Below are 57,671 nucleotides of genomic sequence, written 5' to 3'. Positions count from 1 at the left end.
CATCTTTTGTTTTTTCAGGGGATTCGGCGGAAACGACCGATAACCTGTCACAGATATCCGGTTCGGCAGATGCGGACCAGATGTCAATTCTTATTTCTTCTCAGAAAACAATCTCACAAATCAATGAAATGCAGGAAATATTCGGGAAAAACGCGAGTACATTGTGCTATTTGCAGGAAGACGAAGCGCTTCCAAAGGCAGGCAGCTATGTTCGGGTTTTCGGCGAAGTGTCGCCATTTTTGCATGCAACGAATCCTGGAGAATTCGACACAGCAGCCTATTATCGGAGAAAAGACTGCCTGTTTGCGCTGAGAAAAACAAAAATTACCGCTCAGACAAAAAACTATGGACGGCTGGAAGAATTTCTTTCACAGCTGCGCTATGAATCGGAGGTATTGTTCCGGAAGCTGCTGGGGGAAAAGAACGGTGCGACCGCATCCGCCATGGTGCTCGGACGGAAAAAAGGAATGGACAGCGAAGTAAAAGCGCTATACCAGGGCGCAGGAATCAGCCATCTGCTGGCAATTTCCGGACTGCACCTGTCCCTGATCGGCGCAGGACTGTTCGGACTTTTGAAAAAAGTACGGCTTCCGGTTACTTTGAGCGCCGGAATTTCCACATGGATTCTGATTGTATACGCGCAGCTGACCGGAATGGGCATTTCTACCCGGCGCGCCCTTGTCATGTTTTTGCTGTTTTTGGCGGCGGGACTGCTAAAGCGCACGCCCGATCTGCCAACCTCCCTTGCGGTTGCGGCGTTGCTTCTGCTTGTGCCCAAGCCGCAGCGGATTCTGGATGCAGGCTTTCAGCTTTCGTTTTCGGCAGTGATCGGGATTGCGGTAATGATTCCGGTTTTGCAGGATGGTTGGGAGGACACAGCACCTTCGCTGCGAGTCACCGATGGAGTTGCCGGGTGGAATATTGCCCGGACTGCCATCGTCCGGGCCTGCCGCTTCCTCCGCAAAAATATCCTTGCCGGTCTGGGCATTACCATGACGATGCTGCCGTTTCTGCTGATTCATTTTTATGAATGGAGTCCGTGGTCGGTACTGCTGAATCTGGCAGTCATTCCGCTAATGGGAATCTTGCTGCCGTGCCTGATCGGACTGCAGCTGGTCGCCCGTCTGACTGCGTTTACCCACTGCCTGGAGCTTCCCCAGCACCTTCTTTGCACCGCCATCGAAGCGATTTTTTCCTGCTATGAGCAGCTGTGCCGGTTTACAACGGCGCTTCCGGGCAGTATCCTGCACACCGGATATCCGACCTGGCAGGCACTGGCCGTGTATACAATCGGACTGATTGCTTTGGCTGTGTCAGGCAAAAAACTCCGTCCGCACCTCCGGCTTGCAGCAGCTGTGTGTCTGATGGGGATTTTCCTGATCCGCCTGCCGGGTGAACTGAACGTCACGATGCTGGACGTCGGGCAGGGAGAGTGCATTGGAATCGAAACCCGGGAGCATCATGTATATCTGGTGGATGCCGGAAGTACGTCGAAGAAAAAGACCGGACAGTACCAGATTATTCCATGGCTGAAATATATCGGGACGCGGAGCGTGGAAGGAATTTTCATCACGCATTGGGACGAAGACCACATCAGCGCGGTAGGGGAGCTGTTGGAGTGGTCGAAAAGCAGCCGGGTCAAAATCCGGCGCATTTTTCTGCCGGATGTGGCGTTGAAGGATGAAGTGCTGGAAACGCTGCTGCAGCAGATCGAAGAGGCGAACGTCTCCGTGGAATACCTTTCTGCGGGAGAGCACATGACCGATGGCGCGCTGCAGATCTCCTGCCTGCACCCCTATGCGAAAAAAGTGCCGGAGGATCGCAACGATGCGTCGCTGGTGCTGCGCCTGTCACAGGGCGATTTTCAGATGCTGTTGACCGGAGATCTGGAAAAGAGCGGCGAAGACTGGCTGGTGGAGCAGGCGCGACCCGCCATGGAGCAGCCCCAGCCCGCTGGGCAGGAGCAGGCACTCCTGTGTGCATCGTCAACCCAGCCCGCTGGGCAGGAGCAGGCACTCCCGTGTGCACCGTCAACCCAGCCCGCTGCGCAAAATCCCCTCCGCTGTACCATCCTCGACGCCGGGCACCACGGCGCGTCCAACGCGACGGGAGAAGCACTGCTGGATTTGGCACAGCCGGAGCTGGTCCTGATTTCCTGCGGCAAAAACAACCGGTACGGGCATCCGGCGCCGGAAACGCTGAAACGCCTGGAAGAGCGGGGAATCCGCTGGTATTCCACGGCGGAGGTCGGCGCAATACAGGTGCATGTTGGAAAGAAAAAAGTGAAAATAGAAACTAGTACATCGTTTTCGAAATAACTATACCACTCACCTGCCTGTGAATCCGATTGCACAGGTATAAAAGCCTCAGCGTAGCCCGCTACGCCTGCGTTTTTATACCTGCACACTCGAATCCACATCCTACGCGATTGGTATAGTTATTTACGAAACGCTGTACTAGTCGGATTGGACAAAAACAAGTCATGCAGGACTAAAAAATACGAAAAAGCGTCTGTACAATAAAATGAAAAAAACTGCAGAAAGAGCAAAACCAACTATAAAACAAACAAAAATACACATTTTAACGAACATTAAAAATAGAGAACAAGAATATACGATATAACAATGTAAAAATGATTAAATTTTGATCGGGGGGGGGGGGGGTAAAAGCCGGAAAATAGTGGGGAAAACAGAGTATATTCAGGCGAACAGGATTCCAGGAAAAACATGCCAATTGAAAAGGAAAGAATCCGAAATACGAGATACAAGAGGAGGTTTTCTATCAATTTTTAACACTTTTCATAGAAATTTAATCAAAATGACATAAATATTGGCTACGTTGTCTGCTTGCAAAGAAGACGTTAGATGGTATGATAAAGTGACTGGAAAGAAGTTTGTAATTTCGACAAAAAACATAATTGTTAGAGTAGAAATACGTTAGGATGAACAGAAAGAAACAAGTGGGGGACAAGATGAAGAGAAAGCAGGAGAAGCCGGCATATGACCGGATCGCTGCAGGAGAGCGGCTGCGCTGTCGGAGGCTTGAGCTCGGCTGGAGCAGAGAGCTGGTGGCAGAACGGCTCGGTGTCGTCAATAAATATTATGCGGATATCGAGCGGGGAACCTGCGGCATGAGTGTGGAAACACTGATTAACCTGTCCCGCTTGTATGGAGTGAGTCTGGATACGCTGATTTATGGCGAGAAAGAGAAAAAATCCGCAGTCAGTCAGGAAGAACAGCTGATGCGCGGACTCAACGGGATGCCTCAGAGTATACAGGATTACTGCCTGCGGATGCTGTGGCTGTTTGCCGACGGACTTCGGGCAGCACAGGCGGAAGCTGCATCAGAATGCGAGACAGTACCGGAGACCGTAAAAAGCAGTTCGGACAGCAAAAAAAACTCCGGAAGTGAGGCTTGAGATGCCGGAGAAGAAAAATCAGTACATAGATATTCACTGTCATATTTTGCCGGAGGTGGATGACGGCGCGAGAAATCTGGAAGAGAGCCTGACGATGCTGCGCCAGGAAGTAAAACAGGGCGTTGCAGCAGTTATCCTGACTCCGCATCAGAAACCGAACAGACGCAGCATTACCGCTGCTTCCGCATTGGAACGGACACAGAAGCTGCAGCAGGCTGCGAAGGAAAACGGAATCGACATCAGACTTTACAGCGGCGGTGAGATTTTTTGCTGCACGGATACCATCGAGCTGTTAAAACAGGGCAAGGCGGGAACTCTTGCCGGATCAGATTATATTCTGACAGAATTTTCACCGGACGAAGAATGGGCGTACATCCGGAACTGCCTGTATGACCTGCTCTGCGAGGGCTACCGCCCGATTGTTGCGCACATCGAGCGTTATCGGAACGTGGTAAAGGATTTCAACCGGGTCGAAGAATTAAAGGACATGGGCTGCCGGATCCAGATCAACGCAGGAGAGCTGCCGGGACTGCTGGGCGGACAGCTAAAACGCACAGCACGCAGTCTGATAAAAGAAGAGCTTGCAGATCTCATCGGAACGGACGCCCACAGAGCAGAGGGAGACCGGTCTGTATCGATGGCGGAAGGAGCCTCATGGCTGCAAAGACACTGCAGCCCGGAATATGCGGCACGTCTGCTCTACAAAAACGCAGCACACATTCTGGACAATACAGATATGGAAGACATCGAATAGAAAAAGGGGAACGAGACATGGAAAATCAAAACCAGAGAAGCAACGAGGAAACCGAAATCGATCTGGTAGAACTTTTTTGGGTACTCTGGAGAAAGCTTCCGCTGATGATTGCGGTGGGACTGTTTACAGCACTTCTGGCCTTTGGGGGAAGCAAATTCCTGATGACGCCGACGTATCAGTCCGTAACCAAGATCTATATCCTGAACAAACAGGACAGCAGCAATGCAAATGTAACCTACAATGACCTGCAGGCAGGCACGCAGCTGGTTAAGGACTATTCGGAGCTAATCAAAAGCCGTTTCGTACTGGAAGCGGTCATCGAACAACTGGATCTGCCGTTGAGTTATGAACAGTTAAGCGGTAAGGTTACCGTAAGCACACCGACAGACACCCGAGTGATTTCCATTGCAGTGACGGACAGCAATCCGGTTGCGGCGATGAAAATTGCCAATGCAATCCGTGAAACGGCCTCGACCCATATCCGCAACGTTATGGATATCGAAGCGGTTAATATCGTAGAAACAGCAAACGTACCGACCCATAAGGCAAGCCCCTCCGTCGGGAAAAACACGATGCTGGGCGGGATGCTTGGTATTCTGATTGTAGCGGCCATCGTAATCCTTTCCCACCTGATGAACGATACGATTCAGACGGAAGAGGATGTGGAAAAATATCTCGGAATTTCCACCCTTGCGATGATTCCGCTGAATGAAGCTGACGGCAAGAAGAAAAAGAAAAAATATAAAAAACAGGCGACAAGCGGAAAGTGAGGTGACAGGGAAACATGCAGAACGTAGTAATTCGCTCCATCGAGCGTCTGGATTTCAGAACAAAAGAAGCCTATAAAACATTGCGTACCAATCTGAGCTTTGCAGGAAAAAATGTCAAAGTGATTTCCCTGACCAGCTGTACGCCAAACGAAGGAAAGACAAGCGTTTCCTTCCAGTTATGTCTGTCCCTTGCAGAAAGCGGCAAGAAGACGATCCTGGTTGACGCAGACCTGCGCAAATCCGTACTGCGGGGCCGTTATAAAGCAAACCGTGAAAAATACGGACTGTCCCATTATCTGAGCGGACAGATGGAGCTGGACGATGTATGCTGCAGAACCAACGTTAACAATTTCGATATTATTTTTGCAGGACCGATACCGCCCAACCCCAGTGAGCTTCTGGGAGGCGATGCCTTCAAAAATATGCTGGAAGTGCTGCGGATGAAATATGATTATGTCATCGTAGATACACCGCCCCTCGGCAGTGTAATCGATGGTGCGGTTGTAGGTGCGATCTGCGACGGAACGGTAATCGTTGTAGAAAGCGGAGCCATCAGTTACAAATTTGCCCAGAATGTAAAAGAACAGCTGGATAAGGTAGGCTGCCGGATTCTTGGATGTGTCCTGAACAAGGTCAACACCAAAAAGAATCCATATTATGGGAAATATTATGGCTATTACTATGGCAGCTATTACGGCTACGGAAATGACGGTGCAGACGAAGCACAGGACGATCTGCCGCTGGATACAGACCCCAAAACCAATGTGACAGCTTCTGAGACAGGAACTGCCGCACTACAGCAGAGCACAGAAGAAAAGGGGGATGCGAAGTGAGTACAAAAGGTCTGACCATCGGATTTTTTATTGCAGATGCAGCTTTGATTGCGCTTTGCGCATTCTTCTACTTACAAATGGATCGGACAGCGCCGGTTATCACACTGCCGGATACTGAGCAGACCTATACAACCGGCACAGATACCGATCAGCTGCTGGAAGGCGTAACCGCTTACGATTCCCATGACGGGGATGTGACGGATTCCTTACTGATTGAAAAGGTTACAGAAACCGGAAAGGGTGAAGTGATCGTAACCTATGCGGCTGTGGATTCTTCCAATAACGTGGCAGAACTGTCACGGATTTTGAAAGTAGAGAAATAAACAGGGTTAAGCCGCAGGACGGATCTGGTACCCGTACCGGACAGAAGCAGGGCTGTCGGTGGTGACGGCAGTTGTTTGTATCTACTTCTGGGCATGGCACACAACGGTGTGTAGAATGCTTTCGGATAAGGCCGGAAGCATCCTACACCGGTAAAAAAAGTTTGAGGAACAAGGATAAGAACATGCACTAGGGGGAACGGTATCGAAAAAACTTGCAGAGAAAAGACTGAACTTGACCGCAACATCGAATGCAAAGGCGCATACTCTGTTGCGGAATTTGTTTTTGTGGAAAGAAATTGGATGGAGGAGTCAGTATTATGAAAAAGAACTATAAAATTGCGATTGCTGGAACTGGTTATGTTGGTTTGTCAATTGCCACTTTACTTTCCCAACACCATCAGGTAACTGCTGTGGATATCATTCCGGAGAAGGTGGACATGATCAATAACCGAAAGTCTCCGATTCAGGATGAGTACATTGAAAAGTATCTGGCAGAAAAAGAACTGAATTTAACCGCAACTCTGGATGCAAAGGAAGCATACAGCGATGCAGATTTTGTAGTGATAGCGGCTCCTACAAATTACGACAGTAAGAAGAATTTCTTCGACACAAGTGCCGTGGAAGCTGTGATCAAGCTGGTCATCGAATATAATCCGGAAGCAATCATGGTCATTAAGAGTACCATTCCGGTTGGCTTTACCGCCAGCGTTCGTGAGAAGTATCACTGCGATAACATTATCTTCAGCCCGGAGTTTTTACGTGAGAGCAAGGCTCTGTACGATAATTTGTATCCGAGCCGTATCATTGTGGGCACGGATGTGGAGAATGCCCGTCTGGTAAAGGCAGCACACACCTTTGCAGAGCTTCTGCAGGAGGGTGCGATCAAGGAAAACATAGATACGCTTATTATGGGATTTACAGAGGCTGAGGCTGTTAAGCTGTTTGCCAATACTTATCTGGCTCTGCGCGTGAGCTACTTTAATGAACTGGATACTTATGCTGAAATGAAAGGACTGAACACACAGCAGATCATCAACGGTGTCTGCCTGGATCCCCGTATTGGCACTCATTATAATAATCCAAGCTTTGGCTATGGCGGATACTGCCTGCCCAAGGACACGAAACAGCTGCTGGCTAACTATGCTGATGTGCCGGAGAACTTGATTGAAGCAATCGTTGAATCTAACCGCACTCGTAAGGAATTTATTGCAGATCGTGTTTTGGAAATTGCCGGTGCCTATGGAGCAAATGACAGTTGGGATGAGAATAAAGAAAAAGATGTTGTGGTGGGTGTGTATCGTCTGACCATGAAGAGCAACAGTGATAACTTCCGCCAGAGCTCTATCCAGGGCGTTATGAAGCGTATCAAGGCCAAGGGCGCAACGGCCATTATCTATGAACCGACTTTGAAGAATGGAGAAAAGTTCTTCGGTAGCGTCGTGGTCAATGATTTGGACGAGTTTAAGGAAATGAGCAATGCCATCATTGCAAACCGTTATGATAAGTGTTTGGATGATGTGAAAGATAAGGTTTATACGAGAGATATTTTCCAGCGTGATTAAACGGGAAAGATAAAGAAATGGATGAAAAGAAAAACGTAAAAATATGCTTTGCAGCATCATCAGGCGGACATTATGAGCAACTCATGATGTTAAAACCACTGATGGAAAAATATGATAGCTTTGTTATTACTGAGAAGACAGATTATAGCGCAGAAGCAAAAGGTGAAATAACATATTATATGAAGCAGGTTAATCGCCGAGAAAAAGATTTTATCTGGCGGATGATTCAAAATGCTTGGAAGTCTATTGGCATTTATAGAAAAGAGAAACCCGATGTAGTCATCTGCACAGGAGTTCTTGCTATGATACCGATTTGTCTGATTTCTAAACTTATGGGTAAAAAGCTGATTTACATCGAGTCCTTTGCAAAGGTTAAGTCTCCGACAAAAACCGGAAAATTGCTCTATAAATTTGCAGATCAGTTTTATGTTCAGTGGAAGCCAATGCTGAAAGTTTATCCTAAAGCTATATATTTAGGAGGAATCTATTAAATGGGAAATAAGATTTTTATAACACTTGGATCACAGAAATTTCAATTTAATAGATTACTGAAGGCTGTGGATGAACTGTGTGAAAAAGGAGCAGTTGATGCAGAGGATGTGTTTGCGCAAATAGGCTACAGCGATTACCTTCCGAAGAACTTCAGCTATAAAAAGTTTTTGGATAGAGATGAGTTTAGTAAAGAAATGGGAAAGGCTGACATTGTCATAACACATGGAGGCACGGGAGCAATTATTGGAGCTGTAAAAAAAGGTAAAAAGGTAATTGCTGTTCCTCGGCGTGCAAAATATGGTGAGCATGTTGATGATCATCAGCTTCAGCTGGTTGGCCAGTTTAAGGAACTTCAGTTAATTTGTGAGTGTGATGATGCCGAGAAAATCGGTGATGCACTAGAAACAGTAAAAAAGACTACATATAGGGCATATGTGAGTAATACACAAAGAATTATAGATAGTATAGATAAATTTATAGAGAACAAGTGAGGGTAGATATGAATAAAATAATCCTCAAAAGATAATCAATAGAACACAAGATATAAAAAGTTACATTGGGTGAGGGCGGATGAAAAAAAATAGTACAATATATATTTATCTAAAACAATTTGTTAAGGGTAGCAAAGTACTTCTATGTATTTATGAATCTGTATTGAAAGCAATTGGCATGGTATGTGGTAGATCTATTGCAAAGAAGCAATTATGTAAAGATGATAATGTTCATTATTTTATTAAAAATAAACATCTTGGAGATGCAGTCCGAACTATACCAGCCATTAGTATATTCAAACACTATCAAAATGCTGAGGGGACGAAGGCTAAAATTGTTGTATTAACACGGAAAAACTTGGTTGGTCTTCTTAGGTGTTGTAAAGAGATTGATGAGATTCGTATGTTCTCAGAAAAGGAACTTGAACGACTCCAATGGTATGCGAGAAATAAGAATAATGCATATCATATTCATCCTGATGCATCTACAGTGGAGGAGGAACTGGCACTTTATGCGATTCCGGAATCTTTTTGTAAGGATAACCAAAAGATGCTAGAAATTCCTAATAGTTTATCTACAGAATCGATGGAATATGCTCAGAAATACATCGAAGACAATTCACTAGATATAAATAAAACGATTATTCTGGCACCTTTTGCAGGGAGTTCCTCATCTGTGGATATAAATCACCTTTCACAATTGGCAGATTATTATATTAAAAGAAAATATGCTGTACTAACAAACGCAGCTCCAGAGCAGGCGGTGGTTCCGCTTACGAATAGGATATTTTTACTTCCAGATCAGTTACTTGGACTTGTGGCACATGGAGCTATTGTTGTAGGAGTTCAGTCTGGCTTTATGGATATATGTGAATGGATGAATCTGTCGCACAAATTGATTAAAATTTTTGTGCTGAAAAACTCCTTGGACTATTCCTACTACAGTAAAAGAGTTGATAGTGAAAATGGTAGGATTCAGAAATTTGGAAATGGAATAGTTATTTCTGTGTCAAATAATGCAGAAGAAGATAGACTGAGTACTGATTTGATAGCGTTGGTTGACCAACTGGTTGCAGAATAAGGCTTTTATAAGAGAGGAGAAAAAATGCTCAACTATATTATTGTCCAGGCAGGTGGAAAAGGAACCCGCATGGAGTCGTTGACTAGGAATAAACCTAAAGCACTTGTCCCAATTGATAATCTTCCAATGATTATGCATTTGTTTAGAAAGTATCCGGAAAAGAAATTTATTGTGATTGGTGATTACAAATACGATGTTCTAGAGAAATATCTAAATGCTTTTGTAGATGTGGATTTTCAGATGGTATGTGCTTCTGGCAAAGCAGGAACTTGTGCGGGAATGAAGGAAGCGATTTCTTATGTTCCGTATAATGAAAAATTCATGCTTATCTGGTGTGATCTTGTTCTCCCGGAAGATTATCAGTTGCCAAATTCAGATAATAATATTATTGGCATCTCTAAAGACTTTCCCTGCAGGTGGAAGTATGAAAACGGAAGATTTGCGGAAGAAAGAAGCACAGAACATGGTGTGGCAGGACACTTTATTTTCAATGATAAATCGCTTATTTCTGACGTTCCAGATGAAGGTGAGTTTGTGAGATGGCTTCAGTCAAAAGGATATGTATTTGAGGAACAGCCGTTGTATCATACGCATGAATACGGCCTTTATAGCGAATGGGATAAGCTGCCAAAGTCAAGATGTCGACCATTCAATAAAATGGTAATAAAGGATGACAAAATCTATAAATATGGTATCGATGAGCAAGGAAAGAAGCTCGCTGCTCGAGAAGTGGCATGGTACAAGAAGCTAAAGGGAATTCACTTTGATAATATTCCAAAGATCTACGAATATGAGCCTGCAATTTGTATGGAGAAGATAGATGGAAAGAATATATACGAATATACATCTATTCCTTATGAAAAAAAACAAGGTATTTTAACCCAAATTGTTAGGTGTTTAAAGCAAGTTCACAACATGGGGACTGCTCCTGTCAATGTTGATAGTTATCGGGTGGCTTATCTTGACAAAACTTATGATAGACTTAAAAAGGTCAGGACACTTGTTCCTTTTGCAAATGACGAGTATGTGGTCATAAATGGAAGAAAGTGTAGGAATATTTTCTATCATCAGGAAGAAGTTGAAAGGGAAATCATGCGTTATCTCCCTAAAGAGTTTAAATTAATCCACGGTGACTGCACATTTTCTAATATTATGCTTAAAGATGACTGCATTCCAATGTTGATTGATCCTCGTGGTTATTTTGGTAACACTGAGATTTTTGGTGATGTTGCTTATGACTGGGTGAAGTTGTACTATTCTCTTGTTAGTAATTATGATCAGTTTAACCTGAAGAGATTTAACTTGTATATCAATGAACAAGATGTGAGACTGGAAATTGCATCTAATCAGTGGGAAGATATGGAGGATACTTTCTTTGAATTAGTGGGAGATGAGGTGTCTCCTAAGCAGATGAAGCTTCTACTGGCTATAGTTTGGTTGAGCCTGACTACCTATGCATGGGAAGATTATGATTCTATTTGCGGAGCATTTTATAATGGATTATATTATTTGGAGGAAGTATTATGAGCAAAGCATTTGAAAAGTATTTTCAGGATGACATTGAGCAGTTGACTCGGTCATTAAAGTCAATCGATGTGAAGAAAATGGATAAATTGATTGACGCTTGTGAAAAGACATTGAAGTCTGGTCATAAAATTATTCCTTCTGGATTAGGAAAGAATGTGCCGATTTGCGATAAGTTTGTCGGAACCATGTTGTCTATGGGACTTGATGCGAATTTCCTCCATACAAATACTGCGGTGCATGGAGATATGGGAATGGTGAAGCCCGGTGATCTAGTTATTATTTTGACCAAGAGCGGTGCAACTGCTGAATCAATTTATTTGGTGGATCTCCTCAAAAATAGAAAGGGTGTTCAGTTGTGGTTACTTAGTTTTAAGGAGCACAGTATTCTGGCTGACACAATGGAGAATACGCTAATTATTAATCTTGAGCATGAGGGCGATCTTTGGAACATTGTACCGAATCATTCTACTACATTGAATTTAATTGTTCTTCAAAAAGTCGCAATGGAGTTGTCTAAGAGAATGAAGCTTGACCTACAAAGGGATTTTAAACCTAATCACCCAGGCGGAGCAATTGGGGAGACTTTGAGAAAATGAAAAAAATTGTTTTATCCACTTTAGGACATACATGGATACTGGATTTGGACGGTACCATTGTGAAACACAATGGATATAAGACGGATGGCGTAGATTCTTTCCTTCCGGGAGCCAAGGAATTCTTGAATTCGATTCCTGAGGATGACATGATCATATTTTTGACTTCAAGAACGGAGGAATATCGAATTTTAACAGAGAGTTTTTTGAAGAAAAATAAAATGCGATATGATCACATCATTTATGGTGCTCCATATGGAGAGAGAATAATTGTTAATGACAACAAACCGAGTGGCTTAAAAATGAGTGTGGCTATTACAAAAGGTAGAGATTCCAATGTAGATATTAAACCGGTTTATGATGAAACGTTGTAAAAAAATGATGTACTATGAAAGCCGAGGTGTGGGTATCTCATGAGCGAAAATAAAAGTATTAGAGTAATTACAGTGGGAAATGCCCCGTCAGTAAAGGGCGGCATTTCAAGTGTAATTTCACAAATTATGTCGCACGACTGGAAAGAGCAGAATGTTCAGATGAAACTCATCTCGACATTTGAGGGTGGAAACGCACTAAAAAAAATAATAGTATTTATAAAAGGGTATATATTACTTAAAAAAGAATGTAAGAATACTACTGTTGATGTCGTGCATATTCATATGTCGCAAAATGGTAGTTTCACGAGGAAATACTACATTCATAAATTGTGCAAAAAATATGGAATCCCAGATATTATTCATTTGCACAGTTCCGGTTTCGTTGGATTTTATGAAAAATCTAACGAATCAAAAAAGAAGAAAATCAGGGAATTGCTAACAGATTGTGGCTGTGTTGTAGCACTTGGTAAAGAGTGGGAACAGCGAATTAAAAGAATTGCTCCTGCAGCGAGAGTTCTGGTGATGAATAATACAATTCATATCCCACATATGCTTGCAAATCAGGATGTTGAGTGTGTTGAGTTCTTGTATCTTGGCGTTTTGGTGAAGAGAAAGGGCGTTATTGATCTGTTAGAAGCAATAAATAAACTAAAACATGAAGGTTTATTGCAGCCAGGAAAAGTTACATTTAATATTGGCGGAACTGGTGAATGTGAAGGAGTACTCAGAGATTATGTAAGCAAGAATGAATTGAGACCTTTTGTGAATTTCCTTGGCTGGGTTATCGGTGAGGAGAAAACAAAACTTTTGCAGAGCAATCAGGTTTTAGTTCTTCCCTCTTACGATGAGGGCCTACCGATTGCTATTTTGGAGGCTATAAGTTATGGAATGCCGGTCATTGCAACGAATGTAGGCAGTGTTGCAGAAGCAGTTCACGATGGTGAAAATGGAATTATTTATGAAGCAGGAGACATCAATGCACTTGTGAATGCATTGGAGAAAATGATTATATCTAACGATCTTCGGAGGAATATGGCGATTGCATCCAGGTGTCTTGCTGAAAAGTGCTTTGATGATACAAAATACTTTAATTTGCTACGGAATATGTATGACCAACTAGTAAAGAAAGAGGTGTTGCCATGAAGAAGATAGGTGTATGTGCTTGCTATAATACAAAAAACTACGGTAGTATGCTTCAAACTTTGGCTACGGGTAAAATATTACAAAATCTGGGTTACGATTACGAATTTATCAGGTATTCAAGGAAGCCTACATTGGGTTTGATTCTTCGTTCTATTGATCGAATTCCGGAAAAGGTTCGTACTAAGATTCGCACAATAAATAAGAAGAAAAAACTTAGCAATTATCCAGAAGTTGCACAGGGAATTGAACATCGAAATAAGTGTTTTGATTCTTTTATGAATCAGACATTCACGTCTATGTCGCCTTGCTATGATACGATTACTGAACTCAGAAAAGCGGCATCAAATTATGCGGTAGTATTGGTCGGAAGTGATCAGCTGTGGCGCCCAGAGGGATATTCAACTGGGTTTTATAATCTTATGTTTGTGCCAGAAAACGTACCCAAAATTGCATACGCAACCAGTTTTGGGGTTAGCCAAATTCCGGAAAGTAAAAAGAAGATTGCAAAACAATTTTTAAGCAGAATAGATTACATTGGTGTGCGAGAACTTCGCGCATCAGAGATGATCAAAGAATTGATTGGTAGGGAAGTTCCTACTGTTGTTGATCCTACACTACTGTTTTCTGGTAAAGAGTGGAATGATATTATTATTCCTAAAAATATTATTAATGAAAAATATATTTTTTGCTATTTACTTGGATCTAATCCGCAGCATAGAGTGTGGGTCAATGAATTGAAGAAGCGTACGGGATGTAAGATTGTTACAATTCCGTTTTTGGATGAATTTGTTGAGGCAGATATTTCGTTCGGTGATTATCAAATTTTTAATGCTGGACCTGCTGAGTTTGTTAATTTGATTCGTAAGGCTGAGTTTGTATGCACGGATTCTTTTCATGGAAGTGTTTTTTCTATTCTGAACCATAAGAAGTTTGTGACGTTTAATCGCTTTTCGGATGAAAGCAAAAACTCCCGCAATTCCAGAATTGAGAGTATTTTAAAGCAGACAGGTCTTCAAAGTCGTAGGATGACGAAAGAAGATCAAAAGATTGACGAAGTGATTATGGAGAAAATTGATTACGAACAGGTCGAAGATAAGCTGGTAGTGATGCGAGAAACTTCTCTGAATTACCTTAAGAATGCGTTGCATAGTATCAGTTAAATATGATAGATGAGAGGCAGATGATTATGATAGAGGTCAAGGAAAAAGAAAAATGCTGTGGGTGTACCGCATGTTATAGTGTCTGCCCTAAAGAAGCAATTACCATGCAGGTTGATGAAGAAGGGTTTAAGTATCCTATAGTTGATAGAGAAAAATGTGTGAAATGTAATCTGTGTGAGAAAGTGTGTCCTATGTTGCACCAAAAGACTGTAAATGTAGGCGTTTCTGTGAAATATGCAATCCAGAATAAAGATGCTGATGAACGCAATTTGAGTACAGCAGGTGGAGCGTTTTCTCTTGTAGCAGACTGGATTCTTGAAGAAAAAAAGGGGATTGTATTTGCAGTTGGATTTGACGGATGCACAGTGTTACACAAAAGCGCGGAATCTAAAAATCAGATCGAAGAAATGCGCGGTTCCAAGTATGTGCAGAGTGATCTAGGAAGCATTTTTAAAAAAGTATTAACCCAGCTAGAAAAAGGCAGATTCTGCTTATTTGTTGGAACACCTTGCCAAGTATATGGTCTATTCGATTATATTGAGGGGCTACCATGTAAAGAGAATCTTTTGACGATGGACTTGATGTGCTTAGGTGTTTCATCCCCCAAATTGTATGAAATGTGGGTTTCTTTTCTTGAGAAAAAATATAAAGCCAAAGTGGATCGGATCTTTTTTAGAGACAAGTCATACGGATATGCCACGGCTAACGTGAGGATAGAGCTGGGTGGGAAAGTAATTGAACAGAAATATGATTCTAAATCACTTATGAAAACTTTCTTCTCCGGTTATAATATGCGTCCGTCTTGTTATGATTGTTCGTTTCGATGCGTAGACAGAGTAAGTGACTTTACAATCGGAGATTTTCATCAAATTGGACAGTATTGTAAGGATATGGATGACGATAAGGGAACTACGTGTCTATGGATTCATACTGAAATGGGGAGAAAAGTGTTTGATCTTCTTAAGGATAGGATGGACTATTTAGTGCTAGAAACATCCTGCAGTTCTACATTAGACAGTGTTAGTAAGAAAACGAAGTTGCCAGAAAACAGAGACATATTCTGGCGTGATGTAAACAATATGGAATATGAAGAGTTTTGCAAGCATTGGGCTAAGAATGATTTAAAAGCAATGACAGCTAATATGATAAAACCAATAATTAATAAATTACCAATTAGAAGCATGTTTTTCAAGGCAATAAAGAAGTGGAAACAAAGAAATTTTGAAAAAAGAGTTGATAATGCAAGTAAGAAGTGAGGTGAGAAAAATGAAGAGACCTGATATCAAAGTATTGCATACTTGTCCACTGGGAACTGGCGGAATTACCAGTATGGTCTTAAATACTTGCGATCATTTGAATCGAGAAAAAATAAATTTCGACTACCTTGTTTATAGAAATCAAGTCGAATATAACGAATGGCGTGCTGTAGCGTTAGGGGGGAAAAAAATTGTTGCCGATAATGAAGGTGCTAGCAGAGGGGCTGGACGATTTCTAAAAAAAATGATTAATACTTTTATCGCTGTAAAAAAAGAGGATGAAGATATTTTTCATATTAATGCATCATCACCATATGATTCTTTGGTCGGAATTGCTGCTAAGGCTGCAGGTATTAAAAAAGTTATTGTACACTCACATAATGCGAACAACAGCAATAAAAACCCTGCATGGTTGTTAGTTAATAAAATGTGTAAAGTAATTATGCCATTATATACGGATTGCTACTTGACGTGTTCTACGGAGGCAGCAGATTTTATGTTTCCAAAACGGGTTTTTGAAAAGAAACAGTTTTATTATATTCATAATGGAATAGAGATTAATAAATTTGAGTTTAATTATGAGGTAAGAGAGCGGATTAGAAAAGAATTAAATATTGAAAACAGATTTGTAGTAGGACATGTGGGTAGATTTTTCAAACAAAAGAATCATGAGTTTTTAATTGATATTATGAACACGCTGATAAAAAAAGAGCCGAATGCTGTGCTTTTGCTAATCGGAATTGGAGAACTACAAGATTCGATTAAAAAAAAGGTTATAGAAAGTGGAATAGAAGACAAAGTGATTTTTTTTGGTGCATCCGATAATGTTAATGAACTATTACAAGCGATGGATGTATTTGTGATGACTTCTTTTCATGAGGGACTCCCAGTGGTCGGAGTAGAAGCACAGGCAGCTGGATTACCTTGTATATTTTCAGATACGATTGCGCACGAAGTAAATATTAGTGGAAGTGTAGAATTTTTGTCTTTGAAAAATGATTCTACATATTGGGCGGATAAGGTTATAAATTCAAAAGCAAATAATCTTGAACGAAGAAAGAACGCTGATAGAGTGAGAAGTGCAGGTTACGATATTCAATCCACAGCTGACGATCTTACAAATATTTATTATTCTCTTATGCGTAAAGGAGAAATTCTATGAGGAGAGTTTTTGTTTGTGGACATTTTAATTTTCCGCGAGGTGGCGCAACATCAAATTATATACAATACTTCGGGGCGGCGTTGACTATGGCAGGCAATGAAGTTCATTTGATTACAACAAAGAATAAAGAATACTGTCAAAGTGATGAGTATAAAGGAATTCACATCCATGAGATAAAATTTGATGATAGAAAAATAGCTTCATATATTGATTTCAAGACTGGATTGAAAAATAAGATAATTACAGTACTTCAACAGTTGAAACCAACTTCCAAAGACATTATTGTAATTTATTCACACAATTTATGGTTGCATAAAGCGTTGCAGAAATATGGAAGAGAGAATTGCGTAAAAGTTGGTAGTATAGTTGTTGAGTATTTTTCAAGTGAAGATTATAAAAACGGAAGATTTGATTTAGAATATATAAAAAATCGGTTTTTAAATCTTCATGTAATTCCTTATGAAGACTTTGTTTTTCCAATTAGTTCATATATTCGTGATAAATTTTCGAAAGGTGTTGCGAAACAAATGGTGTTGCCGATTATGGCGGATCCATATGAATTTCAATATATTCCGAAGGAAGTTTGTGATACAAAGAGATTTATTTTTCCAGCAAATGGAAAAATGAAGGATGCATTGTGTAATATGGTTCTTGCGATTATGTCTGTATTGAAGAATGAACAGTTAGATGTAGAGTTTCATTTTTGTGGCATTAAAGAGAAGGATTTGAGAAGATATGCAAATCTTAATCAATCACAGACGCTAGATAAAAGAATTATTATTCATAAATGGTTGGAATATGACGAACTTGTAGAACTATATAAAAAGATGCATTTTTTACTTCTTGCAAGAGATGTAACGGAAATGACAAAGGCAAATTTTCCAAGTAAAGTTCCAGAATTGATGTGCTATGGAGTAGTTCCCATTGCTTCAAGAGTTGGCGATTATACAAAGTATTATTTAGAAAATGGAAAAGATTGTATTGTGATGAATGGAAGTTCTGTATCTATTATCTCAGATGCAATTTATTACGGTTGTCATCTTACAAACGAGCAGTATAAACGAATGTCAAACAATGCTCGAAAATTGGCAGAAGACAGATTCTGGTATGGTGTCTGGGCCGAAAAAATAGATGCATTTATGGAGAAATTATATGGTAATTCGTAAGAGCTTTTTTACAATAGTTTTGCCACAGTACTTATTGATTTATTGTATTGCTGCGTGCAGTGGATCATTATTATTTGTGCAAAATATTAATGTATTTGGATATGGAATAATTGCTTTTTTCATCCTAATGGGTGTATTTAAAAAAAATTTCAGAAACCAAAATGCTATAGTATTTAGCGCATTCTTGATGTTTTCGGTTGTCTTTGTGAGATTGCTTTCGGGTAACATTGGCATTGATGCAGGGGTGCTGAGTGTCTCACAGGTGCTAGTGGTGTATTGTGCTTTCCTTTTGGATAAGAAAAATTTTTTGAATAGATATGTTGATTGCATTGCAATTTTAGCATTAGTTAGTTTAGGGGGATGGATACTTCAGCTATGCGCTCCTACTATTCTTAATAATATTGTTCCGACGCAACAGAATTTATTTAATAAATCAGGAACTTATACAACAACATATCATGGGTTGTTATTTTATGTGTATTCTTTAACAGATTCTAGAAATTGCGGAATATATACTGAACCTGGCAGATATCAATCAATTTTGCATGGGGCGCTGTTTATTCTGCTTTTATGCCCAAAGTATCTGAATAAAAGCAGACGAAGGATGTTATTTGATGTTGTGATTGTTATATTGGCTATTGTTTCGACACAATCTACTACTGGTTATTTAATGTTGGCGATTATAATGATTGGATTTGTTTTTACTAATAAAAGGCAATTTAACTCTAGCATAAAAAAATGCATTACAGGGCTTGTTGTATTAGTCACTTCATTGTTAATATTTGACTTTTTGCACAATGGGAGCGCAAGTCTAATAAGTAGTGCTGTCGTAAAGAAGCTGAGTGAGACTGATGCAAATGATATGTATTCCAGTGGAGGTGCAAGACTAAGAATGATAGCCATTTGTTGGAACTATATCGTGACCAAACCGTGGGGAGTTGGGACGATTAGTGTACTGGGAAATAATGTGTCTGCTGGCATTTTGAAATATATTGGTTCTTTAGGAGTGCTTCCTGGTATTATCACACTGATATGGTTGTTTAGACCAATGTTTAAGTATCATGATAGTAAAATAGCGGCATTGACATTTGTTGTGATATACATTTATCAGGGTTTATCTCAAACATATATGTTTTACTCTGGTTTACTTGTTATACCTATTGTTTTGAATGAATTATCAAAAGAGTACATTGAGGAGTGGAGGCATACGAACAATGAAAATCAATTTATTGGTTCGAAGATATAAAGGATTATCAATAATAGCTAAAGCGACCTTTTGGTTTATGGTATGTGGTGTTCTTCAAAAGAGCATATCATTGTTGACTACGCCAATTTTTGCAAGAATGCTCACAACTGAACAATACGGTCAGTTTACAATATATAATTCTTGGTTAAATCTTTTTTCGATTATTACAACATTTCGTTTGGATTATGCAGTTTTTAATAAAGGTATGTCTAAATTCCCAGAGGATCGAGACCGCTATACTTCATCAATGCAAGGTGCAACAAGCTTGCTCACGATTGGCATTTTTATTATATATCTTTTGTTTCATGTTCAAATTAATGCACTGACAGAATTGAGCACATTTATTACTTGTTTTATGTTTCTGGAATTGTTTTTTATGCCAGCTATTCGATTTTGGACATTAAAACAACGATACGAATATAAGTATAAGTCAGTTGTTTTTGTAACTGTGTTGCTCGCCGTTTCGAATGCATTTCTGGGTGTAATTGCTGTATTGCTGACCGAAGAAAAGGGATTGGCAAGAATATTTTCATGTATTATTGTGCAAGTTTGTTTCGGGGTAATATTATACACTATTAACTTAAAAAAAGGTAAAACTTTTTTTGATATAAAATATATTAGATTTGCAGTTCTTTTTAATATTCCATTGATTCTGTATTATTTTTCAGGTTATATCTTGCAGCAGGTTGATAGAATTATGATTCAGAAAATGGTAAACTACAGTGCGGCAGCTATTTATGGAGTCGCTTACAATGTAGGTATGATTCTTACATTTGTGATTACAAGTATTAATTCTGCTTTTGCACCGTGGGAATATGAAATGCTTGGAAAAAAGAAATTTCATCAAATAGAAGAGAAGTTTCACCCTATGACAGTGGGGGTGATATTATTGATGATATGCTTTATCGCTTTTGCTCCAGAAGCAGTTTTTATTCTTGCGGGTGAAAAGTATAGTGGCGCTGTATATACCATACCGGCTGTTGCTTCAAGTATTGTATTCCAAATGTTGTCTGCCGTGTACACTAACATTGAGTTTTACTATGATAGAAACAAATATGCAACGGTTATTGCAGGTATTGAAGCTGTTATAAATCTGATTCTAAACTATTTTGGAATATTGATGTTTGGGTATGTAGCGGCAGGGTATACTACCTTATTCTGTTTTATGCTAGATACAGTGTTACATCATCTTTATGTAAGCCGGTTCATGAAAAAAAGTGAGGGGTGCATTGTTTTTCAAAATAAAAAGATTATTTTTTATTGCTTATCAATGGTTGGTGCTACAGTGATTATGACATTGCTATATAAGGCTACATTTATCAGGTATGTGTTTATTGGTATTTTTACCATTGTAGCTTATATAAAGAGAAACTTAATTATGAAATTGTTTGAAATGAAGAAAAGTAAAAGAACTTCAGAATAGTTATAATTAAATAGGAACAGGTTCATGATGCTTCAATAAATATATTAAAAATTAAAAAAAATCCAGAGAATCTGGGAGAAAGGAATTAATCTGAGTATCGTTTAACGATGATTGGATTAGGTATAATATAATGGCAGAAGAAAGATGTGGCTTTTTAGTATCTGATACAAGACTTCTTCTTTGGAAATATGAGATGGAAATGTTGTGTTGGCTTAATGAGATTTGTGATAAATATGATATTCAGTATTTTTTGATTGGTGGTTCGGAGATAGGTGCTATTCGTCATAAGGGGTTTATCCCTTGGGATGATGACATTGATATTGGTATGATGAGGAAAGATTTTGATAAATTGTTGAGTGTTTACAAGCAAGAACTTCCTGCAGAGTACGATTTGCAATATCGATTTTGTGGGAATGGAAGTGTATGGAGTAATCTTTGCCGTATTAGAGACAAAAGAACTACGGGAATTATTGACAATCAAGCAGGAAAAGATATTGCTCATGGTGTGTTTATTGAAATATATCCATATGATAATCTTCCGAATAATAGAGTTGCGCAAAAAAAGATGGCAAAAAAAGTCAACAACCTTATTATAATTTTACAAGATAAAATTGGACAAAAAGCATGTACTGGATCTCGTATGAAAATCCTAAAAAAAATATACACATTCAAATCGCCATCTCAAATTGATCAGATGATTGAGAATTGTTGTAAAAAATATAACAACATGAATACTAAATATGTAGGCACATTGATGATACCAAGCTATGTTAAAAGTGGGACAGAAGTGTTGGAAAGGCATTGCGTGGAAAAAACTATTATAGTTCCATTTGAAAATATAACAGCACAAGTACCGAAAGGGTATGATGAGTGCTTGATGAAGCAGTTTGGCGATTATATGAAATTGCCACCAGAGGTAGATCGAGGAAAACACCATTCTGATAAGGTGTTTTATGATCCGCTGCATCCTTATACGAAGTATGGAGATATGTGCGTTGATGAATTACTTGACAAATATGGTTTTTTACTTTAAAGAGAATTGGTTGAATTGTCGATATGCATTTATACTTTTATGATTTGCATATAAAAATAAGTGTAAATGTCAATGAATATTTGAGCCACGTGACAGCCAATACCCGCTGGTAGGCTTTTCGATTCCATGGAACCGCATCGCCCATCCAATATTTCTTGACTGTATTTCTGGAAATCCCCAGAATTTTAGCTGCTGCTCACTGACTGGTTACGCCTTCGAGTTGCAGCGCACGGATTGATTTGTAGACATCCACCGATGTGACCACCTTTCTATCGCCTCCCGCATAGTAGTCTACGTCTATTATACGGGAAGCCATTAGGTGACTCAAGTATATATTAGCATTCACAATAAAAAGAAAACATGACATTTATAAAAAGTAAAGAGAATTAGCTATTATGTCTGTGTTCACAAAAAGAAAGGAAGGGAAGTACATGAACAAACAGGAAAGCGATATCTTGAATGCATTGCTGATTGAACCGTTTATAAATCAGCGTATACTAGCTGAGGTATCCGGTCATTCTTTAGGCGTAGTTAATCGCTCACTGAAAGAACTTATAAAATTGGAATACATAGACGATTCCATTTGACCAACAGTAAAAGCGATAACAGAATTCAAACAGAAAACCCCGCAACGAGCTATTGTTCAAGCCGTGGGCTTTGGCATGCGAATGGTTCCCATCAATACAGAAATGCCCAAAGGTCTTCTGGAAGTCAATGGTGAGCCGTTAATCGAGCGTATTATCAAGCAACTTCATGAAGTGGGGATTAAAGAAATCTATGTAGTCGTAGGCTTCATGAAAGAAAAATACGAGTATTTGATTGATGAGTATGGTGTAGAACTCGTAGTAAATGCTGATTACGCTACAAAGAACAATCTACATTCGTCAAACTTGTAAAAGAACACTTGGAGAATGCTTACATTATTCCTTGTGATATTTTGTGTGACAAGAATCCGTTTCATCGCCATGAACTGTACTCTTGGTACATGGTCAGTGATCTTGTGGACAACGAGAGCAATGTTCGAGTTAACCGTAAGATGGAACTGGCAACTATGCCGGAAAGTTATGGTGGCAATGCAATGATTGGTATCTGCTATCTGGTAAAAGAGGATGCCGATACAGTTGCGGAACGCATTGAGAAACTTTGCGAAAATCAGAGGTATGATGGAGCCTTCTGGGAAGAAGCACTTTATAATAAAGATCGCATGATTGTTGCGGCTCGTGTAGTTCATTCAGCTGATGCTGTGGAAATTAACACCTATGAGCAATTACGAGAAATTGATAGTGATTCTAATCAGCTTAAAACAGATGCAATTCAGGTGATTTGTGAGGCTTTGAAAGCAACGGCAGAAGAAATTACAGACATCACTGTTTTGAAGAAGGGTATGATAAACCGGTCTTTCTTAGAACAAACAAGTATTATAGGATAAAAATGCTTGTTAGAAATGAGTGCTGTGAGATTAATAGAATAACCAGATTGCAGAAAACATAAAAACTTTTAAAGCATATTTTCTGAAAGTGAAGGAGAGTGAATATGGTAAAAGTTATTACTTACGGTACATATGATATGATACACTATGGTCATATTAGACTTCTTGAAAGAGCAAAAGCATTGGGTGATTATCTTATTGTAGGTGTCACAGCTGATGACTTTGATAAAACTCGCGGCAAGATTAATGTGCAGCAATCTTTGATGGAGAGAATAGATGGAGTAAAGTCCACAGGATTGGCTGATGAAATTATTGTTGAGGAATATGAAGGGCAAAAAATAGATGACATTAAAAAGTATGGTGTTGACATTTTTACGGTTGGCTCTGATTGGAAGGGTAAATTTGATTACCTGAATGAATATTGCAAGGTTATCTATTTGGAAAGAACACAAGGTGTATCAAGTACAGAAATTAGAGAACAGAAGCGACAGCTCCGAATGGGACTGGTTGGTGAATCGAAATACTTGTGTAAATTACTCAAAGAGAGCACATATGTGAATGGATTGAGTATAGAGGCAATTTATTCTGATTCACTGGATGATGTGCCAGCTGAACTAAAAAAACAAAAGATGGTAACGGACAATTTAGACGTTTTTATAAATGCAGTTGATGCAGTTTATATTAGATCTTTTCCAACAAAACATTATGAGCAGATAAAAAAGATATTAAATGCGGGAAAACATGTTTTGTGTGAATCGCCTATCACGCTAGATAAACAGGAGTGTAAAGAACTCTTTGAATTAGCACAGGCAAAAAGCTGTATCCTGATGGAGGCAATAAAAACAGCATATAATACGGCATTTTCACGTCTTGTACTGTTGGCTAAAAGTGGAAAAATTGGAGATATTGTATCCGTAGATGCTACCTGTACAAGCTTAAAGGAACTTGCAGCAAATGAAGTTGAAAAACTTACCGTATGGAACAGCGCATTTGACTGGGGACCTACAGCTATGCTACCAGTTTTTGAAATTTTAGGCACGGATTATAAATTCAAAAGAATAGTAACACATTTTATTGATAAAGAAAGAAATTTTGATGATTTCACTAAAATTGATTTTACATATGATAATGCGGTTGCATCAATTAAGGTCGGTATGGGTGTAAAGTCAGAAGGCGAACTGATTGTGTCAGGTACAAAAGGATATATTTATGTCCCAGCTCCATGGTGGAAAACAGACTATTTTGAGCTTCGTTACGAAAATGCAGCAGATAATCGCAGATATTTCTACCAGTTGGACGGAGAAGGGATTCGGTATGAATTAGTCGCTTTTGTACGAGCAATTGATAATGGCCATATTGCACGTTACATCGAAGAATATGTTTCAGAAGCGATTTCTTCGGTGGTAAGCGATTTTCATAATGGCATAGATGTAGTTGCAATCAAAAATTGAGGAGGATATAAAAATGTATTATTTGGATAGTAGGGTAGAAAACCTGTATAGAATTTTTGATCAGAACGCAAGAAAGGATTATCTGCGATTAGATTTAAATGAAAATCCGGGTGGTCTTCCGCAGGATTTTATCAATGATGTTCTTAAAAATGTGACGCCACAGTTTGTCGCACAGTATCCGGAAACATTACATTTTACTGAGGTTTTGGCCGATCATCTCGAAACGGATATTTCTCATATTTGCCTGACAAACGGCTCAGCAGAGGGCATCCGTTATATCATTCAGGCATTTACCTCGGTAAATGGACGCATTGTCGGTGTTGTTCCGTCCTACTTTATGTTTCAGGTTTATTCTGAAATGTATGGTCGCAATTTTGTAAAAGTTCCATATAAAGAAGACTTGAGTATGGATGTTGATGATATTATTCGTGAAATGACGGATGATACACAGCTTTTAATTCTTTTAAACCCCAACAACCCGATGGGAAACGTATATTCAGATGATGAATTTGAATCAATTATGAAGGTTGCAAGACAAAAGCAGATTACAGTATTGGTTGATGAGGCCTATCATTATTTTTATCCGAAGACATTTATTAAATATGCATTGACCGAGGATCATGTGTTTATCACAAGAACATTCTCCAAGTTGTTCTCTATGGCTGGCTGCCGTCTGGGATATGTTGTTGGCTGGTCTGATGGTGTTAAAATGGTACAGAAGATGTGTACACCACATAATACGAACGCATTCGCTATGATGTTTGCCGAAAAAGTATTGACAACGCCAGGAATGCTTGATTCTCTGATTACAAAGTTTAATGGTGGAAGAAGGTATCTTGTTGATTCTTTAGATAAAAATGGGTATCGTCATAAGGGCGAAGCTGGTAACTTCATTTTTATCGAACCTAAGACGGATGCACAGACCATCGTGGATAGAATGAAAGCAGAAAAGAAGATCTTGATTAAGGCTTACCCGAATGTTGGTGAGTTTGGTAATTGTCTGCGCGTGTCAATTGGTGAAGAGAAATATATGAAACAATTTATGGATGCATTGCTTGAAATTGATCAATGATCAATTATGGAAGATTGCAGAAAAGTGGGAGTTCATGATTTAAAATTCATCTTAGAATAAGCAAAAAGCCGTGTGATTACCCATGCCGAGAAAAACAGGGGTCAGACCCCAGAAAGAAAAAATTAACTTTCTAAAAAATTTATGAAAATGTGGTACAAGTCACATCCGGTACCTGACCCCGGGAAAAAACACAGATGGTTCTGGCAAACAGAAACCGTTTTGGACGTTCTTCCGAAAAAATGAGTGATACCAGCCAGATCAGCTTCACGGAAGTGAATGGAACGATTGTTTTCTTCAATGAGGCAGAAGCTGTCTGCGATCTGGATGCCCCGGAGCCGGAACAGCTGGAAGAGAACACTCCCCGCCCAGTAAAGACAAAAGGCAAAAAGGAACAGGACCTTTCCTGTCTTCCGACATGCCGGATCGACCATTACATGACAGAAGAAGAACTCTCTGCTGAGTTTGGTAAAAATGCCTGGAAACAGCTCCCGGATGCCATATCCCGGAGATACCGTTTCGTTCCTGCCAAAGTAGAGGTGGAGGAACATCATATCGGCGTCTATGCTGACAAGAAGGATGGGCATATGGTAAAAGCGAAGCATCCCAGAGGGCTGCTTCATGGCAGTGCCGTTTCCTCAACACTTGCAGCAGCCATTATGAACGGCAAATATGTCAATGCGGTTCCTCTGTACCGTCTGGAACAGGAATTCAAGCTCTATGGGCTTTCCATCACCAGGCAGAACATGGCAAACTGGATGATCCGTCTCGGAGAGGAATACCTTTCCGTTCTCTATGACTATCTCCAACGGAAACTGTATGATTACCATGTCATTCAGGCAGATGAAACACCGGTGCTTGTAAACCATGACGGCCGTCCGGCAGGATCCAAAAGTTATATGTGGGTCTACCGCTCCGGATCTATGTACCCCGAAAAACAGATCGTCCTGTATGAGTATCAGCGGACAAGAAACGTTTCTCATCCCCGGGAGTTCCTGAAAGATTATTCCGGGATCTGTGTCACGGATGGTTATCAGGTCTACCACACGCTGGAAAAGGAGAAGGAAGACCTGACGATCGCAGGCTGTTGGGTGCACGGACGCCGGAAGTTTGAGGAAGCCCTTGCCACCATACCGACCGAAGGAAAAAAAGAATCCGTTGCATATCTGGTTATGAAGCAGATCCAGGCGATTTACCGGGAAGAGGGAAAACTGAAAGATCTCTCTTGCGAAGAAAGGCTTGCGCAGCGTCAGGTGGTCATCCGGCCACTGGTAGATGCTTTGTTTGCGTACCTGAAACAGAAAAAAGAACAGATCGTGGTAAAAGGGAAGCTGGAAGCTGCCTTTACTTACCTTCTGAACCAGGAAAAATATCTGCGGGTGTTCCTGGAAGATGGAGATGTTCCGATGGATAACAATGCCTCAGAACGTGCGATCCGCGGCTTCTGTATCGGGAAAAAGAACTGGCAGGTCATTGATACCATAAATGGAGCAAAGACTTCTGCTGTGATCTACAGTATTGCAGAAACAGCAAAGGCAAACAATTTAAAACCCTACGAGTACTTTGAACATTTGCTGACCGCAATCCCGGAACACATGGAAGACACAGACCGCAAATTTCTGGAAGAACTGCTCCCCTGGTCACCAGCGCTTCCGGAAAGCATTCGAAAATAAAATTTATATCGGGCCGCAAAAGCGGCTTAAGATTGTCAAGGTACTCGCTTTGGTGCGTTTACGTCTAAATGATATGGAGATTCTGTACAATGCAAGGAAATTGTGATGATGAAAACATGTGTGAATAGAAGACGAATTTTAATAATCCTGTTTATTTTAAGTATTGGAGTATTGGCACTGCTGGGAATAAGTAAATATTCATTTCAGAAAGCCTGCCTGAGAAGAGAAATTAGATGGCCGGATTTAGGAATTGCTGATGACTGGCAGTATGAAATTCTTACAGAAGCATATAAAATAAAAAATGAGCACAATAGAACAATTACAATTACGGCATCTGATGGAGTACAATTAGTTGGTCACTATTATGAAAGAAAGAAAAATGCGCCAGTCATAATCTTTTTTCATGGGCTTTGGGATAATTGTTATACGAATAGTGTGCCAATCTATAGAATAACAGAAGAAAAAGAATGGAATCTTCTGTTGGTGAACTTACGAGCACACAATGAAAGTGGAGGCGACGTTTCAACACTTGGTGTTTTAGAAAGATACGACTGTCGTGATTGGGCAAATTGGGTAGATTCAGAATTCGGAGAACGGGTACCTATATTCCTTATGGGAATTTCCATGGGAGGAGCGGTAGCAGTGATGAGTAGTGATTTAGAATTGCCTGAATCAGTTTGTGGAATTATTGATGATGCTGGGTTTACATCACCATTAGAAATGATAAAAATAGGCAGTAAAGAGAGGCTTCGTTACGAACAATTGACAGATTTATTCGCTCGGATAGTGAACGCAGGAACAAAAATTTGGGGTGGATTTGACTTGAAAGAAGCAAACGCATGTGCTGCAGTGTCTAAGACAAATGTGCCAGTTCTAATTATTCATGGAGACGAGGATAAGAAAGCACCGGTATCTATGGCGTATAAAATTTACAATAGTTGCAAAAGTGAAAAAGAGTTGTACATAGTCTCTGGGGCAGAGCACACTGGATGCTATAGATCAGATCCTGAAAAATACAAAATGATTGTTTCTGAATTTATTGAAAAGCATATTCCGCGATGAAGAAAGAACAATCTATATTTTAGAATAATCAAAAAAATTGAAGAATACGAAGGTGGATTCTTATATTCGGTTTGTCAAATTATAAACTATCGAGTCTGTGAAACTTTTTCTGTAAAATAATCTGGGCAAGGTCCTTCTATGATAAAATAATTATCATTAGGAGGGCCTTTTATTATGGCAAGACAAAAGAAACCTGGTAAGCGCTTAAAATTCAGCCATAGTAAAAAATTAACCGGCTACTTTTCAGTAGCCAGAGTACCTTGACAATTCACATTCAACTGGTTTGTATTGTTTGCATGAATATTACGGTACGGCAGAGCCGCCAGTCCGGTGTGGCGAGGTTCTTCCGCAATTATCCGTATCGTTCAGCCTTCACATACATTAGTTTTGCTGCTAAAAGTGCTTTGCTGCATCTTCCATACATAGTACGTTTTACCATTTTTAATTTACTATTTGTTCCTTCTGAATATTACGGTTCAAATGTACCCCTGTTCCGAAGGAACGGATACCGGCAATCCGGTGTTATGATACCGTGAGTCCGGAACAGGGATACCACATTTTGTTACATGCAAGTTTACTCGCTTAATGCCGGATTCAAGCCATATACTTCACGCATGGATCTGTAATTCGTCGGGTCCGTTGGGATGATGTTAATCTTGTACGCATCATGCTTGATACGATCCAGGATCGCTTCCGCGAGCGGACTGTCATCGCCTCCCAGTTGATCGTACCAGCCATTGCAATCATACTGAGAACAAAAGATGGTTGACGACTTCTTGCGTCTCCTATGTAGGAGTTCCAGTATATCGTGCTGTTCTGATGCGGTTGGCTTCAACAGCAACCATTCATCGATGATCAGCAGAATCGGATTGGCATATTTGCTCTGGATCTTTTTGTAAGTTCCATCGTTACGTGCCATCTCTAACTCCAGGAGCAGGTCTGGAAGTCGAACGTATTTCGTAGTGTACCGACGCTTACAGGCTTCCATACCGAAAGCGCATGCCATGTAGGTCTTTCCACTCCCTGTGGCACCTGTGATGAATAGGTTTCGATGCTCTGTGATGTACTCACAGGTTGCCAGACGCTCGATCAGGCTGCGGTTGAGTTTCCGCCCGGAGGTATAGTTGATATCCCCGATGTATGCATCTGGCTGGTCGAATCCGGCATTACGGATCAGGCGCTTCAGGCTGTTACTCTTACGATTGCTGTATTCGATATCTACCAGCATTCCAAAACGATCCTCAAAGGAGATGTCCTTCATCCGGGCATCCTGCAGCTGGCTCAGGAATGCATCCGACATGGATGTCAGTCGCATTTCGATGAGTTTATCTATAGTGCTCTGTGTAGTCATGGTTCCTTACCTCCTGTAGTAATCCGCACCCCGTGTAAGTGCGTGGCTGTTTTTCCCTGAGCTCGTATGGCTATCGGTTACCACAGCTTTGTCAGCCGATGCTGTTCGGTCACTCCCGGTATCAAGTATGTTCTTGATGCTCTTATAGCTCGGAGTGGCTGTAAAGGTGAGCGCTTTACAGCAGGCAGCTTCCAGCCGATCGACAGAATACTTGTCGGCCAGTTTTAACAGCCCCATGCAACTACGGTAGGATTGTTGCTCTACCAGCTTGGAGGTAAGGATTGCATCCACGGTCTGGTAGGTACTGGAACCGATTCGCTTCGCCCATTGCCGGAAGCGGTCACCGTTCCACTCAAGATACTGCTGATGAGAAGACGGCATATGCTCTGTGATTGTGCTATACTGACCTTTGCGACCATACAGTCGGCGGTGAGACGCGATCCGGTTGTGGTTGTAGAAAACCTCAACGGTCTTGTCTGTGACCCTCACATCAACTTTGTGCTTTATATATTCATGTGGAACGGAGTATAGCATTCCCGCAAACGATATGTGATAATTGAACTGAACGGTGGCTTGTCTCCATTCCGCCTGTTCATATGGGGTAGCAGGCAACGGGGCCAGCAATGGCAGTTCTTCATCGCGGAAGATTTCATACCGGCTCCCATCTTTCTTTTGGAACGGGCGATGGCTGAAATCTTCCAGTTTCTTCCGGATTGCCTGATTTAACTCACCGAGAGAAAAGAACTGTTCATTCCGTAGCGCTGCAGTGATCCATGTGGAAATGTTTCCTACACTGCCCTCAGCATTAGGTTTATCCTTTGGAGAACGGACGCGTGCCGGAATAATGGCGGTGCCATAGTGTTCTGCCATTTCCTGATAGACGGCATTGATCCGTGGATCATTCCAGTTTTTATTATTATGATCCACAGCAGTGCGACAGTTGTCCGGCACAAGAATCTTTGCAACACCGCCAAAGTACTCGTACATGTGGACGTGTGCTGCAATCCATGACGCCTGTTTCTGATCTATAAAGGCTTCTACGTATGGATACTGACTGTAGGTCATAACACCCACAAAAATCTGCGCATCCAGAATTTCGCCGGTATCTGGGTCGATGATGTGCGCCGGATCGCCTGCCCAATCGACCTCGACCTGCTCTGCGGGCTTGCGGTTGATATGCATGGTGGCACGGCGCTTCTGCTCATCCTGCTGGATGTAGTAGCAGAACTGAGAGTACATAAGTGGTTCTTCTTTGGAGAGACGGCATGCTTCAAGATACTCTGTCCAAAGGAGCTTCTTATTCACTCCGTTCCGAAGAAGCTCTTTGCGGACATGCTCAAAATCGGGCATCCGCTTTGAAGTGGCTGACTTTGCCTTCACTTCAGGGAAAAGCAACTTGCCTAAGACTGGATCGCTGAGTTTAGGATCCAGAGGCCAGACAAGATGTTGCTCTCTGGCTGCCTTCAGCACCTTGTTGACAGTTGTCTTGGATGCATTGCAGCTAAGGGCAATGTTGGTTTGGCTGAGATTCAATCCGGCAAGCCGGATGATCTCACGATACTTGGTCATAAATGGTGACCTCCTTCGTAATGAATTTACGCTGCAAAGCGTATGAATTCATTATAAAGGGAATCGGTATCATCTGACCGGAATCACAGTATCCGAATACTGGAACGGTGGTATCACCAAAAACGGAACAGCGGTACTACATCACCGGAATGGCAGTTCAGAATCGCCCGGAATACTCACCTTCAACAAAACCATTTGAAAGTTCACAGGCAACAGAATTCTCCACAGCTTCTAGATCCTTTTCTAATCCATTTGCAAATCGGGATATTTCTTTTAAATCAGAGTTTTTGTACCGTTTTATAAACAAATACAATAGAGGCATACTTTTCTTTTCATATACTTCACGGAATTCTCGAACACAACGCATCAATTCTCTGAGTTTAGGATATTTCTGTAAAATATATGCCTCATGATTTGCATTGAGTTCCACTCCCATCCAAAGATAACGGAATATGCCGTTTCGTGAAAGGTGGTCATATTTTTGTAATGCCTTTTTATTTTGAATTATTTCAGGTGAAGAACTTTTGTAAATTGAAACATCAATTTGGAATCGTTCTATGATTTTATTCATATAGTCATAAGCAGCAGATTTGCCGCCTTTATATCCTTTTTCTATAACATTGCGATATACATCTTTTCGACTGATGCCAGAAGTTAAAGCTCTGATAATATAATCATAAAACTGATCCATTCCGCTACGAAAATCTTTTTTACAAAGTGCTTCATATTCTCCACTGAGATATTTTGTCACGGTGTTTCTGCTGCAATGTAATACTTTAGAAATTTGGCGTTTACTGCATCCGGCAGAGTTATATTCTTTTATCGTAGTGTACAGTTGTACCCTTTTTTGATTATATTCGCTAAGGTTATCCACACTGCATGGCATTTTTTTTACTATCGTTTTCAACCGATTGTTCTGCAATGATATTAGAATCAGTTGGGATTCTGATATCATTGGGCAATACAGAATTGATAGTATTTCTTATGGCCTCTAATAAATTTTGATGAAGATGAAATCTGTCAGCAATCTGCATAGCATCGGGCAATATTTCCTTTATGGCAGCTGAATAAGCACTTGCCCGGTCTCGTGTTATCGTTTTTACATGTTTATTTTTACTTAACCATTCTTTTAATGTTTTACCATCACGTCCATCTAAAATTGCCACTGGTTTATGTGTTGTTTCATCTACAATAATTGTCCCATAAGTATGCCGTTTCTTAAATGCAAAATCATCCACTCCAATGATGCTTCCACATGGGACTTCCGGTTGTGTTACATATCGTTTGGTTAACAATCGGATAATGCTGTCACCACTGGTTTTCAGATTCATAGAACGACAGATACGAGCACTACCTTCACAGCTTGTTTCCAATGCCAAAGTGCATATAAAATCTTCACAACGCTCTGTCATACGGCTGTAATAATTCAAAAATCCATCCACATTCTCAACAAAAGTCGTAACATCACAGGAAGAATTGTCGCATTGATACTCGTAAGCATTTACGATTAAATACGTTGTTCTACCCAAAATCGGAAGGTCTTGAAGTTTTCTTTTATAAGTACCATGTTTATGTTCTGAAATCACTCCGCACTTGGGACATGTACAGTTTTTTGATTGCACAGAAACATGGATATAAATTTCTTTTTCGTTTTGAATTACTTCTGTGACGCTTATTTTCTCAGGGTAAAATTTTTGTAGATCAAGAGCATCTTTCATTTGTTTCAGCGCCTTCCATAATGACAAAATTTCTAAGATAATTTTATCATTTTAGCACTTTTGTTTCAATTCTATTTACGGATAATTGCGGAAGAACCTCGCCACACCGGACTAGCGGCTCCGTCGTACCGTAATATTCACCAGATTTCAAAGTTCATCCACAAGTCACTGCATTCTATTCAAAAAATCTACTGGAAACAGCATATAATTACCTCCCTACCGGCCACCAGGTCGTTTTTTTGTTTATCGGGCTTTTCGTGTCATCATATTAAAGTGCTGTTCCTGATGCATGACTTTAAAGATCCGTTCAAAGACAGAACGCAATTGTTCAACACTGGTGGCAGATGAGTCATAGTATAGTCCATCATTGAAGCCAGTAGCACCAACATTCAGCATGGCAATCATGGCGGCAGCAGAAACATAGTCGGACCGATCCTCGCTGCCATCATCTGAAATTTTAACGAATTCCCTTTCATTTTTATCCAGTAAGTCTGAACGCAGATTTCCATTTTGATAGCCAACCATCTGGATGAAGTAGTATTCAAGAATCTGCCGGATGACAATCAGGAGAGTATATGGGTCACTGGTTGTGGCATATTCATGCCAAAGGGTATCGTAAGTATTTCTTACTGGAGAACGATTGATAAGACCGCCACCGGCTATGGTGTCTTCATCTTGGCATTCTGTAATGCTGGTCTGATTTTGTGTGTCTTTCTTTATCTCAAAGAAGGACACACATTCGTAATCAGGCAGGCGGTTATAAGAAATCTCCCGGAAGAAGTAAGGATTGTGTGTCATACAGAAGAACTGTCGAATATGGTCATCCACAACTTCTTCATGAAGTGCATAATTGTTATAACAGACAGCAATCATTTCGCGAGTGAGGGAAGCAACCACAAAAAGAGAGCCACTGTCCATAGAAGAAACAGGATCATCGATTACAACAATCTTATCCTCGATTTTTCCAGCATCGGACTGACTGCCCATTACCATGTGATAGAAGTACAGGAAAGCAATAAAATGCCGTTCACCTTCACTGAGATCCTTATCAACAACAACCTTCTTGCCGTTCTGATTTCTTACTAGCTGATAGACATATTTGGCACCAGGCTTTTCCTGAAGCTCAAACCCTTTAAAACCGGCACTGGCGATGGCACGGTTAATATCTTGCATCGTTTTAGTGGTGTTGACAGTTTCACTGTTCAATTTTGCAATCTCTTTGCTAAGAGATTGGGATTTTGCATTTAATTTGCTGTTTTCAGCCTTGATATAATTCATGGCTGCAATCACAGAATCTGTGTTGCGTCGGAAGGTATTTGTAAGTACCTGAGTCCGCTGGACGATTGTAGACCATGCCATATCGGTACATTTTTTCTTTTGAGTCGGAATATCAGCGAGAACAGCATTTCTGGCTTTAATATCTTCGTTGATCTTGCGTGAAATTTGGTCGAGCTCAACAAGAAGGTCAGACAAATCTTCCAATACTATCACATCTGCCGGGCTGGCTGATTTCTGCTCCAGCAGGGTCACATTGGCACGTGCCTTCTCCATAAACAGCTCGAAAGCAGCCTTGTAATCAGCCTGCAATGGCGAAGGAAAATTGTTCCCTTCGTTTGTGTGAGCTGTTTTGTATACATTGTTTAGTGCGTCTTTATACTGTTGAACAAACGAAGACAGTTTTTTCAAATCAGCTTTGTATTCGGCATCATAGCAGGCAGCAAGGTCGTCCTCAAAAGTGACTGGAATAGTTTGCTGACAGTAAGGACACTTCCCTTCAGAAGAGTGATACTTCGTATGTCCCTGAGTGATCCAGTCCAGGTTGCCAAGTGCACGTATGAATCGCGCGAACTCCGTATCACTACGACTGAGAATCGGTGTGGACAAAAGATCAGATGCAGGAAGAGAAGTGGATGACAGTAAATGATAGGTACTATAGTTTGGATGATTCTCACCATGAATGGTTTGATAAAGCGCCTCTATATCTGCAATTTCAATCATCGGCTCTTCTTCGGAATGATCTTCGCCTGCGGACATGCTCATATTTTCTTCATCAAAAGATGGAACGTCTGGAGCTATTTTAGCCGCTTTAGGAGTCATGCTTTGAATCTTATCAGCAAATTTCTTTTTGTCGCGCAGATAGGCTAATGCGAGAGGAAATTTATCCCGGAATTCCTTGGTGGCTTCCCAAATGGCTTCGACATAATCTCCATGCAGTTTATCCAATTCACTTTGCTTTGCTACCGCCGCTTTTCCCCTTGCGACAATAGTGTCATCTACGGACTTCTTCTCGATGGCCTTTTCGTCAGCTTCCTTTTTCTTCTGTGCATTGACTTCTGAGATGGTAAAAACACCTGGAATGTTGCCATAACTCTGAACATTTTTACGGATAAAATCCTCATTGTAAACAAGAACACGTTCTTCCGGGAATGGCTGACCATCCCATGTCAGTGCAGCGTTCCCATCTTTGAAAGAACGGGCAAGCGTAGATTTTCCGGTTCCGTTTTTTCCATAGAGGAAATTGATCAATGTCGGTTCAAAGGTCACGTTACTGTAGGTCGGGGCATTGATGGTTGTTTTTGTGATGTGTACTCGTACCTTTTTCATATCCGTTCTACTCCTTTATTTTTCCCTCTCGTACCCATTCATCCACTTCGCTGAGCTTGAATTTATATCGCTTTCCCACTTTATAAGCAGGTAGCTTTCCATCTCTTACCCATGTCCGGGCTGTATCCTGCGTGATGCTCAGGTACTCGGCAATATCTTCAATGTTAAACCATTTATCTTTTAATTCTTCCATAGGATTCTCCTTATCTGATTTCGATTCCTACATTTGCAGCAATCTGGAGCAGGTTACCCTGTCGAATGCACCAGTGCTCTTCATCAAGCTGATTTCTGACACTGGTAGAAAGAAGGCTAAATGTATGGATGTTTTCGTTAATATATTGTTGGTAGAATTGACCGCATGTAATAAATTTAAATTTGATCGTTTTTCCCTGACAGACGATTTCAGTCAGTTTCCCTACGAAAGCAGGGTAGTATGGCAAGGCTGTCTTGAAGTTCTGATTACGGCTGGCAAACAGGCAAGGCATGGCTAGAAGCTCCGAAATAAGCGCAGGGGTTAATGGCTTAAAATGGTCACGATATCGGGCACTGGTGTTTTTTTGCAGTGCGGTTTTCCTGTCAATGCAAAAAGCTCCACAGTCATATCGTTCATTTTCAATAACAAATACATTAAAAATGTCAGTGTTGAGCAGGGCCCATTCTGCTGCATGGGGTTCCATTTTAGGCCCGGCCATTTTTGCAATCAGGGCGAGAGCTTGTTGCGCTGTAAGGTCGAGATGCGCTTCCTGTATATTGATGCCGCCCTGAACAATGCCTGCTGCCACACCGTTGCCGCTTGCAGTGACTGTCATTTGAGATGCCTGAACCGGCAGGTTGTGATCGGTAGTAATTAAATTATCGGCCATCTTTCGCTATACCTCCCCGGAAAGACTCCGGCATCTTGTAGAATCTCAATCAAATCAACATTTTTAATAGTCCAATGTGTGCGTGTGTATTCAAACAGATGGAGTGCCAGTTCCTGCTGGTAAGTGCGGAGAACGGAATAAGGAAAAGGAAAATATTTCTGAAAGTAGACTTTGATTCCGTTTTCCTGAATCCGAATATCTTTAATGAATGCGAACACGGCCTGCTGCGATTCGTTGCCATCCGCTTCACAGCTTATGACAGCTGGAATTTCCTTGATGGCGGTAATCTCCTCTGGGGTCAAATCACTAAACTTCGCTTTGACATCATTTTGTATGTATTCTGTAAGTACGCGGTCTTTTGAAACCAGCACATAGTCTTTCTCAAAGGGGTCATATGCCATCAATAAAGCATAGTAGTCTTTACTGAGTGGGCTCTTTTTTCCATCGACCAGCACTACATTTAAGGTTGTATTTACAGAATCTGTATATCCTATGGCAACACCTTCATGCTCGGCATGAACATTGATGGAGGGCAAACCCTGTGATTGCTTTGCAATTTCATTGTCACTCATCGTTTTTCTTCCTCCGATCTCCAATATTTATGCCGCCATACACGATGCCAGCTGCAATACCGCCGTCTTTTGCTTCAACATGGAACTGTGCAAGGATACGCTCACCAGTCAGCGGATTTGTAACAGGAGCCTCGTAGACTTCAACAGTCGGTTCGTTATAGTCAGTATGCTTCGCAGAACTGCCGCTGTTTTCTTCATTCATTTCCGTTGATTTAACAGAGAACAGATCAAATGTAATCTGTCGCGGATAGTTTTTTCCGATTGGACTGATAAATTTCCAACGGGCACCTACTTCATCTGCACGTTCGTGAAATCGTTCAAAAGTTGCACGTCCATTTTCATTATCTGGATGATTCACAACAATATAGTGCCATACAGCAAGAAGAAGCGAAGAAAGACAGTAGTGGTCGAGGGTCAGAAGCTCTTTCTTAGAAATCGGAGATTCAGAAAGATAAAAAAGAGTGTCATCGGTGACAGAGTGATCTTCCGAAAGCAGAGTGAGAATTGCCTGGATAAGCCAACGCATCCTCTCATCGGAGCCAGTATGCAGAAAATTGTCAACGAGTGCATCCATTTGGTGTGCCACGCTTTGATATTGTGATTTGACCCGATTGTTAAATCCATCAATCTCTGTGGTGTCATCAAAAGGGAGATTTACTCCATGTGAAACCTTACACGCCCGATAGTCTGATGTATCGACCTCAAAAGTCTTTCCAGCTGAAGGCTGATGGAAGGATGGTACGATAAGTTGAATAAGTGCTTCAAGTATATTTTTATTTGAAACACGGTCTTTTAACCCGCTTTGCAGTTGTCTGCGAGAAGCGGGTTTTCCTTTTGCCTCTGTCAGCAATAAGAAAAACACACCACCGCAGAGATAAGGTGAACATCGTTTTTCCATGATTGTCCTCATTTTTCAAAATGGCTAACTCGGCTAACTCTGCTAACACTTGCAGCGTAGCAAGAGGAACACCAAGATTATTCTTGTAAAGAGAAAAGAAGTGATCCCAAGCACTAAGCAAATGGTGTGTAACACACACAAACCAATACAAACACTTCTGAAATTAACATATCATATCCTGCCATAAAAAACCAGAGCCATAGAGAACTGGAGATATGGAAAATAAAAAGCTTTTTTCCAAGATGGTTATAAAACCACCCAGAAAATCTGGCTGGCTAGAAAGGAGGAGCAGCAGATGCAGAGAACGAGAGCTCCTTAGTGGAGAATTACATAGCAGAGGGCAGTCAGCGAAAGCCCGTGGGTGGCAAACCAGTCATCCCAAAGGAAGCTGGTTGAAAAACAAAATAAACTGAGCCTGAAATTTAAAGCGCAAATGGCGAAGGATGATTTTCATACGGAAGATGCAAAGATGGACAAGACATCCGAGCATCTCCGTGGAGACCACCCTTAATTCGCCATGCCATCAATCAGACAGGCTCCGTGGACGGATTGGGTAAAGTCTCTACCCAGTCCGTTTTTTCTTGGAATCTCCTTCGCCGCGCTTCAGCAAAAAAGGAGATTTCATTATGACAATTTGCAAAGAGACAACTTTTAAGGAACTGAAGAAACTGGTCGGCAGCACAAAGGGGCTGGCAAAGCTCCCGACTGCCAAGGAACTGCGTAACTCCGATGAGGAGATCGTGTTTGATGGCGATGTGGCCGGCGCACACTTCATTATTTATAAGAGCGGTCTGTTTATCTACAGCCGCAGTGGACACGCCACGGTTTATGCAGTGGATCGCTGCACGGAGATTGAATACCCGTGTGTGTATGCAGACGAAGGCGGCCTGAATGTTACAGCAGGATGCAAACACAGAGTCAAGACAGACCGCGATGGACAGAAGCACCTCATTATGATCGTGCCGGAAACGGAGTACATGAATGGCCCGTGGGCAATGCCCCTGGATGTTGTTGGTACACACCGTCTGGATCACAACAGCGACAGCCGCGAACAGCGCCACAGTGATTTCAGCCTGAGTAACGATGGTACGGACTGGGAGAATAAAGCAGTCACACCGGATTTTACGGATGTGCAGGAGGCAGAGGAACGGGAAGAGGAACTGTGCAGGAAGCTGGAAGAAACAAAGAAGAAGCTGACGGATAAGCAGAGAGAAGTGATCCAGCATGCCTTCTATGAAGATCCGGATCAGACACAGGCGGAGATGGCAGAGAAGATGAACTGTTCCCAGCCGATGGTCCATAAGCATCTGGATGCAGCACTCAAAAATCTTCGTAAGGGTATGGGGTTATAATTTCACCCCTCAAACCTGACTAAGTGTAAGGGGGCGACAAGCCCCCAGAAAGGAGCGCACACAAATGAAAAAAGTATATATCTGCTCGCCGTATCGGCCGATTGGACAGAACCCGGAGGCTGAACGAAAGCGGAATGTAGAAAAAGCACAGACAGCCTGCAGGCTTGCAATCGATGCCGGGTATCTGCCGCTTGCACCACACCTTTATTTTACACAGATGCTCAATGATGACCAGCTGTTCGAGCGTTTTCTCGGTATGGCTTACGGCAGCCTGTGGCTGGACGAGGCAGATGAGATGTGGGTGATCGGTACGGAGCTTTCGGAAGGAATGAAGCAGGAGCTGGAATATGCCCGGAAGAAAAACATCCCGGTCACGATGAAAAAAGCCTGATGCAGATGGTTATAAAAGCACCTGAAAATCTGGCTATGTGAAAGGGGCGGCAAGGCCCCGGAAAACAAATAAAGGAGATAAGATTGAAAATAAGAAGTAGAGGGTATCCATTACCTTAATCGCATCACAAATAAGCCATCTTACGGTGGCCGCTTTAAAAATTGAATATTGTATATATTAAGGCTATGCAGTTGCTGACTTGATCTTATAACCTTGGTTTCTGGCGATCATGAGTGCCTGCTCTACGGTAATCTCACGATCCACAGGTGGTAAGTCAGATTTTTGATAAAGTTCTGCATTATAGTTTTCTCCGTTTTTTAACATGTGGTACAATAAGGATAACTACTGAAGCAGAAGGGGGAATATCATGGCTTATGATGTAATGCCATACGCACAGGCGGTGTTGGATGCATTTCCGGAAAAGAAAAAAGATGGGTTTGACAGGGTTATGGAGGTGGCACATTTACTCATGGATGGTACGGTTGGCACCGTATGCACTACGATCAATTCTGTTTTTCAGATGTATGCCTTGATGCAGGGAAAAAAGGAAGCAAGAAGGATGGTCAAATATACAAACAGTTTGGAAGAAGCAAGGGTAAAAGCGGCGGTCGAGATGAGGAGGTTAGACTTGGAAGCACAGAAAGTGGATAACCAATATAAACTGCAGAATAAAGTGCTGACGCTCTATGTTGACAGGCAATATCAGAACAAGGTAGACCAAATCGGCCAAAGTTTCCGTTATGCTTCACGGAGAATGGAGGAGGAAACCTATCATGCCATAAGGGAAATAGATCGTTATACGCAGTCTGTTACAGCTGGAATGGACCAAAGATACAGAGATGTATTGCGTGAAGAAGAGATGGTTTGTGGGGCGTATAGGGAGATGCTGCATGACCTGAACCAAAGGGGACTGAGCAAAATTCATGCGGCTGAGATGATCTGCGGCAGGATTATTGATAATACGGACAGGCTGAGTGATATGCGGTTTGCTGCTTTGATTGATGTGGTGGATAAACTGCTTGAACCAGATTATGTGCCTTTTGAAGAATATATAAAAATACGTAATGATTTTAGGAGGATTATATGATGGACACTTTGAGAGAAGGTATTTCAGAAAAGATATCTTTACCTATACTTCTTGGAATCATTGGAGTAGTTCTTGTGCTTATTGTTATTACCTTTATTGGTATCCATGTACATAATAAGTCGAAAGCAAGAAAAAGGAGGGCGGCTCGGAGAATAAAAAGTGATTTTGGTGACAGTGGTTACAGAAATGAGATATTAAGTTCTTTACCTACGGAGGAACAATTAGATTTCTCGAATCTGTACCGCAGATTAGACGAATTGCAGGTCCTCATTAACCAGAATGAAAGACAACTGGAATCGCAGGGAGCTGAATCATTAGGGCGCATAGAAAGGAAGATACAGGATTCTCAAAACGAAATAAAGAATAAATGGAATTATCTGAGGAAGAAAAGAGATTTTCATCACTGGATTTGTGTGCATTATGCATCATTTACTTTGGCGGATAGCATAAAACGGCAGCAGGAAAGTATACGTGATGTTTATGTAAAATATAAAACCGAATGTGACAAATTAAGTGAACAGATAAATTTTTTGAATCGGCAGATTGCAAACGCAACCGGGCAGAAAAAAAATGAATATATGCAGCAGCACAAGGAATGCTGTACAAGGCATCAGCGACTTTCGAAAATGAAAAATGTATTTGGTGCCAGAAATACACAATATCTGCAGAAAGTGAAAGAACAAAACGCATATACAAAACAATGCAGGGAGTATATCATCAGTAATTTTGGTGAGAAGGGAAGAGCCTGGGGAGAACGCCTTAAAAAAAGAAAAGTTGATTTAGTAGGAGATAGTTGAGTGCTTTTTGGCAGTATATCAATAAGCGGAAACAATTTTGAGAGGGAAACCGAATATGCGTATTTTTATCAGTCACGCAACGAAAAACAAGGAAGTTGTATTAAAGTTTGCAGAATTTTTGGAATCTGTGAGCAGTGAGATTGAGGTTTTTTGCTCCTCAGAAAATGGGAGCATTAAGGTTGGAAAGGACTTTATTAAAACCATTTTTGAAGAATTAAATTCCAGTGCCTTATTTATTCCGGTTTTGAGCAAAGAATATTATGAAAGCAGATTTTGCATGATTGAGCTGGGGGTTGCATATTCCTATTTTTTCAACAAGTACGAAAAGGAAGGGGAAGAGTATATCATGCCGTTTGCTTTACATCCTGTCACGAGGGGACAGGCGCTATCTGGGACGCCTATGGCGAATATCCAGACGGGTGAAATGAATGATGAGGATGATATAAAAAGCCTGCTGGAATATCTGTCGGCAGAAAAAGGTGTCCATATTGGAGCGGGAGTAAACAGGAAATTGCATTCTTTTAAAGCTGAATTGGATCAAATATTTTTGACAAAGCAGAATATCGTAGAGCTGGCAAGAATAGGGACTTATTTTGATGACAGCATTGATTTTAAGCGGAAAGAAGATGTGGTAAGTTATAGTGTCAAAGATAATGCAATCATCGTTAATTATAATGTGAACCCTTATGAGAAGATGGAGGTAAAAAAGCCCAGTTTTATAAGTATGGTTATGAAATATGTAGATACGATTGATCTTGGGCGTTATCTGGATTTCAATGATGCGGCGGAATTTACATTTGTGCTGACCAGTTTTACAAATTCTTTGATGAGGATATATGTAGAGTTTAAATACACGGGCCAGAGTGTTTTAGAAACGTTTAAGCTGCCGGTAGTTTATGGAGAAAATAAATTGAGCATACCGTTAAAAGAGATGCGCAGTAAGGCATTGACTCAGATAAAAGAAATTTGTTTTGTGATCCATCCGGAAGATGTTGTTGAAGAGGAAGGGATGTTCCAGATTGGTGAGATTAGGATATGCTGATTTACTATAGAAGTATCCAGTGCCTGACCCCGGGAAAAAACAATAAAAAAACTCTAAAATTTCTATGAAATCGGAAGAATAAAAGAAAAAGTGGTTGTATAACCATGTCATAGATGATACGCTTACAAAAAGCAACCGGGTGATGGAGAGAAAAATCTATGCAGTACAATATAGAAAGTTATATCGCAGAGAAGGAAGCACGCGAGAGAAGGGTACTTGTATATACAGAGAAAATACAGGAACGGATGCTGTATCATTCCTCAGAAATCATTAAGAAGCTGGTGGAGGAAAGACATCGCCAGAATATGACTCAGCAGGAGATCGCAGACATTATGGGAGTGTTGTCATCGAATCTGGCGCGATTCGAGAGCGGAAGCAGGATTCCTACGCTTGTAGTACTGGAAAAATATGCAAACGCCCTGGGAAAGCATATAGACATAAAAATCTGTGACCTCAAAGAGCAAGAGTGACGCCGGAGAAAATGAGGGAATTAGAAAGTCCCTCATTTTTTGCAGAAAATCATAGATGACAATGTGATAAAAAACGATGTGTTTCAACAGAAAAACGAAAGGATTATGGCAAGAAAGAGGAGAATATGGTTTCCAGGTGCAATTTATCATCTGATGCACCGTGGAGTGAGGAGAACTGCAATATGTGTTTGAGGGACGATATAAATCCTGTCTGGTAAAAGAGGACTCCTATTTTTTGCAGACCAGTCGGTATATACATTTGAACCCGGTAAAAGCAGGCATGGTCAAATATCCGGAGGAATATCGCTGGAGCAGTTACCGAACAATGATCGGCCTTTCCGATGATAAGATCACAATGGTGTCGAAGACACTGGCTTATTTTAAAAATAATAGTGTAATGCGTTATCGGAAATTTGTTGCAGATACAGGACACAAATATATTATGCAGGAGCAGAAGGATGGAAGAATGATAGAAGATGATGCGATGTGGCTACCGTGGTAAGGAGTTTTGCAATACAGGGAATAGATGCATTCATAGCATCCGGGGAGCATCCGGTGCCTGACCACAGGAAAAAAGGATATATTCGACTGATGGAAAGGATAGAGGAGAAAGGCCTTTTATTATCTGAATATCCGCCTGGAGTTCGTCCGAGCCAGTATACTTTTCCACGAAGAAACCGACTTATCAGCGCCTGGTCAGATAAGTTGATTGTAATCGGCGCTGGAAATCGAAGCGGCGCACACATTGCGTAAACGTCAAATCCTACGCCTTGGCTAATTAGTTTTTTTATGCCACACTCTAAATGACACGAAAAAACTATTAGTTTTTTAGAGGAGGCTAAAGCGCATGTGCAAATTCCGCTCGACCTGAGCACTGATTCCGCTTGGAACTGATCATGCCTTCCAGCCACACCGGACTGGCGGCGCTGCCGCACCGTAATATTCAGGGATGCAGGCACGGGAGCAAGAAAGAGATGTCCTTGCTTGACAGAAAAGAGGTCAGTGCATAATTACTGGTTTCATATTCATGAATGTAATAGGGGTGTTGATAGATGGTGTTAAAGTAATTATACACTGGAAAACATCGAGGACGGTAAAATGGGCGTTCCGGAATTTTATAAAGGACAATCTGGTGATGTTTATTGGAGATGTTCTGATACTGTTGTTGCTTGGCGGAGTTTGGTATAGATGGGAAAATTCGAGCGAAAAGGCAGCACAGGATTTAAGCAGACAAAGATATATACAAGATTTTCAAAATGATAATCAAGAATCGGAAATAGATATACGGTAAGACAGAAAATAAAAATTATTTTGAGGTAAATATATGCCGGATACTAAAGATTTTAGGACAATAGATGAGCAAATTGAAGGTCTTGAGAAAAGAGGATTGCAGTTTAAAAATAAAAAGAAGGCTGTAGATATATTAAAAAAATACAATTATTTCGACGTAATAAATGGATTTGAAAGTATTTTACTTAAGAAAAATGTGGGAGTAAAGGAATATGAAAATATTTACTTTGAAGATTTTAAAGATTTGTATTTTTTTGATTTGACGTTGAAAAAAGACACATTATTTAAAATTTTTGATATAGAATCGAGATTGCGCACTTCAATAGCGTATAATTTTACAAGCAAGTATTGTTCATCGGCAAAAGATACCATGAATTATACAGATCCGAAATATTATAAAAAACCGACAGATGTACATTTAAAGAATATATTTTTAAGGTTTGATTTATTTCGGCAAACGCAAGTAGATGTTCATGGAAAAGTAAAGAGAAAGTCCTTTATTGATGAGCTGAAGCTAGAGAGGGAATATGTTGGGCAGTACAAGAATCCTCCATTTTGGGTAGTAATAAAAGCACTGCCGTTAGGAAGCTTGTATTATACATTTATTTTTTTGGATGATACAGTAAAAGAAAAGGTGTTGAAAGATTTTGGACTTGAATTGGTCGATGCAGATTTATTCGAACAAGCATTATTTGTATTAAAAGAAGTTAGAAATCAATGTGCTCATTTAGAGTTAATTACACGCTTTAGATTGAAGAGAAGTAAAGGACTGAATTATTTAAATGATATAACTGTTAAAGCAAACTTATCACATGGAGATATAAACTATTTAGATGTTGTGAGAATATTTCGTGTATTCGGAACCGTTTCTGATATAAAAAGGGAAATTCTTTTATTTTATTTGAAGATGTTAGGAAAGAGAAGAAAAGAAATCGCAGATAAAATATTGGCAAAAATGGGACGAAAAAATTTAAAAGTTTGGATGAATTTATAAAAAGACTTGCATTTCTAAGGCTACCGTGTATAATAATAGTACGGTAAAGCTGGCGTACGGAAGCCAGTAGCCATGTATTTGGCGTAAAGGCACCTAATAATAGGTGCCTTTATTTTTTTACAAGAAAGATGTTCTCCTTTTGAAAATTTGGGGCATCCAGTGCCTGACCCCGGTAAACGTCAAATCCTGCGCCTTGGCTAATTAGTCTTTTTATGCCACACTCTAAATTGAATATTACGGTTCAAATGTACCCCTGTTCCGAAGGAACGGATACCGGCAATCCGGTGTTATGAGATCCCCGGAATAATCAAATATAGAAGAGCGATGCCCGCTGCTTCGCAATGAAGCCGGTCATCGCCCTTCTTTCTTTTCCGCTTGTCAGCGTTCTACATATAAATATGCTACGGTATGATAGGTGTCGCATCTGTAGAAATTCACCCAGGAATCATCGGGGATTTTGTTCCATTCGATTTCCTGTCGATAAAGGTGCAAAATATGTCCATCAACATCCGCAGTGACAGGGCAGAGCTGTTTGTTTTCTGCTAAAAATCTTAAAACTTCTTTTTTGGGCGCTCCGCCTATTGTCTGCATTGTAACTTTGCAGCCTTTTCTAAAAAATATGGGGTCCACAATGTGAAACCGATAAAAACTGGTTTTTTCTGAATTAAAGGTGATGCATCCTTGATAACGGCCAATGAATTCATTCTGTCCCCATGCAGTTCCGATATAGTCCTCGACTCCGGTTCCGGCTAAAGTGGGATAATCGGAATCTCCATCGAAATAGACCTTAACTTCGCTCTCCCCAAACCAGTACTTTTCATAGTCAGGGTTAAAGATGGCTGTAACGTTCATTCCTAAAAATCGGCCTTTCCCAACGGATTTATCAAAAATGGTAATATCATGCAGGAGCTCGTTCGACACTTCTTTATAGACTGTCTGGAAATAGAGAGGATTTTCGACATCTTCCAGAGTCATATCTACATCATAGTATAGCCGTTTTATATCAAAGCCGGTCCGATTTACAAGCTGTATTCTGGCATGCTCACAAAATGGCATGGGAATATAGCAGACAAAGGAACGGCCTTCCGGAGAGGAAAACAGTTCGTTTTCATAAGGTTTTAAGGCTCCGGCTCCGAACAGGAAAAAATTCCCTACAGGTACATCAACGGACGGTCTATCTTCATGGTCCCAATACATCTGAATAGAAACGGAATTTAAGATTCTTGCCGCAATGTTTTTGTCATCAAGGCCGTCGAACGTTATCCAGATCCTGCGGATAACTCCCATTCCGGAAAAATCCGCGAGCACTTTGGTTTCTCCCTGAGAAAAATATTCAAAAGCATGGCCCTTTGCACCATGATTTTCTTTTGCCGCTGCACCTCTTTTGGCATCTGGATTTTCGAAGCTGAACCACCTCGGTTCACTGTTGAAATACTCAAAAAGCTTCATAATAGATTTCTCCTTTCCTGGAAAATGTTTACTTTAATCCTGTGGTTGTGATTCCCTGGACAAAATATTTTTGAGCAAAAACAAAAAGAAGAAGAATTGGAAGTACTGACAAAGTTGCCATTGCCATAAGGGGAGCAATATCCATGGCGGCACCATATGAATTTCTGAAAGTATTCAGTCCGATGGCAACGGTAAATTTTTCCGGATTGATTAAGAAAATCAATGGCGCAAAAAAATCATTCCAGCTGTTTACAAATGCAAAGATTATTACTACCAAAAGAACAGGCTTTGAGTTTGGAAGAAACATTTTCCAAAAAATAGTAAACCATCCTGCACCGTCAATTTTAGAAGACTCAACCAATTCATTTGGAATTGCCTCAAAAAACTGTTTTATCAGAAAGATTGAGAATGCGCCCCCTCCTGTAAAAGCAGGAACGATCAAAGGAAGGTAGGTATCGATCCATCCTATTTTGGAATAAATAGAATATACGGGAATCAAAGTCACACTGCTCGGGATCATCATTGTTGCAAGAACAAGCATAAACAAAAAATTTTTCATTCTGGAACGTAATCGGGCAAAGCCAAAACCGACTAAAGCTGCACTGCTGACTGTTCCTATTACGACCATCCCGGAAACGAAAATGCTGTTCAGCAGATATTTGCTGAAAATTCCTGAAGAAAGCCCTTCTTCATATGCGGATAAGGTCCATTTTTTAGGAATCAGTGTAGGGGGAAAGGCCACGGTTTCCTGAGGAGTTTTAAATCCGGTAAAGATTAAATATAAAACAGGGAAACAGAAAACAAGTGATACCAAGATCATTATAATGTACCATAATAATCTGAAAAAGAGAGCTTTTTTTGTATGTTTCATACAACGGTCTCCTTACTTTTCTAAATAAACCCATACATTTGAAGAACGTATGATCGCAAGACTGAGAAGCATTATCACAAGAAATAGTCCCCATGATAAAGCGCAGGAATATCCAAAGTCAAAATAGCGAAAAGCATTGTTATACAAATGTAGTCCATATACATATGTCGCATCGATAGGCCCGCCTTTGGTCATGACCATGGGCTGAGTAAAAATTTGTAAAGCACTTATCATGGACATGATAAGATTATAGAAAATCACGGGGCTTACCAACGGCAAGGTAATCTTAAAAAACATATGTATGGTATTGGCACCATCTACCTTGGCAGCTTCGTAAAGCATTTCAGGAACATTTTGCAGTCCTGCCAAAAAAATCAGCATAGTTGATCCGCAGAATGTAACATTCATCAGTATCAATGACGGCATTGCCCATTTGGGGGCCTGAAGCCAATCTGGTCCGGTAATTCCTATTAAAGAAAGCAGATAATTAAGGAATCCCTGATATGGATTAAATAGGTTTGTCCACACGATAAATATCGCAATGCCGGCACATACGGAAGGAAGATATAAAAGCGATCTGAAGATTGTTCGGCCGCGATATGGACGATTTAATAATATTGCCAGCACAAGAGCAATGATCAGATTTACCGGAACGGATATGACGGTATATACTGCAGTGTTTTTCAGGCTTATCAGAAATTTTTCATCGTCCATGAACATTCTTCTATAATTTTCCAATCCGATAAATTCCGGAGCCTTGATACCGTTCCAATTTGTAAAGGATGCATAAAAAGAATAAAGCATAGGACCAAAGGTCAGTAAAATAAAACCGATTAACCAGGGAGAAATAAATCCCCAGAATGCGCGTTCTTCTTTTTTTAAAAAAGTAGATTGATGTTTCTTTTTTCTGGTCATACAGATAATCCTCATAACGGTGTATTGATTTTGCGGGAGGCGGATGAAGCTATATGATGAAATCATATAACTCCATCTCGCCTTGTCCCTTTCAAGTTATTCGAGAACGCTTTCACCTTTTTTCTGCAGGACAGCGATTGCTTCATCCACAGTCGTCTCTGACAAAGAGACAGCATTATACTGCTTGGTTAATTCGTCATTTATTTCAGCCCATATTCCAAGGCTTTCCTGACCGGCCGCGCGATTCATCATATCTGCAAAAGCCTCTTTATTGTATTTGACGGCGTAGCTGTTCGGAAAATCGTTCAGATAATTGTCGCTTTCCACATAGCTTTTTAAAACCGGAACGCCAAGCTGAGAAATTTTTTCCTGCGATTCTTCTGAAAGGGTATTCCATTTTATAAACTCCCAGGCCGCTTCTTTATGCTCAGATGTGCTGGAAATGGCCATTCCATCCGTGTAAGCAGGATATGTCCATGGGCCATAGTCTGTATTGGAAGGTAACTGTACAACGTCCCATTTAAAAGAATCTCCGATCAACTCCTCCCAGCTGTTTATATCCCAGGTAGCACAGAGTGCTGTGGCAAACTTCCCGGTTTCAAATCCGCCGCCTATGGAATCTGTTTCCAGATCAGAAGGAGAATATCCGCCAATGATTAAATCGGTATATAAAGAAAACGCATGTTTAAAATAATCATTCCCTTCTGCCTGCATTTTCTTATTTTCCACATCATACAGGGGCATCTGTCCATAAAGATCCCGTATCATTTTGGAACCATCAGTAAGCTTGGTCCCGTATATTTTATTCACCCCTTCTCCAGTCGTCAGCTGCCGGGTAATATTGACGAAATCTTCTTCTGTCCAGGATTCGGTCGGATATGCTAATCCTGCTGCATCAAAAATATCCTTATTGTACGCCATAGCAAAAACCTTACTGACATAAGGAGCAGCATATATTTTCCCATGTTTGGTAAAAATATCAAGAGAACCATCTGCCCATTGCCCGGCAACCTGATCTCTCTCAATATATGGTGTGAGATCTTCAAAGACACCTTCCTCAGCAAAATCATACATGATGTCGCCTGCAATGCTTATGACGTCAGGGGCCGCTCCGGAGGTAAAGAATGTCTGAAGCTTCGTATGATAGCTTACTCCGTCCGTATAGGTTGCTTCGATCTTGATGTTGGGATGCGCTGCCTCAAAATCTTTGATCAATTCCTCCTTACAGGCGAGTTCATTTTTGTCTCCCCAGTAACTGAAGGTTAATGTGATCTGTTCTTTTGAAGCTTCGGTAGAGGTATTTTCGTTTGCATTGTCGGACAGGTTCTCCTCTTCCTGAATGCTACTTTGTTGATTTTCAGCAGAAGTCGCGGAAGAATTACAGCCTGATAACAATAACGGAACAGACAAAAGAACTGCGATCGATTTAAAAAAATTTCCCATTTTTCAACCTCCTCCTAATAGAAAAATGTACCAAATTACTTCTACGCTTGTGAAATAATATAATCAAATAGCACAATGATCATTGCTTATAAAGAAATATAATACAGTTATTTTGAAAATACTACATGGAAAAATATGAAAAAATTTACACATAATTTTTCCCCGGGTGTGAAGGAAAATCTCCATTTGAGGTCTAAAAGCCATGGACTTTGGTTCTGATTTATAGGGTTGCATTGCCATATGACAATATTGTAGAATTTATACGTAGCAAAAAGTACGGGAGCAAGGAGGCGGTTTTACATGGTCCGTTATAAAGAAATTGCGAAAGATGCTAATGTAAGTATTGCCACAGTTTCAAGGGTAATTAACAATCAGGGTTACGTCTCGGAAAAGAGCAGGAAAAAAGTCAAGGAGTCTTTGGAAAAATTAAAATATAAATCATTGTCATATTTTCCGGATAACGAAAAGACGGGGGTCAAGGAAATCGTTTTTTTTGTCGAGGATTTGTTGAATCCATTTTATATCATGGTATATAGAGGTATGGTAAAAAAGGCACAACAGTATGATATGAGGGTAGTCCTGTGCGGCAAATTTGACTTTGACAATATAGAACATTTTTCCAATGGGATAGTTTTTTCAAATGAATTTATAGCCCAGTATTATCTCAAAAACTATGGAAAAAGAAATGATATTTTTATGATGTACCTGTACACCGGTTCTTCTTTTAAACTTTGTCAGGCTTTGCCTTGTGTAACAGTGGACATGTTAGAGGTTTTAAATAAGGCGATTCATTATTTGAGAAAAAAGGGAAAGAAAAAAATATGGTTTGCATCGGCAGTTGACGATCTGGATAACATTCGCATAAAAGCTTACATGAGCAAAATGGAAGAAAGCATGCTGACTCCGAAGGTCTTATATGTTGACGGATTAAATGTTTATAATTCGGATATTGATATAGTTCAGACAATAAAAAGTTTAAATTCCATAGGAAAAGATGCCTTTTCGATCGGACAGGAAATTGCGAAAAAGTACATGCAGGACCTAGTGGTAACGGAGAAAGTGGCAGTAATTTGCTTTAATGATGAATTGGCATTGGGAATGTATGCATTTCTGACTGGAAAGGGATATAGAATTCCGGAAAAAATAGCATTACTGGGAATCGACGGTTGTAATAGCCGGAAGTATATAAAAAACAGTCTGGCAACAGTCAATCTTTTTCCGGAACAACAGGGAGAAAAATGTATAGAACTTATGCATGAAAAAGCTTCCGGAAGAAAAGTGCATTACAAAAACTATATAAGACCTCAGATTATAGAAGGAGAAACGGTTTAAATTATAAAAAATCCCGGATGGCGTCCCGTACCGGTACTGCCTGAAGCATGACGGTAAAAGAAAGAATCGTTAGGTCATCGATGGAGCGTTCCGCAGGCAGAAAGCAGACGCTGGCTGAGATCTTTGACGTTTATCATATTTTTTCCTTTCACAGATCTTCCGGGAAACGGCCGGCGGCCGCTTCCCGGATTCCGCTGCTTGCTCCTATACCTGTTCGGACAGAGTCCCTCCTAAAAAAGAGATAGCTGCTGAAAATCCGTTTCGGATCTGCCCTTTCGGGGAGAACCCTTTTGCAGAAAGCTTTTCTACGTTCCCCGGATGATGGGACGCAGATGGCCGAGCAGAAGAGGAGAGACCGGATCGTGATATTTGCAGTTGACGAAAGCCCTCTGCGGCGTCTGGTTGGCATAGCAGTGTTTATAGCCGTTCAGACAGGTATCATAGGCGTCGATGTCTGTGAACTTCCTCGATAATTAACTCTCGTTAGGAGGGCACCATGTATCTCGATTATGAGGTCAAAATTCCTGATTCCAGACATGGAATCACACGGAAAACAATTCGTGGAATAACCTATATTTACTACGCTTACGATCGCAAGTACAGTGCGGATAAGCATTACACCGTTCCGAAGAATACGACGATCGGCAAGTGCCTGGATGCTTCTGCTGAGACGATGTATCCAAACACTAACTTCCTAAAATACTTTCCTGAAGCGGTACTTCCGGAGACCCGGGAAATCGCTGATCGGAGCGCCTGTCTCAGAATCGGAGCATTCATCGTGATCCGCAAGGTCATTGCCGAGTATCATCTGGATGAGATCATCGGACGACTGATTGGAAAGGAAGCTGGTCTCTTCCTGGATCTGGCAGCATATTCCATCGTTACGGAAAACAACGCCGGTCAGTACTATCCGGATTATGCGTACAATCATCCGCTGTTTACGCAGGGGATGAAGCTGTACAGTGATTCCAAGGTCTCTTCGTTTATTAACAGTATTACGAGAGACCAGTGCATCGCTTTCCAGAATGAATGGAACAACCGGCATGATCACCGTGAAAAGATCTATATCACGTATGATTCGACCAACAAGAACTGCCAGGTAGGTGATCTGGAGTGTGTCGAGATCGGTCATCCGAAGGATGACGACGGAAAGCCGGTCCTGAACTACTCAATCGCCTATGACCATAACAACTCCGAGCCTCTTTACTATGAGGAGTATCCCGGAAGCATCGTCGATGTCTCTCAGCTCCAGCAGATGCTGGAGAAGGCAAAGGGCTATGGATACCGTCAGGTCGGTTTCATCCTTGATCGAGGATACTTCAGCAAAGAAAACATCCACTTCATGGATAAGAACGGTTACGAGTTCATCATCATGATGAAGGGGATGAAATCTCTGGTCCGTGATCTCGTCCTGTCGGTCAAAGGCAGCTTCGAAGAAAAGCGTGAGTTCAGCCTGCGTGATTACAAGGTGAATGGACTCACCGTGGAGCACCAGCTGTATCCTTCGGATGAGAAGAAGCGCTATTTCCACATTTTCTATAACGAATGGAAGCAGACTTCCGAACGAGAGAATGTAGAAGAAAAGATCGACCGGATGGCGCTGTACCTTCGCGAGCATCAGGGGATGAAGCTGAATCTCTCCAAGGAGTTCGGCAGGTATTTCGATCTGATCTTTTATCATGAAGGTCAGGATGACGAAAAGTTTATGTATGGCCGGGAACGTTATGAGGTCATCGATGAGGAGATATCTCTGTGTGGGTACTTCGTCATCATTACATCCGAGAAGTTGAGTTCTTCGGATGCACTCGATCTCTATAAGAGCCGGGATGCATCCGAAGAACTCTTCAGGGAAGATAAAACCTTCCTCGGTGACAGAACTATGCGCTGCCAGACCAATGAGGCGCTACATGCAAAGATCTTCATCGAGTTTGTAGCACTGATCATTCGAAACCGGATGCACTTCCTGCTCAAGGAACAGATGCTGAAAACACATCACAAAGAGAACTACATGACCGTGCCTGCCGCGATCCACGAACTTGAAAAGATCGAAATCGTGCGGCACATCGACCGCGAGTACTCTATGGATTACGCAGTGACGGCAACGCAGAAGTCGATTCTGAAAGCATTCGACCTAGCCGAGCCAAACGTCCGCAAGCAGGCTGCCGGCATCAATGAAGATCTTAAGTCCTACAATATGAAGGAGGTGCTGAATAATGTGTTATCTGGTAGCGAAAGATCGTGATGCACATGGCTGTTTTGCTCTGAAAACAACGCATGGAAAGCATCTGGTAGAATTAAAGAGGGAATTGAATAAGGTCGTTGGTTATAAGGGAATACAGCTTGTAACAATCAGCAGGCCAACAGCATATGGCGAATATGCACCTTATCATTTTGTGGATACAGAGCAGGAGTTTCAGACTATCGTCAAGGAACTTCGCCCATGAGAAAATCATGCCGTGTGGACAAACGAAACTTCAGGAGTTCACACGGTATATTTTGAAGGATGTCATATAGATTGTGATGGAAATAGAAAAGGATAATATGGGAGAGAAAAGAGCATATAAACCACGGAAGCCCGGCGGCGGTCGAAAGAAGCTGAAGCCGGAGTTCAATGCCGGAAAGAACCTGAAAGAGCAGATGGAAAGTGCTGTGGCGCTTTATGATTCTGAGATGTCCTTGCAGGCCATTGCCGATGAGCTGGGATTAAATCCAATCAAGGTACGGAAGCTACTCATCACGGCCGGTGTGTATGAGTCGGATGTGGCGGAGAAGGTGCAGGACGCTTTTGAAAAGTACCGGGAAACACAAGACTATAAAACCGCATTGCTATCAACCGCAGCAGCCCTTGACCTTTCCAAAGCATCCATCACCTCGTACCTGCCTTATAAAAAAGGCGTGTACTTTCCAGGTACGGAAAAAGAGAAGATTAGTGTTGGAGCAGAGCGGCAGCGGAGATACAGAGCAATGAAGCGATGGAGGGCTGATCCGACAGAAGAAAACTTCTGGAGCGTAGTTGTGGCCTATGCTGGGGTAAAATTTAAAACCTATTCCGGCTTGCCGTTTTCTTATGAGGTACGCAAAGGTAAGAACGGCGAATACACAAAGGAGCTCTGGATCGACCGCAGAAAGAACAGCAAAAGTCTGGCATGGAGCTCGGTGCTGCTGGCACTGGGAAATAGGAAAGAGAAAGTAGTGGATAGGCCAAAGGCTCTGGGGGATATCCGAGGCGTAACTTACATATTCGGAATGTTCTACCGATTCGGCCTGATCGATGTACCAGACGAAGTGCAGGAGAAGATGAAGCATCCGAAGCAAAAGACTGATAAGCAATGAAAAATTTAAGGTGACTGGCGCCCGCCGTGAGCACAGTGGCAGTACGTGGACTTGTTGACTTGCTATTTGACCTGCTAAATGGTAAAATCAATGCACAATGGGTGAGTTGTAGCCTTTTATAAGAGACAGCTCCAGAAAGGAGTTTGAACTGCATGGGAAGATTTGTTAATCCAGATAACAGTGCATTTCAAGTTGCTCTGAATTCCAGAATATACGTGGATAAGACCGGACTGATCAATTTTACCAATAGCGTTCTTGATACGATGGATGGCTATATTTGCAATAGTCGTCCTCGGAGATTTGGAAAGTCATATGCAGCTAATATGCTGGCGGCGTATTATAGCAAGGGTTGCGATTCGGAGAAAATGTTCTCTGGTCTGGAAATAGCAAAAGCATCAGATTTTAAGCGGCACCTCAATAAGTACGATGTGATTCATATTGATATTCAGTGGTTTCTTGCCAACTGCGGAAACGCTGATGAAGTGGTTCCATTTATCACTAAAAGCGTATTGGATGAGCTTCGGGAAATCTACCCGGGAACTCTTCCGGCAGAGGGGGTAAGACTTCCGGACGCTCTATCACGAGTCAAAGAAAGAACCGGTCAAAAGTTCATCATCATTATTGATGAATGGGATGTTCTGATTCGAGACGGTGAAATGAGCGAAACCATTCAGGATGAGTACATTAACTTCCTGCGTGGGATGTTCAAGGGAACTGAGCCGACAAAATATATCCAACTTGCTTATCTTACGGGAATTCTGCCAATAAAAAAGGAAAAAGCTCAGTCTGCGGTAAATAATCTTGACGAGTTCACAATGCTTCAGGCGTTCGGATTGGCACCGTATATTGGCTTCACTGAAAATGAAGTGAAAGACCTCTGTAAAGAGTACAACAGAGATTTTGAAAAAGTGAAGAAATGGTACGATGGATATTTACTGGATGGCTATCAGGTCTATAATCCCAAAGCAGTTGTTAGCCTGATGACAAAAGGAAAGTTCAGAAGTTATTGGTCGGAAACTGGCTCGTATGAGGTTGTGGTTCCGTTGATTTGTATGAACTTTGACGGATTGAAAACGGCTATTATTGAGATGCTATCTGGCGCAGAGGTCGAGGTCAACACAGCAAGCTTTAAGAATGATCCAGCGAAAATTCAGAACAGGGATGACGTTATAACTTATCTGATTCATCTGGGCTATCTTGGATACAACGAAGAAAATGGAACAGCCTTTGTGCCAAATGAGGAAATTCGCCAGGAGTTGAGCACGGCGGTACGAAATAGCCATTGGAATGAGATGATTACATTCCAGCAGGAATCCAGAAAACTGCTTATGGCGACATTGACGAAGGATGAAAAAAATGGAGAAAAGCAATGAAAACAGCTCTTGTAACGGGAGGCAGTTCCGGCATCGGACGCAGTACGGCCGCGGCACTGAAAAATGCTGGGTTTGCAGTCTATGAATTCAGCCGCCGAAATGTACCGCAGGACGGAATAAAACACATCAGCGTGGATGTGACCGATGAAAATGCGGTTCAGAAGGCAGTAGGCGAGATTCTTTCGGAAGCAGGGAAGCTACTCCGCCAGCAAAGCGGCGATTTCCTCGTACTCCTGCGCGCTGGACAATGAGGTAAAGCCTTATGGTATTCAGGTGACAGTTGTTGAGCTGGGTGATATCCACACAGGCTTCACGCAGGCACGGCAGAAGGTAATCGTTGGCGACAAGGAATACGGAGGCAGAATCTCACGCAGTGTTAGTCAGATGGAGAAAGACGAGCAGAATGGCGCGAACCCGGAAGTGATCGGTGCATACATCGCGAAAATCGCAGAGAAGAAGTGCAAGCCGATTTGTGTGGCAGGAGCGCAGTACAAGTTCCTTAGCCTGCTCTGCAAGCTGCTGCCCTGCGGTATTCGAGGAAAAATCGTTGGAGCGATATACGCGAAATAGCACCACGGTTGGATATACTGTATGATCAGAGCGATATATAACTGTGAAGGAGTGGGACAACGGATACCTTGTTGTTATGGCAAAGTATAAGTACAACAATAAACCGGAAGAAGAATACATGACAATAGAATGCTCGCAGAGCGTGCATTCTATTGTTTTAGGATAATCATAAATGATAGTATTATTAGTAATAATATAAATGCTACATCGCAAGTACTTTTTTGGGGTAAAGAGCCCAGGATGATCTGCCATATCCGGAATAGTAGAGTTGAATTTTTGTTTTATATTTGATGGAAAAGTGTTCATAATGAAAGAGTGCCTCTTTAGTTTGGTAACTGAAAGCATCCAGTGCCTGACCCCGGGAAAAAACAATACATAAAAACGTGCAGATGCACATAAAATGGGAATGGATATTAAAATTCAACTTGTTTTGTGATAGAATATCATTACTAAAAAACGTGCAGATGCACGGAAATGGGGAGTGTAACAATGGAGATTAAAAGAGACGCTTACCTACAACAGCTGATTGAGCGAAAAGATAATGGAATGATAAAGGTGATTACCGGCATTCGTAGATGTGGCAAATCCTTTTTGCTGTTTACCATCTTTAAGAGATACTTACTGGAGAACGGCGTTGATGTTGATCATATTATTGAAATTGCATTGGATGGTATTGAGAACGAGGAATTAAGAGATCCCAAGGTATGCTTCAAGTACATCAAGGATGCCATGAAAGACGATGGTAAATACTATCTGCTTCTGGATGAAGTGCAGTTCATGCCACGATTTGAGGAAGTGCTGAACAGCCTGCTCCATATGAGTAATATTGATGTGTATGTCACCGGTGATATATGCTCTAAGTGACTTCTTAATCATGATTTTGTCATGGTTAGTGA

At 41.1% G+C, this 57,671-nt stretch carries 55 protein-coding genes and 3 pseudogenes (1 of these 58 running past the window's edge); 45 read left to right on the top strand and 13 right to left on the bottom strand.

Going from position 1 to position 57,671, the window contains the following annotated elements:
* The 28 genes and pseudogenes from ACLTOQ_RS11310 to ACLTOQ_RS11175 form a co-directional block, all read left to right on the top strand.
* Nucleotides 1-2,318 carry the 3' portion of a ComEC/Rec2 family competence protein gene (locus ACLTOQ_RS11310; protein ID WP_412319455.1) on the top strand. 208 nt of this gene lie to the left of the window's left edge, so 2,318 of the gene's 2,526 nt are visible here — the last part of the coding sequence; its start codon lies beyond the left edge, outside the window; the stop codon is at nucleotides 2,316-2,318.
* Between the two features lie 653 nt (nucleotides 2,319-2,971).
* Complete coding sequence (locus ACLTOQ_RS11305; protein WP_412319454.1) at nucleotides 2,972-3,418, top strand: helix-turn-helix domain-containing protein; 447 nt, start codon at nucleotides 2,972-2,974, stop codon at nucleotides 3,416-3,418.
* Between the two features lies 1 nt (nucleotide 3,419).
* On the top strand, nucleotides 3,420-4,172 hold the full coding sequence (locus ACLTOQ_RS11300) for a CpsB/CapC family capsule biosynthesis tyrosine phosphatase (protein WP_412319453.1): 753 nt from the start codon (nucleotides 3,420-3,422) through the stop codon (nucleotides 4,170-4,172).
* Nucleotides 4,173-4,189: 17 nt separating this feature from the next.
* Nucleotides 4,190-4,942, top strand: a complete 753-nt coding sequence (locus ACLTOQ_RS11295; RefSeq protein WP_412319452.1) for a YveK family protein — start codon at nucleotides 4,190-4,192, stop codon at nucleotides 4,940-4,942.
* A 14-nt stretch (nucleotides 4,943-4,956) separates the two neighbouring features.
* Nucleotides 4,957-5,775 (top strand): CpsD/CapB family tyrosine-protein kinase, encoded by an 819-nt coding sequence (locus tag ACLTOQ_RS11290; protein ID WP_412319451.1) that lies wholly within the window; start codon nucleotides 4,957-4,959, stop codon nucleotides 5,773-5,775.
* The gene (locus tag ACLTOQ_RS11285; RefSeq protein WP_412319450.1) at nucleotides 5,772-6,098 is read left to right on the top strand and encodes a hypothetical protein; all 327 of its coding nucleotides are present in this window, start codon (nucleotides 5,772-5,774) and stop codon (nucleotides 6,096-6,098) included. The genes ACLTOQ_RS11290 and ACLTOQ_RS11285 overlap by 4 nt, the downstream gene beginning before the upstream one ends.
* Before the next feature lie 317 nt (nucleotides 6,099-6,415).
* A complete protein-coding gene (locus ACLTOQ_RS11280) occupies nucleotides 6,416-7,660 on the top strand; it encodes a nucleotide sugar dehydrogenase (protein ID WP_412319448.1) in 1,245 nt (414 codons plus the stop codon).
* Nucleotides 7,661-7,677: 17 nt separating this feature from the next.
* Nucleotides 7,678-8,151 carry a PssD/Cps14F family polysaccharide biosynthesis glycosyltransferase gene (pssD, locus tag ACLTOQ_RS11275; RefSeq protein WP_412319447.1) on the top strand — a complete coding sequence of 158 codons (474 nt, stop codon included), beginning with the start codon at nucleotides 7,678-7,680 and terminating at the stop codon, nucleotides 8,149-8,151.
* The gene (pssE, locus tag ACLTOQ_RS11270; protein WP_412319446.1) at nucleotides 8,152-8,643 is read left to right on the top strand and encodes a PssE/Cps14G family polysaccharide biosynthesis glycosyltransferase; all 492 of its coding nucleotides are present in this window, start codon (nucleotides 8,152-8,154) and stop codon (nucleotides 8,641-8,643) included.
* A 79-nt stretch (nucleotides 8,644-8,722) separates the two neighbouring features.
* Nucleotides 8,723-9,724: a glycosyltransferase family 9 protein gene (locus tag ACLTOQ_RS11265; RefSeq protein ID WP_412319445.1), complete on the top strand. Its 1,002-nt coding sequence runs from the start codon at nucleotides 8,723-8,725 to the stop codon at nucleotides 9,722-9,724.
* Between the two features lie 24 nt (nucleotides 9,725-9,748).
* Complete coding sequence (locus tag ACLTOQ_RS11260) at nucleotides 9,749-11,251, top strand: NTP transferase domain-containing protein (protein WP_412319444.1); 1,503 nt, start codon at nucleotides 9,749-9,751, stop codon at nucleotides 11,249-11,251.
* Nucleotides 11,248-11,847 (top strand): SIS domain-containing protein, encoded by a 600-nt coding sequence (locus tag ACLTOQ_RS11255; protein WP_412319443.1) that lies wholly within the window; start codon nucleotides 11,248-11,250, stop codon nucleotides 11,845-11,847. Before ACLTOQ_RS11260 ends, ACLTOQ_RS11255 begins: the two co-directional genes overlap by 4 nt.
* Complete coding sequence (locus ACLTOQ_RS11250) at nucleotides 11,844-12,218, top strand: hypothetical protein (RefSeq protein ID WP_412319442.1); 375 nt, start codon at nucleotides 11,844-11,846, stop codon at nucleotides 12,216-12,218. Before ACLTOQ_RS11255 ends, ACLTOQ_RS11250 begins: the two co-directional genes overlap by 4 nt.
* Nucleotides 12,219-12,257: 39 nt before the next feature.
* Entirely contained in the window at nucleotides 12,258-13,361 is a 1,104-nt protein-coding gene (locus ACLTOQ_RS11245) for a glycosyltransferase family 4 protein (RefSeq protein WP_412319441.1), read from the top strand.
* The gene (locus ACLTOQ_RS11240; RefSeq protein WP_412319440.1) at nucleotides 13,358-14,521 is read left to right on the top strand and encodes a polysaccharide pyruvyl transferase family protein; all 1,164 of its coding nucleotides are present in this window, start codon (nucleotides 13,358-13,360) and stop codon (nucleotides 14,519-14,521) included. Before ACLTOQ_RS11245 ends, ACLTOQ_RS11240 begins: the two co-directional genes overlap by 4 nt.
* A 26-nt stretch (nucleotides 14,522-14,547) precedes the next feature.
* Complete coding sequence (locus tag ACLTOQ_RS11235) at nucleotides 14,548-15,777, top strand: Coenzyme F420 hydrogenase/dehydrogenase, beta subunit C-terminal domain (protein ID WP_412319439.1); 1,230 nt, start codon at nucleotides 14,548-14,550, stop codon at nucleotides 15,775-15,777.
* Nucleotides 15,778-15,787: 10 nt separating this feature from the next.
* Nucleotides 15,788-16,939 (top strand): glycosyltransferase family 1 protein, encoded by a 1,152-nt coding sequence (locus ACLTOQ_RS11230; protein WP_412319437.1) that lies wholly within the window; start codon nucleotides 15,788-15,790, stop codon nucleotides 16,937-16,939.
* Nucleotides 16,936-18,105 (top strand): glycosyltransferase family 4 protein, encoded by a 1,170-nt coding sequence (locus ACLTOQ_RS11225; RefSeq protein WP_412319435.1) that lies wholly within the window; start codon nucleotides 16,936-16,938, stop codon nucleotides 18,103-18,105. Before ACLTOQ_RS11230 ends, ACLTOQ_RS11225 begins: the two co-directional genes overlap by 4 nt.
* Nucleotides 18,092-19,351 carry a hypothetical protein gene (locus ACLTOQ_RS11220; RefSeq protein WP_412319434.1) on the top strand — a complete coding sequence of 420 codons (1,260 nt, stop codon included), beginning with the start codon at nucleotides 18,092-18,094 and terminating at the stop codon, nucleotides 19,349-19,351. The genes ACLTOQ_RS11225 and ACLTOQ_RS11220 overlap by 14 nt, the downstream gene beginning before the upstream one ends.
* Nucleotides 19,320-20,774, top strand: a complete 1,455-nt coding sequence (locus tag ACLTOQ_RS11215) for a lipopolysaccharide biosynthesis protein (RefSeq protein ID WP_412319432.1) — start codon at nucleotides 19,320-19,322, stop codon at nucleotides 20,772-20,774. Before ACLTOQ_RS11220 ends, ACLTOQ_RS11215 begins: the two co-directional genes overlap by 32 nt.
* A 130-nt stretch (nucleotides 20,775-20,904) precedes the next feature.
* On the top strand, nucleotides 20,905-21,807 hold the full coding sequence (locus ACLTOQ_RS11210; RefSeq protein ID WP_412319430.1) for a LicD family protein: 903 nt from the start codon (nucleotides 20,905-20,907) through the stop codon (nucleotides 21,805-21,807).
* 431 nt (nucleotides 21,808-22,238) lie between these two features.
* On the top strand, nucleotides 22,239-22,394 hold the full coding sequence (locus tag ACLTOQ_RS11205) for a winged helix-turn-helix domain-containing protein (RefSeq protein ID WP_412319429.1): 156 nt from the start codon (nucleotides 22,239-22,241) through the stop codon (nucleotides 22,392-22,394).
* Between the two features lie 81 nt (nucleotides 22,395-22,475).
* Nucleotides 22,476-22,703: an NTP transferase domain-containing protein gene (locus ACLTOQ_RS11200; RefSeq protein ID WP_412319428.1), complete on the top strand. Its 228-nt coding sequence runs from the start codon at nucleotides 22,476-22,478 to the stop codon at nucleotides 22,701-22,703.
* Between the two features lie 140 nt (nucleotides 22,704-22,843).
* The gene (locus tag ACLTOQ_RS11195; RefSeq protein ID WP_412319426.1) at nucleotides 22,844-23,236 is read left to right on the top strand and encodes a hypothetical protein; all 393 of its coding nucleotides are present in this window, start codon (nucleotides 22,844-22,846) and stop codon (nucleotides 23,234-23,236) included.
* Nucleotides 23,237-23,340: 104 nt separating this feature from the next.
* Nucleotides 23,341-24,687 carry a Gfo/Idh/MocA family oxidoreductase gene (locus ACLTOQ_RS11190; RefSeq protein ID WP_412319424.1) on the top strand — a complete coding sequence of 449 codons (1,347 nt, stop codon included), beginning with the start codon at nucleotides 23,341-23,343 and terminating at the stop codon, nucleotides 24,685-24,687.
* 13 nt (nucleotides 24,688-24,700) lie between these two features.
* Nucleotides 24,701-25,759: a pyridoxal phosphate-dependent aminotransferase gene (locus ACLTOQ_RS11185; RefSeq protein ID WP_412319423.1), complete on the top strand. Its 1,059-nt coding sequence runs from the start codon at nucleotides 24,701-24,703 to the stop codon at nucleotides 25,757-25,759.
* Nucleotides 25,760-25,950: 191 nt separating this feature from the next.
* A pseudogene (gene tnpC / locus ACLTOQ_RS11180) lies at nucleotides 25,951-27,429 on the top strand (IS66 family transposase); the annotation flags it as partial.
* 105 nt (nucleotides 27,430-27,534) lie between these two features.
* Nucleotides 27,535-28,491 carry an alpha/beta hydrolase gene (locus ACLTOQ_RS11175; protein WP_412319422.1) on the top strand — a complete coding sequence of 319 codons (957 nt, stop codon included), beginning with the start codon at nucleotides 27,535-27,537 and terminating at the stop codon, nucleotides 28,489-28,491.
* A gap of 574 nt (nucleotides 28,492-29,065) precedes the next feature.
* Here the strand turns inward: ACLTOQ_RS11175 and ACLTOQ_RS11170 are convergent.
* The 9 genes from ACLTOQ_RS11170 to ACLTOQ_RS11130 all read right to left on the bottom strand — a co-directional run bounded on the left by ACLTOQ_RS11170 (nucleotide 29,066) and on the right by ACLTOQ_RS11130 (nucleotide 38,066).
* Nucleotides 29,066-29,842: an ATP-binding protein gene (locus ACLTOQ_RS11170; protein ID WP_118763461.1), complete on the bottom strand. Its 777-nt coding sequence runs from the start codon at nucleotides 29,840-29,842 to the stop codon at nucleotides 29,066-29,068.
* 6 nt (nucleotides 29,843-29,848) lie between these two features.
* The gene (gene istA / locus ACLTOQ_RS11165; protein WP_154252940.1) at nucleotides 29,849-31,411 is read right to left on the bottom strand and encodes an IS21 family transposase; all 1,563 of its coding nucleotides are present in this window, start codon (nucleotides 31,409-31,411) and stop codon (nucleotides 29,849-29,851) included.
* Nucleotides 31,412-31,568: 157 nt separating this feature from the next.
* Nucleotides 31,569-32,162 carry a transposase gene (locus tag ACLTOQ_RS11160; protein WP_412319421.1) on the bottom strand — a complete coding sequence of 198 codons (594 nt, stop codon included), beginning with the start codon at nucleotides 32,160-32,162 and terminating at the stop codon, nucleotides 31,569-31,571.
* A gap of 115 nt (nucleotides 32,163-32,277) precedes the next feature.
* Entirely contained in the window at nucleotides 32,278-33,129 is an 852-nt protein-coding gene (locus tag ACLTOQ_RS11155; protein WP_412319420.1) for an ISL3 family transposase, read from the bottom strand.
* 243 nt (nucleotides 33,130-33,372) lie between these two features.
* A complete protein-coding gene (locus ACLTOQ_RS11150) occupies nucleotides 33,373-35,733 on the bottom strand; it encodes an AAA family ATPase (protein WP_412319419.1) in 2,361 nt (786 codons plus the stop codon).
* Between the two features lie 7 nt (nucleotides 35,734-35,740).
* Nucleotides 35,741-35,926, bottom strand: coding sequence for a helix-turn-helix domain-containing protein (locus ACLTOQ_RS11145; protein WP_112483476.1), 186 nt, complete (start codon nucleotides 35,924-35,926; stop codon nucleotides 35,741-35,743).
* A gap of 10 nt (nucleotides 35,927-35,936) precedes the next feature.
* Entirely contained in the window at nucleotides 35,937-36,596 is a 660-nt protein-coding gene (locus ACLTOQ_RS11140; protein WP_412319418.1) for a hypothetical protein, read from the bottom strand.
* The gene (locus tag ACLTOQ_RS11135; RefSeq protein ID WP_412319417.1) at nucleotides 36,581-37,168 is read right to left on the bottom strand and encodes a hypothetical protein; all 588 of its coding nucleotides are present in this window, start codon (nucleotides 37,166-37,168) and stop codon (nucleotides 36,581-36,583) included. The genes ACLTOQ_RS11140 and ACLTOQ_RS11135 overlap by 16 nt, the downstream gene beginning before the upstream one ends.
* Nucleotides 37,161-38,066: a hypothetical protein gene (locus ACLTOQ_RS11130; protein WP_412319416.1), complete on the bottom strand. Its 906-nt coding sequence runs from the start codon at nucleotides 38,064-38,066 to the stop codon at nucleotides 37,161-37,163. Before ACLTOQ_RS11130 ends, ACLTOQ_RS11135 begins: the two co-directional genes overlap by 8 nt.
* Before the next feature lie 626 nt (nucleotides 38,067-38,692).
* Between ACLTOQ_RS11130 and ACLTOQ_RS11125 the strand changes: the two genes are divergently transcribed.
* From ACLTOQ_RS11125 to ACLTOQ_RS11085, 9 genes are all read left to right on the top strand, one after another.
* Entirely contained in the window at nucleotides 38,693-39,418 is a 726-nt protein-coding gene (locus ACLTOQ_RS11125; protein ID WP_412319415.1) for a sigma-70 family RNA polymerase sigma factor, read from the top strand.
* Between the two features lie 64 nt (nucleotides 39,419-39,482).
* The gene (locus ACLTOQ_RS11120; protein WP_412319414.1) at nucleotides 39,483-39,809 is read left to right on the top strand and encodes a hypothetical protein; all 327 of its coding nucleotides are present in this window, start codon (nucleotides 39,483-39,485) and stop codon (nucleotides 39,807-39,809) included.
* Between the two features lie 367 nt (nucleotides 39,810-40,176).
* The gene (locus tag ACLTOQ_RS11115) at nucleotides 40,177-40,896 is read left to right on the top strand and encodes a hypothetical protein (protein WP_412319413.1); all 720 of its coding nucleotides are present in this window, start codon (nucleotides 40,177-40,179) and stop codon (nucleotides 40,894-40,896) included.
* A complete protein-coding gene (locus tag ACLTOQ_RS11110; protein WP_412319412.1) occupies nucleotides 40,893-41,693 on the top strand; it encodes a hypothetical protein in 801 nt (266 codons plus the stop codon). Before ACLTOQ_RS11115 ends, ACLTOQ_RS11110 begins: the two co-directional genes overlap by 4 nt.
* A 55-nt stretch (nucleotides 41,694-41,748) precedes the next feature.
* Complete coding sequence (locus ACLTOQ_RS11105; RefSeq protein ID WP_412319411.1) at nucleotides 41,749-42,735, top strand: toll/interleukin-1 receptor domain-containing protein; 987 nt, start codon at nucleotides 41,749-41,751, stop codon at nucleotides 42,733-42,735.
* A 158-nt stretch (nucleotides 42,736-42,893) separates the two neighbouring features.
* Nucleotides 42,894-43,205, top strand: a complete 312-nt coding sequence (locus tag ACLTOQ_RS11100) for a helix-turn-helix domain-containing protein (protein WP_412319410.1) — start codon at nucleotides 42,894-42,896, stop codon at nucleotides 43,203-43,205.
* Between the two features lie 184 nt (nucleotides 43,206-43,389).
* Nucleotides 43,390-43,707, top strand: a complete 318-nt coding sequence (locus ACLTOQ_RS11095; protein WP_412319409.1) for a hypothetical protein — start codon at nucleotides 43,390-43,392, stop codon at nucleotides 43,705-43,707.
* Between the two features lie 89 nt (nucleotides 43,708-43,796).
* On the top strand, nucleotides 43,797-43,958 hold the full coding sequence (locus ACLTOQ_RS11090) for a DNA-processing protein DprA (RefSeq protein WP_412319478.1): 162 nt from the start codon (nucleotides 43,797-43,799) through the stop codon (nucleotides 43,956-43,958).
* Nucleotides 43,959-44,529: 571 nt separating this feature from the next.
* Entirely contained in the window at nucleotides 44,530-45,489 is a 960-nt protein-coding gene (locus ACLTOQ_RS11085) for an Abi family protein (RefSeq protein ID WP_412319408.1), read from the top strand.
* 378 nt (nucleotides 45,490-45,867) lie between these two features.
* On the opposite strand, the gene ACLTOQ_RS11080 is transcribed toward ACLTOQ_RS11085, so the two are convergent.
* The 4 genes from ACLTOQ_RS11080 to ACLTOQ_RS11065 all read right to left on the bottom strand — a co-directional run bounded on the left by ACLTOQ_RS11080 (nucleotide 45,868) and on the right by ACLTOQ_RS11065 (nucleotide 50,167).
* Nucleotides 45,868-46,938, bottom strand: coding sequence for a glycoside hydrolase family 172 protein (locus tag ACLTOQ_RS11080; RefSeq protein ID WP_337598693.1), 1,071 nt, complete (start codon nucleotides 46,936-46,938; stop codon nucleotides 45,868-45,870).
* 28 nt (nucleotides 46,939-46,966) lie between these two features.
* Nucleotides 46,967-47,809, bottom strand: coding sequence for a carbohydrate ABC transporter permease (locus tag ACLTOQ_RS11075; protein WP_337598691.1), 843 nt, complete (start codon nucleotides 47,807-47,809; stop codon nucleotides 46,967-46,969).
* A gap of 12 nt (nucleotides 47,810-47,821) precedes the next feature.
* On the bottom strand, nucleotides 47,822-48,724 hold the full coding sequence (locus tag ACLTOQ_RS11070) for a carbohydrate ABC transporter permease (protein WP_412270665.1): 903 nt from the start codon (nucleotides 48,722-48,724) through the stop codon (nucleotides 47,822-47,824).
* A gap of 96 nt (nucleotides 48,725-48,820) precedes the next feature.
* Nucleotides 48,821-50,167, bottom strand: coding sequence for an ABC transporter substrate-binding protein (locus ACLTOQ_RS11065; protein ID WP_412270666.1), 1,347 nt, complete (start codon nucleotides 50,165-50,167; stop codon nucleotides 48,821-48,823).
* A 300-nt stretch (nucleotides 50,168-50,467) separates the two neighbouring features.
* Here ACLTOQ_RS11065 and ACLTOQ_RS11060 point away from each other — a divergent pair, with 300 nt between their 5' ends.
* From ACLTOQ_RS11060 to ACLTOQ_RS11025, 8 genes and pseudogenes are all read left to right on the top strand, one after another.
* Nucleotides 50,468-51,499: a LacI family DNA-binding transcriptional regulator gene (locus tag ACLTOQ_RS11060; RefSeq protein ID WP_412319407.1), complete on the top strand. Its 1,032-nt coding sequence runs from the start codon at nucleotides 50,468-50,470 to the stop codon at nucleotides 51,497-51,499.
* 496 nt (nucleotides 51,500-51,995) lie between these two features.
* Nucleotides 51,996-53,741, top strand: a complete 1,746-nt coding sequence (locus ACLTOQ_RS11055; RefSeq protein ID WP_412319406.1) for a transposase — start codon at nucleotides 51,996-51,998, stop codon at nucleotides 53,739-53,741.
* Complete coding sequence (locus ACLTOQ_RS11050; RefSeq protein WP_412319404.1) at nucleotides 53,713-53,943, top strand: DUF6718 family protein; 231 nt, start codon at nucleotides 53,713-53,715, stop codon at nucleotides 53,941-53,943. Before ACLTOQ_RS11055 ends, ACLTOQ_RS11050 begins: the two co-directional genes overlap by 29 nt.
* A 73-nt stretch (nucleotides 53,944-54,016) precedes the next feature.
* Entirely contained in the window at nucleotides 54,017-54,832 is an 816-nt protein-coding gene (locus ACLTOQ_RS11045; protein ID WP_412319402.1) for a hypothetical protein, read from the top strand.
* A gap of 152 nt (nucleotides 54,833-54,984) precedes the next feature.
* A pseudogene (locus ACLTOQ_RS11040) lies at nucleotides 54,985-56,181 on the top strand (AAA family ATPase); the annotation flags it as partial.
* Nucleotides 56,182-56,201: 20 nt separating this feature from the next.
* Entirely contained in the window at nucleotides 56,202-56,456 is a 255-nt protein-coding gene (locus ACLTOQ_RS11035; RefSeq protein WP_337598683.1) for an SDR family NAD(P)-dependent oxidoreductase, read from the top strand.
* Nucleotides 56,457-56,478: 22 nt separating this feature from the next.
* Nucleotides 56,479-56,775, top strand: coding sequence for a hypothetical protein (locus ACLTOQ_RS11030; RefSeq protein WP_337598682.1), 297 nt, complete (start codon nucleotides 56,479-56,481; stop codon nucleotides 56,773-56,775).
* Nucleotides 56,776-57,264: 489 nt separating this feature from the next.
* Nucleotides 57,265-57,621: pseudogene (locus ACLTOQ_RS11025) on the top strand (ATP-binding protein); the annotation flags it as partial.
* Nucleotides 57,622-57,671: the final 50 nt, after the last annotated feature.

The organism is Gallintestinimicrobium sp., assembly GCF_046968865.1.
GTDB lineage: Bacteria > Bacillota > Clostridia > Lachnospirales > Lachnospiraceae > Gallintestinimicrobium > Gallintestinimicrobium propionicum.
This window is presented reverse-complemented; position numbering and strand designations above follow the sequence as displayed.

Excerpts from the sequence above, each read along its gene's own strand:
- ACLTOQ_RS11305 (WP_412319454.1), top strand. The coding sequence starts at position 2,972 with ATGAAGAGAAAGCAGGAGAAGCCGGCATATGACCGGATCGCTGCAGGA.
- ACLTOQ_RS11300 (WP_412319453.1), top strand. The coding sequence starts at position 3,420 with ATGCCGGAGAAGAAAAATCAGTACATAGATATTCACTGTCATATTTTG.
- ACLTOQ_RS11295 (WP_412319452.1), top strand. The coding sequence starts at position 4,190 with ATGGAAAATCAAAACCAGAGAAGCAACGAGGAAACCGAAATCGATCTG.
- ACLTOQ_RS11290 (WP_412319451.1), top strand. The coding sequence starts at position 4,957 with ATGCAGAACGTAGTAATTCGCTCCATCGAGCGTCTGGATTTCAGAACA.
- ACLTOQ_RS11280 (WP_412319448.1), top strand. The coding sequence starts at position 6,416 with ATGAAAAAGAACTATAAAATTGCGATTGCTGGAACTGGTTATGTTGGT.
- pssD (WP_412319447.1), top strand. The coding sequence starts at position 7,678 with ATGGATGAAAAGAAAAACGTAAAAATATGCTTTGCAGCATCATCAGGC.
- pssE (WP_412319446.1), top strand. The coding sequence starts at position 8,152 with ATGGGAAATAAGATTTTTATAACACTTGGATCACAGAAATTTCAATTT.
- ACLTOQ_RS11265 (WP_412319445.1), top strand. The coding sequence starts at position 8,723 with ATGAAAAAAAATAGTACAATATATATTTATCTAAAACAATTTGTTAAG.
- ACLTOQ_RS11260 (WP_412319444.1), top strand. The coding sequence starts at position 9,749 with ATGCTCAACTATATTATTGTCCAGGCAGGTGGAAAAGGAACCCGCATG.
- ACLTOQ_RS11255 (WP_412319443.1), top strand. The coding sequence starts at position 11,248 with ATGAGCAAAGCATTTGAAAAGTATTTTCAGGATGACATTGAGCAGTTG.
- ACLTOQ_RS11250 (WP_412319442.1), top strand. The coding sequence starts at position 11,844 with ATGAAAAAAATTGTTTTATCCACTTTAGGACATACATGGATACTGGAT.
- ACLTOQ_RS11245 (WP_412319441.1), top strand. The coding sequence starts at position 12,258 with ATGAGCGAAAATAAAAGTATTAGAGTAATTACAGTGGGAAATGCCCCG.
- ACLTOQ_RS11240 (WP_412319440.1), top strand. The coding sequence starts at position 13,358 with ATGAAGAAGATAGGTGTATGTGCTTGCTATAATACAAAAAACTACGGT.
- ACLTOQ_RS11235 (WP_412319439.1), top strand. The coding sequence starts at position 14,548 with ATGATAGAGGTCAAGGAAAAAGAAAAATGCTGTGGGTGTACCGCATGT.
- ACLTOQ_RS11230 (WP_412319437.1), top strand. The coding sequence starts at position 15,788 with ATGAAGAGACCTGATATCAAAGTATTGCATACTTGTCCACTGGGAACT.
- ACLTOQ_RS11225 (WP_412319435.1), top strand. The coding sequence starts at position 16,936 with ATGAGGAGAGTTTTTGTTTGTGGACATTTTAATTTTCCGCGAGGTGGC.
- ACLTOQ_RS11220 (WP_412319434.1), top strand. The coding sequence starts at position 18,092 with ATGGTAATTCGTAAGAGCTTTTTTACAATAGTTTTGCCACAGTACTTA.
- ACLTOQ_RS11215 (WP_412319432.1), top strand. The coding sequence starts at position 19,320 with ATGAAAATCAATTTATTGGTTCGAAGATATAAAGGATTATCAATAATA.
- ACLTOQ_RS11210 (WP_412319430.1), top strand. The coding sequence starts at position 20,905 with ATGGCAGAAGAAAGATGTGGCTTTTTAGTATCTGATACAAGACTTCTT.
- ACLTOQ_RS11205 (WP_412319429.1), top strand. The coding sequence starts at position 22,239 with ATGAACAAACAGGAAAGCGATATCTTGAATGCATTGCTGATTGAACCG.
- ACLTOQ_RS11200 (WP_412319428.1), top strand. The coding sequence starts at position 22,476 with ATGGTTCCCATCAATACAGAAATGCCCAAAGGTCTTCTGGAAGTCAAT.
- ACLTOQ_RS11195 (WP_412319426.1), top strand. The coding sequence starts at position 22,844 with ATGGAACTGGCAACTATGCCGGAAAGTTATGGTGGCAATGCAATGATT.
- ACLTOQ_RS11190 (WP_412319424.1), top strand. The coding sequence starts at position 23,341 with ATGGTAAAAGTTATTACTTACGGTACATATGATATGATACACTATGGT.
- ACLTOQ_RS11185 (WP_412319423.1), top strand. The coding sequence starts at position 24,701 with ATGTATTATTTGGATAGTAGGGTAGAAAACCTGTATAGAATTTTTGAT.
- ACLTOQ_RS11175 (WP_412319422.1), top strand. The coding sequence starts at position 27,535 with ATGATGAAAACATGTGTGAATAGAAGACGAATTTTAATAATCCTGTTT.
- ACLTOQ_RS11170 (WP_118763461.1), bottom strand. The coding sequence starts at position 29,842 with ATGACTACACAGAGCACTATAGATAAACTCATCGAAATGCGACTGACA.
- istA (WP_154252940.1), bottom strand. The coding sequence starts at position 31,411 with ATGACCAAGTATCGTGAGATCATCCGGCTTGCCGGATTGAATCTCAGC.
- ACLTOQ_RS11155 (WP_412319420.1), bottom strand. The coding sequence starts at position 33,129 with ATGAAAGATGCTCTTGATCTACAAAAATTTTACCCTGAGAAAATAAGC.
- ACLTOQ_RS11150 (WP_412319419.1), bottom strand. The coding sequence starts at position 35,733 with ATGAAAAAGGTACGAGTACACATCACAAAAACAACCATCAATGCCCCG.
- ACLTOQ_RS11145 (WP_112483476.1), bottom strand. The coding sequence starts at position 35,926 with ATGGAAGAATTAAAAGATAAATGGTTTAACATTGAAGATATTGCCGAG.
- ACLTOQ_RS11140 (WP_412319418.1), bottom strand. The coding sequence starts at position 36,596 with ATGGCCGATAATTTAATTACTACCGATCACAACCTGCCGGTTCAGGCA.
- ACLTOQ_RS11135 (WP_412319417.1), bottom strand. The coding sequence starts at position 37,168 with ATGAGTGACAATGAAATTGCAAAGCAATCACAGGGTTTGCCCTCCATC.
- ACLTOQ_RS11130 (WP_412319416.1), bottom strand. The coding sequence starts at position 38,066 with ATGGAAAAACGATGTTCACCTTATCTCTGCGGTGGTGTGTTTTTCTTA.
- ACLTOQ_RS11125 (WP_412319415.1), top strand. The coding sequence starts at position 38,693 with ATGACAATTTGCAAAGAGACAACTTTTAAGGAACTGAAGAAACTGGTC.
- ACLTOQ_RS11120 (WP_412319414.1), top strand. The coding sequence starts at position 39,483 with ATGAAAAAAGTATATATCTGCTCGCCGTATCGGCCGATTGGACAGAAC.
- ACLTOQ_RS11115 (WP_412319413.1), top strand. The coding sequence starts at position 40,177 with ATGGCTTATGATGTAATGCCATACGCACAGGCGGTGTTGGATGCATTT.
- ACLTOQ_RS11110 (WP_412319412.1), top strand. The coding sequence starts at position 40,893 with ATGATGGACACTTTGAGAGAAGGTATTTCAGAAAAGATATCTTTACCT.
- ACLTOQ_RS11105 (WP_412319411.1), top strand. The coding sequence starts at position 41,749 with ATGCGTATTTTTATCAGTCACGCAACGAAAAACAAGGAAGTTGTATTA.
- ACLTOQ_RS11100 (WP_412319410.1), top strand. The coding sequence starts at position 42,894 with ATGCAGTACAATATAGAAAGTTATATCGCAGAGAAGGAAGCACGCGAG.
- ACLTOQ_RS11090 (WP_412319478.1), top strand. The coding sequence starts at position 43,797 with ATGGAAAGGATAGAGGAGAAAGGCCTTTTATTATCTGAATATCCGCCT.
- ACLTOQ_RS11085 (WP_412319408.1), top strand. The coding sequence starts at position 44,530 with ATGCCGGATACTAAAGATTTTAGGACAATAGATGAGCAAATTGAAGGT.
- ACLTOQ_RS11080 (WP_337598693.1), bottom strand. The coding sequence starts at position 46,938 with ATGAAGCTTTTTGAGTATTTCAACAGTGAACCGAGGTGGTTCAGCTTC.
- ACLTOQ_RS11075 (WP_337598691.1), bottom strand. The coding sequence starts at position 47,809 with ATGAAACATACAAAAAAAGCTCTCTTTTTCAGATTATTATGGTACATT.
- ACLTOQ_RS11070 (WP_412270665.1), bottom strand. The coding sequence starts at position 48,724 with ATGACCAGAAAAAAGAAACATCAATCTACTTTTTTAAAAAAAGAAGAA.
- ACLTOQ_RS11065 (WP_412270666.1), bottom strand. The coding sequence starts at position 50,167 with ATGGGAAATTTTTTTAAATCGATCGCAGTTCTTTTGTCTGTTCCGTTA.
- ACLTOQ_RS11060 (WP_412319407.1), top strand. The coding sequence starts at position 50,468 with ATGGTCCGTTATAAAGAAATTGCGAAAGATGCTAATGTAAGTATTGCC.
- ACLTOQ_RS11055 (WP_412319406.1), top strand. The coding sequence starts at position 51,996 with ATGTATCTCGATTATGAGGTCAAAATTCCTGATTCCAGACATGGAATC.
- ACLTOQ_RS11050 (WP_412319404.1), top strand. The coding sequence starts at position 53,713 with ATGTGTTATCTGGTAGCGAAAGATCGTGATGCACATGGCTGTTTTGCT.
- ACLTOQ_RS11035 (WP_337598683.1), top strand. The coding sequence starts at position 56,202 with ATGAAAACAGCTCTTGTAACGGGAGGCAGTTCCGGCATCGGACGCAGT.